The organism is Microvirga sp. HS2, assembly GCF_055792805.1.
This window is the reverse complement of sequence record NZ_JBVVAJ010000021.1, coordinates 1-56,394: the sequence shown is the minus strand read 5'-3', so window position 1 is coordinate 56,394 and position 56,394 is coordinate 1. Positions and strand designations below refer to the sequence as shown.

The following is a 56,394-nucleotide window of genomic DNA, read 5'->3' as shown; positions in this document are numbered from 1 at the left end:
AGAGAAGCAAGGAGCGTCTGAGAGCTCTTCATGCCAGCAGCAGGCACCGCAGCGTTGTCGTAGCCGGCTTTCAGGTCAGTCATCAGGGCACCGAGCTTGCCAGCGGCTCCTGCGGTATCGAACATCTGAGTAAGGCTGATGTTGACATCGATCGTGCCGACCTTCGTAGCGCCCGCTGCGTTCGAGTCATAGGAAACGACGAGCTCCTTGGGTTCAGTAGCCGTTGCGTCGTGCTTGAGCCAATTTTCGCCATTGAAGTTAGCGGAGCCGACCGTGTTCGTGATGCCTTCCACCAAGGCCTTCAGCTCGGTGTTGATTTCCGTCTGCTGAGCGCCCGGCTGGGTCGCATTGACCAGGTTCTGCTTGGCCTTGTCGAGGTAGGCCGAGATCTTGCCCAGAGCCGAGGTGAAGGTGTCGATCATCGCCTTCGACTGCTTGATCGAGTCCTTCACGGCGCTGAGAGCGCCATTGTCGGAACGCATCTGCGTGGCAATGGAGAAGTAGGAGGCATTGTCGGCCGCCGAGCCGACGCGCAGGCCCGTGGAGATCTGGTTCTGCGTCTTGTTCATGGCGTTCTGCGTGGTCTTGAGAGCCTGCAGAGCGGTGATAGCGGACAGATTGGTATTGATCGAAGCCATGTGTTTCTTCCTTGAATGATGAGTTTGATCAGGGAATGTCGGAATCTAACCGACCCAGCGAAATGGCATCATGCCTCGAGAAAAACTCGATCCGCTGTTCACATGATATCCGGGCTCAACCGGGAAAATGGAGGGGCATCATGCCATGCTCGGTAGAGGAGCACTCCATAGTGCACTTGCGATACAGGAGCAGAAAATCAACTCGCTGCATTCGTGATGACATTTATGAGCCAGGGCCTCGTTAGAAGTCAAGCCCGAAGAGCATAAAATCTTAGAAATTTACTGTTGTCGTCTTGTTAACCATCAGCAGCCGTGGCCGCATTGAAGGCTTTCAGAAGATGAGGGCGTGGCAAGCACTTCATCTTCCGATCAATTGTCCTGTCGTCCGCCGCGCCGACTTTGGCTATGGCATCGATTGGCTAGCAGATGCCGGCCAATGCCGGCCTGGGGGCCGAACCCGCGGAAGCAGGTTTCGAATACAGCCCGCGGTGGGCAGGATCGAGCGACAAGGCATCCGTGATGCCGAGGATCGTCTCGGAAGCGCCCAGCACCAGGCTCCCGTCGGGCGCCATCGTCTGGGCGATCCTGCGAAGCACATGTGCCTTTGTCGGCGCATCGAAATAAATCAACACGTTTCGACAATACACGATATCGAACTGCCCGAGACGGCTGAAATCCTCAATGAGGTTCAGGTAGCGGAAATCCACCATCGAGCGGATCTCTGGCGCGATCTGCCACTGCTCCCCTTTCTGCGTGAAGTACTTCACGAGAAGCCGGATCGGCAGTCCTCTCTGAACTTCGAATTGATTGTAGATGCCCGCCCTCGCCCGCTCCAGAACGTCGTTCGAGATGTCGGTCGCCACGATCTCGATGTGCCAGCCCGCCATGCGGGCAGAAGCGTCTTTCAGAAGCATGGCAAGGGAATAGGGCTCCTGCCCAGTCGACGCCGCGGCGCACCAGATTCTAAGGCGCCGGCTTGCGGCACGCTCTTTGACATAGCGCGGAAGCAGAATGTCCTGAAAAAGATCGAACGGGGCCTTGTCGCGGAAGAAGAAGGTCTCGTTCGTGGTCATGGCCTCGATCGTCGCGATCTCGACCGCCGGCGAACGGCCGGATTTGACCTCCCAGATCAATCGGGACAAGCTCTCGATCTTGAACCGCGTGCAGACGGAGGCGAGCCTGCTCTCCACCAGATATCTTTTGTCCGGGGACAGCGCCAAGCCCGAACGGGCCTTCAGGAACGTGCGCAGGACTTCGAACTCTAACTCAGTCATCGTGGGGCTCCCGCGATAAGACTCTTCAATGAGCGCCCGACGGCGTCGAGGGGCAGGATCTCGTGAGCAAGCCCAGCCTTCACGACGCTTCCCGGCATTCCCCATACGATACTGCTGGCTTCATCCTGTGCGAAGACCGTCGCACCGGCTTTGATCAGGTGTCGCGCTCCATTCGTTCCATCGGATCCCATGCCCGTGAGAACCGCAGCCGCTGTTGCTGCGCCGAATACCGATGCGGCTTCCCGGAACAGGACATCCACGGCTGGACGGCAAAAGTTCTCAGGCGGATCATCGCTGAGGCGAATAGCAGGCTTTCCGGCCGCGACGGTCACGCCCATATGGCGCCCACCCGGCGCGATGAAAATCGTGCCGGCCCGGATTGCCTCACCATCTACCGGTTCCCGGCAAGGAACCGAAAGCAGCGATTGGAGATGTTCGGCAAAGACCGCCGTGAACATGGCGGGCATATGCTGGACTATCAGCACAGGGACCTCCATAAGCACCGGCTTGAGATCTTGCAGGACCCGCTCGACGGCCCGTGGCCCGCCCGTCGACGAACCGATGAGAATGCATTGAGGACGCACGCTTCCCAACCTCTGCGTTGATGAGGCTTGCGAGGCTGGAGCGGGCACCGGGGTGGCCACGGGTGCGGGGCGCGTCGGCCGGGCCTTGGTCGCTCCGAAGGCGCGCAACTTCTCGAAGAGTTCCCGCCGGAACACTGCAGCCGCATCCGCACTGCGCGCGCTCTCCGGTTTCGCGAGGTAATCGACGGCTCCTAAGGACAGGCACTTCAGCGAGATCTGCGCGTTCCGCTTTGTCAATGTCGAGATCACGATAACCTTGGCTGCGGAATGCGCCTTCAAGATCAGCGGAAGTGCGGCCAGTCCATCGATCTCCGGCATCTCGATATCGAGGAGGACGATCTCGGGCTTGTACCGTTCGACCATGTCGACGGCCATTCGCCCGTTGGCGGCTGTACAGACAACTTCGAAGCCGCCCGCTTCGCCCACCCAGCGCGCAATCATGCCGCGGATGACGGCGCTGTCATCGACAATCATGACCCGAATCGGGTCCGACAGAATGGCGCTCTCTGTCCGGAGCGGTTTCACTGCCATCGTCTTAAACCGGGAAAGTATGGGCGAGGAGCCCCAGCTCTTGGAACTTCGCTTCCAGGATCGCCCTGTCGAACGGCTTCATGATGTACTCGTCCGCTCCGGCTTCCAACGCTCGCGTGATATGGTCCATGTCGTTCTCGGTCGTGCAGAACACGACCTTGGGAGCTGCTCCGCCTGGGGATCCCCGAAGCGCCTTGAGGAAGCTGTAGCCATCCATGACAGGCATATTCCAATCGAGAAGGATGACATCCGGCATCCTCTCCCGACACGCGACGAGGCCCGCCTCGCCGTTCTCCGCTTCGGCAACCTCGAACGAAAGGCTCGCAATGATCTCCCGCGACACCTTTCGGATCGTGCGTGAGTCATCCACAATCAGGCAATATGTCATGGAAGAAAGTTCCTACTACACATACAAACCGTCCATACCGTCCACGGGACGGTGATCAGGACCGGATGTCCGACTTGCTAATGAAGTTGAAGTTCTCAATCAGGATTTCTTTGACGATCTCGGCGCCGAGGCGTTTGTTGATTCTTTCCCTGACGTTGCCGATCATCCCGTTCACGTTGTACCGGGAGAGCTTCCTGAAATCGAGCGTCTCATCCGAATAGATGTAGCGGAACACCTCATCCTGAATGAACGACTCAGGAGGAACGGATATCTCACGCAGTGTTCTCGAATCCGCCGTGAAGACGAAGTTGGCGACTACGTAGCCCTGCACTGCCCCTTCGGCGATGATTGGGATGTTGATCGAGGGAATCTTCTTGTACTGCAAGCCCTCGTATCGGGGCTGCTCATCTGCCGATGAACGACCGACCACCCACGTCACAGCCGCATAGCACGAGCCAAGTGTGACCGCGCAAACCCAGAAGCCGGCCATGACGTTTCTGATCATGCCCCGTAGCCTCCGCGCGTCACGACGGCCGAGTATGTGCTGTCTGACTCGGCAGCCTGAATAGCACCGGAAATGACCGTTGAGATCTCCTGCACGGCACGCATATGGCGCTCGAGGATCTCTTGGTTCTCCTGAAGTTTCGCCTTGAGCCTTTCGAGCTTCTTAACGGAAGCATCGTCGATCGAAGCGGCTTCGACCGTTCGCGCCATTCGGCTGATTTCGAGAAGGCTTTGGCTCTTCCGTCGGTTGAACTCATCAAAGTTGCTCAGATCGCGCGACAGCAGAGCTGCCGTTTCGACATCGAGCGTCTCCTCGAGGCGGTCCAGTGACTTTGCCAGCATGGAAAGCTCCCTATTCTTTCTCGTTTAAAATGTGCTTTGCAATCCCGATCCCGCCGGCTTTCGCCACCTGAGTGCCGATCTGCTCGGCCAGCATCGACCTCCAGACGGATCCGGCGCTGCCCTTGCCATAGGTGTTCTCGGCGTCCTTCGGCAGCATCGTTTCGACGAAGGTCTGAAGGATGAAGGCTTCGAATTCCTGGCTGGTCTTTCTCGCCTTCTCCGCAGCGGCCGTTTCCGCGTCGTTTCGCAAGGAGTTCCGGATCTGGTAAATATCAGCACCAAGGCTCATCGGGCGAGTTGCCACGGCGCGAACCGTGTCCTCGAAACTCGCACCATTTATGGGCGCTTGGCCCTGGAGCAGGCTCTGACTGGCCGCCTGGTAACGCGCCGGGTCCGCAGCTCTGGCAACCTCGCTGATGATGTCGGACGGTGGGCTGATCGCCATTGCGCCTTCCTTGTGTTCGTTGAGAGCGGATTCTAATGCCTGAGGCTTACGGGAGGCTTGTGCGCTCTTTCTGCGCCATGGCTTCGAGGACTGCGGCGAGCTCCTCTTTCTCCCACATCTGGCGAGCCTCCACCCTCAGGCGAGAGTGCATCCTCTCACTGCGCTTCACCTGCAGGGCCTTATCGATGGTCAGGGCCTTCTGCTCCACGATTTCCTTCTGCGTGCGCGCCTCCTCCGAGGACAAGGCCTTTAGCCGCTTTGCGAGGACATCGACGAAAAGACCGTGGAGGGCATCAGACTCGCTCATCGTCTGAAGAAGCGTTTCTTGAGCTGCCTGAAGCTCAATCTCTTTGCGTTGGAGTGACGCGAGATGAAGTTCGGCGCTCTTGTGAATGTGCTGCTGAACCTTCATCAATCTGTCGATTTTCTTAAGTCTCTGTCTCACAGACGATCACCCTTTGAGCCACGAAGAGAAGGCTTCCATGAACAGCAATACGTAATCGTTGGCGGCGAAATACATGACGAACAACCCTCCGAACATGACGAAGGGCGTCGCGATGAAGAAGACCGGGATCTGAGGCGTCAACTTGTTGGTGAGTCCCGCCACGAGATTCACGATGACGGAATATAGCAGAAACGGGCTACTGATCCTGAGAGAGACGATGAAAGCGGAACTGACCTGATCAACAACTTCCTTCAGCGACGACTGAAAGCCTATACCTTGTCCGGCTGGCATTCTCGAGTATGAGGCGATCAAGCCCCGGAACAACTCCCAATGAAGATCTGACAGGAAAATCGCTGCTGTTGCGACCATCATGATGAGGGAGCTGATTGCGGGGAGCGGCTCGGCCTCGTCGATCGGTGTTCCTGGCATTCCCCCGTAGCTGAGCGCCATCGCGACAGCACCCAACATCGTCTGAAGCGCGAAAAAGTAAACTCTCGCCAAAAGCCCAATCAGTAGGCCAACCAGCAACTCGGATGCAATCCATCTCAGAAGCACGGCGGGAGGCTGCCCCGCAACATCATTGCCGATCTGCCCCAGCAGAATGGGCGAAAGCGCAAGGCTTATGGTCAGTGCAAGGAAGAGGCGAATTTGAGGCGGAATTCTGCTGCTCGAGATTGCAGGTGCAATCAACATGCACCCGCCTATGCGGCAGAAGATCAGGAAGACACCGAGCAGAGTGTCGGTCGCAATCTGGTTCACGCGACCGTTCCGAGCGAGTTGACTTCAATTCCGCGCGCGATTTCCAAGTGGGACAGAACCGGCAGCGAAGAGAACATGCGCTCAACGATCATCCGGACATAGGGCCTCGCATCCGGAGCTGTCACGATAGCGAAGTTCTTGACCTGTCCCAGACGGGCCTTGATTGCCTCCGAGGCCTCCGCACCGAATTGCTCGACGAGGCGCGGGTCAATGTCGAACTCGACGACATCGCCTTTGGCATCGCGTTTCAGGCTCTGGTGAAAGGCAATATCCCACTTGTTCCCCAGGCGAAGAACATTGAGAGCCCCGCCTTCCGCCAGATCGCCACATATTTGCTGAGCCATTCGCATACGTACATGCTCGACAAGCTGCTCGGCGCGACGGGCATGAGGGGCAACCTCGGCGATCGCTTCCAGTATGAGCCCCAGGTTGCGGATGGAAACCCGCTCGGCGAGCAACAGCTTCAGAACGGCCTGCAGGCCAGAATAGGAAATCTGCGAGGGGCAGATATCGTCGAGCAGGCGCTTGTACTCAGGCTCAAGCCCATCCAGAAGGTTCCGGACATCCTTGTATGAGAGCAATTGCGGCAAGTTATTACGGATGACCTCGCTGAGATGGGTCAGAAGCACCGAGGCTCCATCCACAGCCGTGAACCCCTGACGTTTGACCTCACCGGCATAGGCATCAGATACCCAGAGCGCCTTCATGCCGAAGGCAGGTTCGCGGACCTCGTCTCCCGGCACATCCGGAACAGGGCCGTCGCCCAGCACCACGAGAAGGTCACCCGGGCGTACCTCATGTGTTGCAATCACGGTGCCGTGAATTTTGATCTGATAGCTCTTCGCCGGGATCATGAAGCTATCTGAGAGCTTAACCTCCGGCAGGACGAAACCGAAATCCTGAGCGAACTTCTTGCGCATCTTCTTCACGCGATGCGCAAGGTCGCCATGCGAGCTCGCGAGAAAGGAAGAGAGATGCTTTCCGAGGCATAGCTCCACCTCGGCGATCTTCAGGGTCTCCTTGACGGTATCGCTTGCTTCAAGGAGCTTGCTCTGCTGCTCTTGCTCATGCGCCAGTCTCTCGCGGGCCTCATTCTCAGCGCGATGCTTGGGAATGCTATAGGCCACAAAACCCATGAACCCTCCGAGCGCGAGGAACGGCAGCATCGGCAGGCCGGGAACGACGGCGAAGATGAACATCATCCCCGAGGCGACCATCAGAGCGCGTGGGTATGCACCCAGCTGATCCAGGACGGCTTTTTGGGCCTGACCACGGGTCCCGCCCTTGGAGACAAGGAGACCCGCGGCAAGAGAAACCACAAGCGCGGGAATTTGGCTGACGAGACCGTCACCGACGGAGAGCTGAGTGAAGACGTCCGCAGCTTTCGACAGCGGGAGGCCGTGTCGCGTAACTCCGATGATGATACCGCCGAAAATGTTCACGGCAATCGTGATCAGGCTTGCGACAGCCTCACCGCGAACGAACTTCGATGCGCCATCCATCGATCCGAAGAAGGCGCTCTCCTCCTCGAGCTCACGGCGCCTTCTCTGCGCCTCCTTCTCGTCAATCAGACCAGCGGACAGGTCGGCGTCGATCGCCATCTGCTTTCCGGGAATGGCATCGAGCGTAAAGCGGGCTCCGACCTCGGCGATACGGGTAGCGCCCTTGGTGATCACGAGGAAGTTGACGGTGATCAGGATGATGAAGACGACAATACCGATGACAAAGTCACCGCTCATGACGAATCGGGAGAACCCGCTGATCACATGACCCGCAGCGTCTACGCCCTGATGGCCATGAGACAGAATGAGGCGGGTAGAGGCAATACTGAGAGCAAGCCGGAGGAGAGTGGCGATCAGAAGGACCGTTGGGAAGGCGGAGAATTCAAGGGGCTTCTGAATCCACAGCGCCACCATCAGGATGAGGACCGACAGGGCTATGGAGAACGCCAGCCCCATATCGATGACCAGGGGCGGGATCGGAAGAAACAATATCGCAAGAATGACGACAACGCCGGCGGCGAACATCACGTCCCGGCCGCGGTCTTTTGTTATCGTGTCGCTTGACGCCATGTGCCTCTCCATCCGGTGAGCCAACCGTACGTCTGACACATGCTCCATGAAGCTTGCGCGAAGGTCGCGTGGCGTCAATCGAGGGCAGCTCCTTCTTGGAGAGCGACCCCGAGGCTAAAGTTTAGAACCCTGTAACAATTCGTCCATAGACGAGTTCGGTGAATGCGTAGATTTGCGAGCCGACCAGAGAGCCGGTCAGAAGCGTCACGACCAGGATGGCAATAATCTTCGGAATGAACGTGAGGGTGACCTCCTGAATTTGGGTCAGTGCTTGGATGAGTGCAATCGCGATACCGATGATCATCGCAGCCAGAACAGCTGGTCCGGAGCCGATGATGACAGTCCATATGGCCGCCCGGACCAGTTCTAATGCGTCGATCTCATTCATCGTCAGCTCACCACGATTCCCTGCCCCAAGAGCATTTCATACCCTGTCGAGAGGGTGGCGAGCAGTCCCTGACTGGTGACCCTGACGGCCGTAACCTCTCCGGATACCTGGCCATCTGCGGACGTCACCGTCCGTCCGATAACACTGTCAGCTTGAGAAAGAGCAAAGGACGACAACAGGGCGTCAAGCTTTTCATTGCTCTTCACGGCCTGCTCGACCTGGGAGAAGGTGGCCAGCTGAGCCATGTACTCCGTCGATTTCATCGGGTCCGTAGGGTCTTGGTTCTTCATCTGGGTCAGCAGAAGACGGAGAAAATTGTCATAGCTGACGGTCGAAGGCTTCTCGGCCGTCGAGGTTTTCTGGCTCATCGCGGAAGCGGCAACCGAAGCGACATTCATTTGAATTCTCCAGGTTAGGCTGCTTTTTCGGAAGCCGTTGCTGCTTCGGCAGTCGCAGAGTTCTCGGTCGACTCGAAAAGGGCCCGAATGACTTTCAGAGCCTCGAACATGCGCCCAGCAAGAACGAAGTCCTCGACCCGTTTCAGCTGGGCCTTTACCGTCTCGTCTACCGTAATCATCGAAACGGCCTCGTGCATATTGCGGTAGGCGAGCATTCCCTTCTCCTCCTCCTGAGGATTGATCAGGAGCGACTGCACCACGAAATAAAGCTGTCGCATCGGCGTCGTGGCCTCTGCCAGTTGCAGAACATGGCTCTCGAGAAGGAAGCGGGCATCGTTGAGAAGGCTCAAAGTGACCTTCTGACTGACTGTCAGTACGGCGCCATTGATGAAGATCCGTTCGCCGGCCTTGAGAGAAAATCGCATTTTTGCAGTCATTTCAGGCCGTCCTTGATCAGCATGTTGATGTCGATGAGCGCTGCGAGATTGTTGTGCTCGCCGCGAATGATGAGATCGGACTCCCTCATCACCCAGAGACCGATCGAAATGAGTTGTCCCTTCAGCTTGTCGGGAAGGCCATTGTCCGGATGGCCAAGGTCCTTGATCAGGAAGGTCCAGATGCGCTGGAGAAATACGATAGCGCCCAGCATTTCCGGGGACTGAGACGGATATCCCTCTGCCGCCCTCAACAAGGCGATAGCGCGCTCGAAAAGATCGTACTCGCGCTGCCGGCAGTCTTTCGGCGAATCCTCGAGAATCTCGGAATAGGAGAACTGATACATACACACATTCCTGCCGTTAAATGAACTTGATCAAGCTGAGCTGGTTGATCTGCGCCGTCAGCGAATAGGACACCTGAATTTGGGTTGAGAGCTGATCGACCCGAACCTTCGCCTCTGCGGGATCGACCGCTTCGTAGTTCGTGATCCTTTCATCAAGGAAGGTCTTCTGGAGGCTCATCCGTTCATTGGCCCGGTCTATCTTCTGCTGAGCAGTTCCAAGCTCGGCCTGAATGTCCGTGATATCCGAGCCCCCCTCCCCAAGTGTTCCGATCACTCTCTTCAGCAGATAGTCTCGCGTCCCATCGCCGAGGTCAGCGATTCCGAGATCGATAACCATCGTGTAGGCCATCGCCAGCTTTCGAAAACCGGTTTCATCGGCGGTCGCTGATGTTTTGACTCTCTCTGTTGAAGAGATCAGGCTTTGAATGTTTTGATCCGAGGCCTGAGACCATGTGCCCTGCCAATCATTGGCGAAGAGGTCGGCTAGGGGCCCATCCATGAACGCCTGCATCTCGTCAGGCGTGATGTCGGCAACTTCGGGAGCACCTTGAGAGAACCCGAAGAAGCCCAGGAAAGCACCATCGACCGCAGCCTTTGGGCCAGATTCATACGCATTGAGAGGCTGAACCTTGGAATTCACGCCGCCGAACAGATAGTTACCACCATTGCTCTCGTTCAATGTCGAGATCAGCTTGTCGAGCCCGGCCTTAGCTTGAGAGACAACCAGCGGAACGTCATCCGAGCCGACGCGCATTCCGACAAGCGAATCCCTGAAATTGTTGGAAACGGCGCGAACCTGATCGAGAGCAGCCGATGTGGACTTCAATCGAAGCGTTGCCGTCGCATTGCTGTCGGTCAACGTATCGAGAGTGGCTCTTTCCTGGCGCAGGGACAAGGACTTCCCGGTCTTGCGCCCAAGCGCCAGACCAACGTCCATATGGCGCCCGGTCACAACCTCCCTGTTGGCCTTCACGAGCTCGGATTGGAGCTTGTCGAGCGACGACCTGGGTGAGTTCCACAATGTCGTTGTCGAGATGAATGTCGTCTTCATGTCTTAGCCCACCGCATTGAGGAGCGTCTGAAGCATCTGATTGATAACGGAGATCAGCTTTGCCGATGCCGAATAGGATTTTTCGAGTTGCAGCATCAGCGCAGTCTCGTCATCCATATTGACGTCGGTCGCATTCGAGAGAGCTTCGGATGCCTGCGCCAGAAGGGTTTCACGATAGGCGACCTGCTGCGAGGCGTCCTGACGATTGGCTTCAACCCAGCCCGCCGAAGACGATGCAAAATCCTGCAACGTCATCGTGCTGCCAAGGCCCAGGTCGGGATCGAATCCACGATCGGCCTTCAGAGCGTCGACCAGTTGATAAAGCCGCGTCGAGAATGATGCCGTGCCATCGCCATAGGTATAGTCCGGATCCCCATTGATGCCACCGTCGCGGATCCTCTCGAATTTTCCACCGGTTCCTTGGGAAGGATCGACAGCAGCGTTGACCTTGATCTGCCCCGCGAGTCCTTCAGCGGCCGGCATTGTCGGAATCCCTGGACCGCCTGCATAGGTGAAGATACCCACGAGATCCGGCTTCCCTCCGCCGGTCTTGTCGACCTCGGCGAAGGCAGAAATCAGGCCACGGGCCAATTCATCGAGCTGATGCTGGTATCCGACGGCAGCCTCATCCCGAATCTTGACGAGACCGACGAGACCTCCGGAACTCAGAGGCATCGGGGACAGCCTCCCAGTAACCGGAATATCATCGATCAAGATCGCGCCACCGGGCTTTCCAGGCTCCAGTCCAACGCTTGCGTCATACTTCACGGTGCGTGGCAATCTGTCGAAGAGAGGGACACCACTATCCGTATAAAGGGCAATATCGTTGTCGGCTCTCGGAACGACTGTGATTCCGATCTCTTCGGAGAGCTGAGCGATGAGATGGTCTCGTGTGTCGAGAGCGTCCGATACATCTCGACCGAGGGCACTCCCGCTCATGACCTCGTCGTTCGCCATTTTGAACTTGGCCAGGATCTCATTGATCCGCGAAACGGATTCCGTAATCTGGACCTGTGCTTCCGCGCGTACGGCATTGATCGTATCTGTCGCCCGGTTCAAGCTCGTCGCGAGATCCGTCGCCGCCTTGACGAAGCCGCGGGCCAGCACGTTGTCTTCCGGCGCATTTGCATATTGCCGAAGCGCATCGTTCAGGGCGCCGACCCGCGCAGCCGGAGATTCGTCCAGTTCCGGATCGCCGATCGTCTGGCTTAACCTCTGAAGTCCTTCGAGAAGCGACTTCTGCATCGCCGCATCCGAGGTGGTCTCCAGCATCTTGTTCAGGAGCGCCCGGTCGGTTGCACGGATTACCGTGACCCGGGCAGCTCCGCCCGTCGTAACCAAGGCGCCGATCTTGCGCGAATATCCCGGGTCGGAGGCTCCCGCGGTGTTGCGGGAAACAATCGCCATCTGGGATTGCGAAGCCTGCAGCGACGACCGCGCCGTATTATAGGCAACCGAAAGTGACATCTCAAAAGCTCTATGGATCGATCGAAAACGCTATCGCTTCAGGTTCATGAGCACATCGAGCAGCTCGGATCCGGTCTGGAATACCTTCGAGTTCGCCGTGTAACTGGTCTGAGCTTCGATCATGGCCGTCAGCTCGGTGCCGATATCGACATTCGAGCCTTCGAGGGCCCCCGACGCGACCGACCCGAAGCCGACTGTGCCAGGGAATCCGACCTGGTAGCCTCCGGACATATTGGTGGCTTCATAGACGTTTCCGGCGCGCGGATTGAGATTGTCGGGGCTTGGCACCGTCGCCAGCGGTATTCTGTAGGCAGCGATCCGCGAGCCGTCCTCGTACACCGCGTAGACGGTGCCATCGGCGGCAAATTCCGCGCTCTTGACGGCCGACGGAGCATTTCCGTTGGACGCTCCGGTCAGCGAGTACTCGCCCGCCAATTGCGTCATGCCCTTCATATCGAGCGTAAAATCTTTTCCGTTCGGAATCTTGAAAGTCATATTGGACGGAGGAACAATATTGCCACTCGTGTCGAACTTCAGATCCATGGGCGTCTCGGCGCCTTCCAGAACGCTGCCTCCGGGGCCGGTGACCGTCATGGTCCAGGTCGTGTCGTCGACCTTCTCGAGTTTGATATCGATCTTCACCGGTTGTCCGACATTGTCGTATACTTGGAGCGACGAAAGTTTCGTGGCTCCGGGCCCCTCGCCGTACGGCAAATTGCCCGTAAAGGTGCCGTTCGTTGAGGCAGAGGCCTGCATGCCGAACGAGGCCAGATTTACGGGGACCATGCCGTCGAGGCTGTTCAGCGACGCAGTCGCCGCCCCGTCCGCAAGACTGAATCCCATCAGGGTAAAGCCCGCCGCGTTGAGGAGATTTCCAGTTTTCCCATCAACCACGAAGTTGCCCGCGCGCGTCAGATAGGGAGATCCCTTTGGATCAGACACAACGAAAAACCCGTTGCCGGAGATCGCAAGATCGGTTGCCGAGGTCGTATAGCTGATCGGACCCTGGTCCGAGATCGTATACCGGACGGTGCTCGTGACGGAGCCCGAGTTATATGAGCCCTCGCTGGACGGCAGGATCAGCGACGAGAACTCCGTGGAGGCACGCTTATACCCGTTGGTGCTTGAGTTCTGGATATTCTCGGCAACCGTTCCCAACTTGTTCGATTGGGCGGTCATGCCGGATACGCCGCTGCGAAGGACACCATAAAGGCTCATGTGAGACTCCTGCAAATATAGTTTAAGCGTAGCATCATGATGCTTGCGCGAAGCTGGGGCGGATGTCGGGACGGGCTATCCGCGTGATCATCATGGCTTGAGCATCTGGGCGAGATCCATGAAGGCATCTCGGCTCAAAGGGGATGAAGGGTCTTGTCGAAGGGCTTCGTAGATCTTTGGGACAAGGATGACGGCCTGGTCGAGATCCTGATCTCCACCCGGCTGATAGCCACCCATCATCCGCAGATCCCGGGTATCTTCATAACGGGCGATCATGCTGCGCAGGCGGCGAACCAGCTCTTTCTGCTCCCGCGTCCAGACGTGGTCCGCCAGACGGGAGATCGATCCGAGAACATTGATGGCCGGATATCGCCCCTGGTCGGCAATCGAACGGTCGAGAACGATATGGCCATCGAGCGTTCCGCGAATATTGTCGGCCACGGGATCGTTGTGATCGTCTCCATCAATCAGAACGGAGAAAATGCCGGTGATGGACCCTTTACCCTCTTCTCCCGGCCCCGCCCGTTCCAGCAGTCGGGGCAAATCACTGAACACGCTAGGAGTATAGCCTCGTGCCACCGCCGGCTCCCCGGCAGCGAGCGCCACGTCGCGGGCGGCATGCGCATAACGGGTCACCGAATCGACGATCAGTAGAACCGACTCGCCCTCGTCTCTGAAATACTCCGCGATCGAAACGGCGGTTCTGGGCGCTTGCCGGCGCATCATGGGGCTCTCGTCGCCCGTGGAGACAACCATCACGGCCTTGTGCAAGCTGGCCTGGATCGGCCCTTCCAGAAATTCTCTCACCTCGCGGCCTCGTTCGCCCACGAGGGCGACAACGATCGTATCGAACCCCTCGCACTTCGCCAGCATCGTCAAGAGGGTGGACTTTCCCACGCCCGATCCCGCAAAGATGCCGATACGCTGGCCCTGGCAGATTGGCGTGAAGAGATCGATTGCCTTCACACCTGTCTGCAGCGGCTTGTGGACCCTTGATCGAGTCATCGCAGAGGGCGGCTCAGCATCGTGGCGGACCGGCGCCGGTCCCGCCGACAGCGGTCCCTGCCCGTCGAGCGGCTCGCCAAGGGCATTGATCACCCGCCCCTTCCAGCACCAATCGGGGCGCAAGCCATCGTTTGATACGACGAAAGCAGGCGTACCGATCCGCGCATCGATCCGTCCGTCGAATGGCTTGATCGTCAAGCCTTCCGGGTCGATACGAACGACCTCGCCAATGTGGACTTTGTCATTTGCCTCAAAGCCGACCTGATCACCCAACTTGACGAACCGAGACAATCCCGTCACGCGATAGTAGCTGGGTGCGACCTCGCGAATGGTGCCCGAAATTCTGATCAAACGGTTTTCCGAGCCTTGAGCGAGAACGAGGCTCTCGAGCGCGGCAAGAGTGCTCTCCCCGCTCATCAGCTGCTAGGACCCAGTGTCCGGATCGCATCCATCAACGTCGATTCGCTTTCCTGGATCGTTGTCGCAGCGCTCTCGAAATTCCTTTGAAGCGCGATCATCTTCGTCATTTCGAGAATTGGGTTGACGTTCGAACCTTCGCTATATCCTTGCTGGACACCATTGGATGTGAAGTCCTGAACGGCTTCACCAGGGATGCTGGACAGGACGCCCGAGTTCCCATAGCGGGTCAGTCGGCTGTCGCCGCTCAAATGGAAGAGCCCGAGACTTCCGGCCTGATTGCCTCCCTGAGTAATCGTTCCATCACGAGCGATGATTGGGGAGCCGGCATTGGGATCAAGCGCGATGGGCGCACCGCCGGAATCGAGAACCGGATGACCATCGACCGTCAGCAGATCTCCATTCTCATTCATGCTGAAGCGACCGTCGCGGGTATAAACCGGACCTGTCGGCCCCTTATATGCGAACCAGGCATCTCCCTGGACCGCAACGTCCAAGGGGTTATCGGTCTTGTTCAGAGGCCCGGCCTGGCGCGAGATGAAGTTCCGTCCCGATGAAGCAAAGGACACGTCGTTCTTTCCGGCGAGGGAGAGCAGCTCTTCGAACTTGATCTCATCGGCGCGGAAACCGCCGGTCGTCATATTCGCGATGTTATGAGCAACAGTCGTGAGACGCTTCTCCATCGCGACCTGAGCCGACAGCGACACGTAGAGGGCGGATTGCATCCGTAGCTCCCACAGGCACGGCTCGGAGGCCATGCCCGTACTAGGTTAATATTCCGATATGCGTGGCTAGATAGCCTTTAATCTCGGCTCAAGACTATCGAGCCAGTCTTGCATGAGGCTTGCCCCGTCGGTCCCAGCTTCGCGCAAGCCTCCAGGATTAGGAATTCGGGAAGAAACTGAGCTTGCGCGAGGACTAGAAGGTTGGGCGTCATCATCGGATTGGTTGTTGCCATCGGCTCGCTCGTCAGCGGCTATGTGGCCATGGGCGGGCATCTTTCCGTCATTTGGCAACCGTGGGAATACGTTATCATCTGTGGCATCGCGATCGGCACGTTCATTATCGCGAATCCTATGCCTCTCTTGAAGGACACGGGCCGGGCCTCGCTTGAGGCCATCAAGGGGAAGGTGCCGAAAAGGGACCAGTACCTGGCTATTCTGGGTCTTCTTTACGCTCTGCTGCGGGAGCTGAAGAACAAGCCCCGTAATGAGGTCGAAGCTCATATCGATAGGCCTGAGGAATCTGCCATCTTCAAAGCGTTCCCGAGCGTTCTGAACGACAGAGACCTGACCCTTTTCATTTGTGACTATGTTCGCCTGATCATCATCGGAAACGCGCGTCCGCACGAAATCGAGGCCCTCATGGAAGAGGAGATCTCGACCCTGAAACGTGATCGCACGAAGCCATATTACTCGATCACTTCAGTCGCGGAGGCCTTACCTGCGCTCGGCATCGTCGCCGCCGTTCTGGGAATCGTGAAGGCCTTGGGAGCAATCGATCAGTCGCCGGCCATCCTCGGAGGCCTCATTGCATCCGCACTAGTCGGCACATTCGGCGGTATCTTTATTTCTTACGCGTTCCTATCTCCACTTGCGAACAAGGTGAAGGCAACACGCGAGAAGCAGACCCGCGTCTACGTCATCGTGAAGCAGGCACTTATCGCCTATATGAACGGCGCCCTCCCGCAGATCGCCGTCGAACATGGCCGAAAAGGCATTTCCGTTGAGTATCGGCCCACCATCGACGAGGTCGAGACGGCTACCACCCTGGGCAGCCGTGTCGAAGAGCTGAAGGAGGCAGCGTGATCATGAGCAGCATGCAAAGCTCTAACGATATTCGCGACATGCTCCTGGATTCGGCCGGACTTTCTATTGACCGCCTGCCGATGCTCCATGTGATCTTCGATCGCATGTCGACGAGCTGCGCCGAGCATCTCCGCCACATGGCGGCGTCACCCATGTATTATTCCCTCAGCGGAATCGAGAGTGGGCGCGTCAGTGAAATCCTGGAGATGTATGAAGCAAACGCCGTCGCGGGTATCTTTCATGCTCCGGATTGGGATAGCCATATCCTGATCGGATTTGATCGCGACTTCGTCTACACAATGGTGGAAGTGCTGTTCGGATCCGATGGCTCAGAACCACCTGTCGAAGAAGCGCGCGGTTTCTCGAATATCGAACTACGCATGGCGCAGGTTTTGTTCGAACAGCTGGCGAAGGCTCTTCAGGCCTCTTTCGCTCTCGTTTCCAACACGAAATTCAAGCTCGAGCGCCTTGAGACCCGTATGGACTTTGCCGTCATCGGCCGAAGAAACAATCAGGCCGTTGCTGCCAAGTTTCTTCTTCAGGCGCTGAATCGCGGTGGCGAAATGTTCGTCATTATACCTCAATCGGCTTTGAATCCGATGCGGAAGTCTCTCTCCAGGGTCGTATCGGGCGAGTCGACAAGCCGTGATCCCCGTTGGCTGAAGCAGATGGCCAACGAGGTCAGCAAAACCGAAATTACTCTTACCGCCGTTCTTGAAGAACGTTTCCTTTCGCTTGGCGAAATTGCCGACCTAAAAGTCGGACAGGTTATTGAGCTGCAAGCGACCCCCAAGACGCGGGTCAAGCTCGAGGGCAATCAGCAGGGCTTGTTCTGGTGTCACATGGGGCAGGCGGACGGATCCTACGTCCTCAAAATCGATGAGCTGATCGACCAAGAGAAGGAGTTTCTCGATGATGTCTTCGCTCGCTAACATTATTCTCTTTGTTGCTTTGGTCGTAACGAGTGCGATCGTTGCCCTGATGTACCGGAAGCTCAAGCGCCTGGACCAGTACCACGCGGACTATCAGCGCATCTTCGACAAGACCGGCGCAGCCCTTATCGGGGCTCAGAATGCCGTTGCGAACTTCGGCTCTGAAAGTCGTGAGACGCTTGCATTGCTCGGCGCACGTATCGAAGAGGCGCGGGAAGCGGCCAAGCAGCTCGAAACACTCACACAATCTGCCCGAGAGCTGGCCAAGGCGAGCTCCCGCAGCTCCAGCGTATAAGGATCTGTCGCATGTCTAATCCCTTTGAGAACAATTTTCAGGATAAAGCCGCATGGCAGCAAGAGGGGGAACTCGGCAAGAGCCTCGGCGGCCCCGCTTCGCGTGACGGTAAAATGGATAGCGGCCGCAATCTTGATTCGATTCTGCGAATTCCCGTAACGATCCAGGTCGTTCTCGGTTCGGCGACTATGCCGGTCTCGAACCTCATGAAACTCGGACGTGGCGCCATCGTCCCCCTGGATCACAGAGTCGGCGAGCCAGTCGACGTCGTTGTCAACGGACGGGTTATTGCGCGCGGAGAGGTTGTCGTCGTGGAAGACGACAATTCCCGATTTGGCATCTCCCTGACCGAGATCGTTGGCCCACCAACCAACGACATCACCGGCTAAAACGGTTGCACTCATGGTTGCGAGTTTTCCCGTAAGAGCAGGCGGTCCTAAGCCCATGAAAGGGCCGGAGCGCGTTGCAACACTTCTCCTGGCCATGGGGAAGCCTGCTGCGAACCGAATCCTAAAGCACTTCAGCGAGGATGAAATCCGCCTTGTAACGAAATCGGCGGCCCAGCTCGGCTCTGTATCACCATCACAGATCGAAGCGCTCGTTGACGAGTTCGCTTCGAATTTTTCGGACGGCGCCGATGTCATCGGTAGCGTGGCTCATATCGAGAAGCTGCTATCCGGGGTTCTTTCTCCCGAGCAAATCGCTGATATCCTGAGTGACGTTGCCGGAACCGCGAACAGAAGCATTTGGGAACGCATCTCGAATGTCTCCGAAAGCGCCATTGCGTCCTATCTGCTGAAGGAGCACCCCCAAACCGCTGCGCTCATTCTGACGAAAGTCAAACCGTCCTGCGCTGCAAAGGTTATGGCTCAACTTCCCCAGCCTCTGCGTAACAATCTGATGCGACGCATGCTGAGCATGAAGCCGATTGTCGACGAGACAATGAAGAATATCGAGAAGACGCTCCATGAAGACTTCATGGTGAACTTCTCGAAGAACGCTGGAGCGGATACCCACGCCAAGATCGCGGACATTATCAACAAGATGGAACGCGAGCATATGGAGGACGTGCTCACCAGCCTTTCCAGCGTGCGTCCAAAATCTGCTGAAATCCTCAGAGGCCTTCTCTTCACGTTTGATGATATCGTGAAACTCACGCCGAGGGATCGCACGACCCTATTCGATCAAGTTCCTCCGGATCGCGTGGTTCTGGCGCTGAAGGGCACGAACGAGGAGTTCCGAAAGGTTGTCCTGACCGCTCTCTCGTCACGCGTCCGCCGCATGATCGAGCACGAACTCAGCAGCAAGGAACCGTCGCCGCAGCGCGATATTACAGAGGCTCGCAGGTCCATCACGGATCTAGCACTGGACATGGCGGGACGTGGCGAGATCGTCATCAATTCCGAAACGGAAGACGAGTCCTTCGTGTAAGCGCCGATAGCGACTGATGTCAGACTCCGACGACAAGGAAAGCAAAACAGAAGCACCTTCCGACAAGAAGGTTCGGGATGCTCTTGAGAAGGGCAACATACCCTTCTCAAGAGAGACGCCGGTATTTGCCTCTATCCTCGGCATTCTTCTGGTACTGACGTTCATTGCACCAGGCAGTACGAAGTTCCTGACGGAGAGGTTGTCCCTGTTCATCGATCGCCCTCAGGACTTTCGACTGAACTCGGGTACGGATGCCGCGGCGTTGTTTCAGGCGCTCTCGCTCGAGGTCGGCAGGTTCCTCGTTCCGATCATCGCGATCCTGGCCGGTTGCAGCCTCGCCGCTTCGATTTTGCAGAATTTGCCGTCTTTCGTGACTGAACGAATTCGGCCTCAGTGGAGCAGGATTTCGCCGGTTAGTGGCTGGAGCCGAATCTTCAGCCGGGCCGGCCTCGTCGAATTTGCAAAATCGCTGTTCAAATTCGGCACTATTACCATCGTGTCCATTCTGCTCCTGAGATCAGAGCAACACAAGGTCTTCAACGCCATGTTCAGTGACCCGACCCTCATTCCGGAGATCATGCTGAGCATGGCGATTCGGCTCGTTTCGGCAATTGCCATCGCGACGATTGTCCTCGTTGCGGCCGATCTGGTCTGGGCCCGTCTTAAATGGCGCAACGATCTGAAAATGACGCCGCAGGAGGTCAAGGAAGAGTACAAGCAGCTGGAGGGCGATCCCATGGTCAAGGCGCGGATGCGCTCCTTGGCTCAGGATCGTGCTAGGAAACGCATGCTTGCCTCTGTCCCGAAGGCTACTTTCGTTATTGCCAACCCGACGCACTACGCGATCGCACTGCGCTATGAGCGAAGCGAGGCGAGCGCTCCGATCGTCGTCGCAAAAGGCAAAGATCTCATCGCACTCAAGATTCGCGAAACCGCAGAGCAGCACGGAATCCCTGTCATCGAGGACAAGCCTCTGGCAAGATCCATGTACGATCATGTAGAGGTGGATCGTATGATTCCTCCTGATTTCTATAAGGCCGTCGCGCAGATCCTCTTCTTCATCCTCACGAGATCGAAATGAAAAGACTTCCTCAAAGGGCTACAGCAGCGTCCTTTCACGGGTATGTTGACGTGAATGCTTTCGAAGAGGTCCTCGCCTGCAATATTAAAGACGTCATCGCGGATTTCTGTTTAGTCGACGCTGAGATTATTCAGTCGTACGTTAGCAATGAGTTGCATGGAAATATGGACGAGATCGTTTCGTCCTGTGCTGAGCTCTTTTTTAAGGGGCACACATTGTCCTACGCTCGTTCGGCCGCAATCAGCACGGCACTCGGTCGGCCGCCTTGCGTCGTTCTGGACATGGAGTTCGCGCACGACATGGTGAGTGTCGACTTCAAGCTGATTTTGGGTGAGTACTCGGTCGGAGTTCACATCAACAGAGTCCTTCTGGCGGAAATGCCGGAAGCTGATTTTGATCCTCATTTCTTTGCAAAGATCGTTACGTCGGCCCGCCTCAGGCCACTTCCGCCTCGTTTCCGCTCTCCGTACTGCCCCACGGACTCTGTGCGGCATTAGAATGGGACACCAAGTACGAATTGCGATACGCGGGGCTTTCCCTTTCCTCATCCCCCTCGCTGGCCTGCTCGCCAGCTGCAATGCCAGGGACAGTCTCTACACCCAGGGACCGTGGGGGCCATCCGAGATACGGCGGAACTATCCTCAATACGCGTCGCCATGGGGCCGGCAATTTGCAAGTCGGTCGCCACTCGTTGGATCCGGAGCTGGCTATTCCGCGGAAGGAGTGCCCGTGACCATCGAACGGCCTGTGTCCGGTCAGCAATGGTATTCACGTGACAGCGGTTTGCCGGCTGATCCTCAACCGCCTCCCGAGGTTTTGACGTCTAACCAACTTTTCGAACCTGTCCCAGAGCCAGTGTCGCCTCCAGGCGTGTCTCCTCTGCCTGCACCTCCCGCAGAACGATCGTCTTCCACCGTATCGCCTCCAGGAGTCTTCACTCCGCCACGGCGCGCATCGTCGTATGCCGGAACCTGGAAAGCCCGCGACGCGGGGGGAAGATCCTGCCTTGTTCATCTCTCCAGCACGGCGTCCCTGGATCTGTACAAAGCCTCGGTTTCCAAGTGCGCCAGCGACACGCTTCGCCACGTCAATCTATGGAAGTTTGAGGGGAATAATGTCTCGCTCTTCACCCGGGGTAAGGAGATTGCCCGAGTTGAAGGGTCGGAAGCCTCGTTGAGCGGAAGCTTCAATCAATCGGGCGCATCTCTCCAGATGACCCGCTAGAGCTGTTTCCACTTACCCAGAATAATTCATCGTCTCGGGCTTGGCGCACATTTCCAACGCGCGCCCGGCCACTTCGCCGAAAAGAGATCCAGCTGAAGAGGTTCAGCCGCCGGAAGCCGTCTGTCCTGGCTTCAACCCAGGCGCATCCGCGCAGAACGTGCGGGCATTCGGCGTCCATTCGCCGAATCCAGTTGCGACCATGTTGGCGATGACACGGCACACATAGCGTTTTTGAGCAGGATCATTATCCGGACCTGCGTGATAGCGCGCGACGGCCATCGTCCATGTTTCATGGCGCCCTTTGAGTTCGCTGAGAAAGCGGGCAGCATATTCGACGTTGCTGCGCGGGTTCAGCATGCTTTCCAGGGAAGGGAAATTCTCACGATGGTAGTAGTGGTTGATCTGCATGCAGCCGAGATCGATCAGCCTTGCCCCTGCCCGGCGCGCCTCTTCGAACCGCTGAACGGCTTCCGCGAGAGTGCTCGAGAAGACTGCGCGACCCTCGACATTCATGGCGTATGGCTGAAGTGACCCACGGCGTCCTGTCTCCGTCAGGCCGACCGAGTACAGCATCCCGACAGGAACGCCGTACTTCGCCGACGCTCGCAACATTTCCCTTTCGCAGAGCTGATTTCCAAATTCTGCGTTGGCCGGGTTCGTGGTGGCCAGGCTATAGGTAAACGCTGCCAGAGCTATGGCTATCTGGGACCTGATCGATCTCCACATCCTGATGGTACTCTGCTCTCGTCCTGCCATATTGATTTTCCTGCTCCCGGGAGCGCCCTTCCTGTCCGGCTCCCCCGTGCGGAAATGATTGGCCCTGCATCTGCATGTCGGTCTGCGGCCGGGCTGCCATGCGGTCCTGAATGGGCCCATCGATCACATGCACACTGATCACATCAGGCCGATATCCCGAGCCACGCAGGAGCGCCGAGAGCTTCTCCGAGTCATGGCGCAGCAGCTGCGCCGTATCCTCCCGCTCAACATGCAGCTCCATTTCGAGGCTGTCGCCCGCGAGCCTCATCCTGATAGTCACCGAGCCGAGGTCGGCAGGATGGAGCTGTAAGTGAAGCACTCGGAGCGCACTCTCAGAAGCCTTGATCGACACTGTGCGAACGGCTTCGTTGCCCTGCACGATTTGCGGCGCCACGCTTCCCGACGCAGCCTTAAGATCAGATCTGATCGCGCTCGCGACGCCGTGGAGTGTCTCTGCTGGCAGACCCGTCGGCTCTCCTGACTTTAATGTCGTTGCAGAGACCTCTTTCCGCAGCTCCAGTGCACCGCTGGAACGTCGCACCATCTGGTGCGGCGCTGATTCCGATGATGCACCTTCACCCTGCATTTCATGTTCCGGCGGGACCGGGTTTATTGTGACCGGTTGGGCTGGGGACCGCACGTCTTGATGAATGCCCTGTCGCTCTGGACCTGCCGGCATTGTTGACTTGCGAAGCAGCTCGTTTCCGAGCTGTTCTTCGAGCAAGGCTCCACCTTCAGCAGGATCAGCCTGCTGCAGCGCCGTTTCGAGGTTCTCAAGCACAGGCCTGAAATGAGTCTCCTGATGCCGGACAGCGACCGTCAGCTTTGATGACGTTGTCAAGTTTGGAGTATCGCCTTCACCTAGCGCCTGCAAATCTTGCGTCATGAGAGGCACTGATGAAGCAGCATTCCCCTGCCCTTTTGTATCCAGGTTTGTTGCACCTCTCTGCGATCCAGCGCTCGGCAGCATTCCCTGCAGAAGAGTAAGAACCGAACTCGCTAACTCGGCAATGCTCGCTTCTCCAACCCCGGCTTGCCCCGTCAGATCGGACGGATGAGCCTCGTCACCCGATCCGGACTCCGGTGCACTCCGTTGGGGATGATCGGACAGTCCTTCAAGAAGCGAGCTGAAGCTAGCCCCATCAGAAGGAGCAGTACGCCCGGTTGCTCCCTCGGAAGCGATAACAGGGTCTCGCGTGGATTGCGCATCGACCGGACGGGGTAGGTTTCGGGACAACATGTCAAACGGATTCATTGAACGGTCGACGCCTTGTTCTTAATCAGTTCATCAATGCGGCTCAGGATATGACGTGCCTTGGATAGCGCCTCCGGCTGTTCTGGAACTTGCTTTTGAAGGGGGCTCTTCGGAGCAACGTCATCAGCCTGTACCATCGCTGGATTTGATGTCTTCCGAGGCTCCGCGTTAGCGCTCACCGGTATCTGTCGTATTTGACCGGCTATGGACAGGGCCGTTGCCAGGAGGGCAGCGTCGTGCTCCGGAAGAACAGACTTGTCGATGCTCTTCAATTCCACAACGGCCGTGTTGATGCTCTCCGGGAGAACGACCATGGCCGCCGCGCGATAAAGTTTCGCCCGCGTGGAACTGATAACGTCATTTCCTGACAGTTCCTGAGCCTTGTCGGCCAGCATGCGGGCCGATTCCGTAAATCCTTTGTCGACGGAAGAGCGTGCGGCCAGGAGGTAAAGGTCCCGTCTCGGCTCCAACTCAAGATCGTCCAGCACTTTCACGAGATCAGCGAAGAGAGCCGGGTTCTTTCCAAAGTCGATCCTCGTTAAAGCGGAAGCTAGGCGCTGCCTGAAGTTCCCGGCGTAAACCGAATGACGGTACCGGCGCAAATAGTCGGACGTGAGCGCGAGGAACTTCTTCATATCCTCCGTCTGGCTTGCAACAAAAACCTGGCGTCGCAAGGCGCCCTCTTCGAGAAGCGTTCCTGGAGCCTGCAGCCTCACGAAGTCCAAGAGATCGCTGGCCTTCCTCGCGTCAGTTCGAACGAGAAGAGCGGATTGCACGAGAGCGATCTGCGCGCTAAGCATCGGCGGAAGAGACCGCAGGTCTACGGCCATCAGCGTGCTTTTCGCCTCCTCTTCTCGTCCCTCGACATAAGCCAAAGCGCCCTCGACCAGAGCCCTGTGTTCCAGAGGAAGAGCCGGGTCGCCCATCTCTAAGAGTTTTCTGAGGATCTGCGGATTTCCACCGCTCAGTGTCAAGGCGATGGCTGCATGAACGTTCTTACGGTCCATCCAGAGTTCGGGCTCCAGCTCCCTAAAGCGGCTGTCCAAGATCAGCAGCAGGCCCCGTTGCCCAAGGTGCGCTTCCGTTGAGCCGAGAGCGATCTGATCCTGCATCAGTTGCAGGGTTCGTACCATCTGAACAGGCTTCGAGATACCATTCGGCTGGTCCTGTTCGGATGATGCCCGTGGTCTCGCCTCGGTCTCCTGCCTGGGTTCGGCAATGGCAGCACTCGACACACCCAACAGAACAAGCCCGAGAGCAGTCTGGGATAGACCGTTCACGCCATTACTCCTGAAGCAGTATTTCGACGCGCCGGTTCTGATCGGCTTTTGGATCGGACGGAACCTTCGGGTCGCGATCGGCATGACCCTCCACCCGCACAATTCTATTCTCATCCAGGCCGCCTCGAACAAGCATGTACAGAGCCATCTGTGCGCGGGCATGCGACAACCGCCAATTGTCGTAATTCGCAGACCTGAATGGCCGGCTGTCCGTGTGGCCGCGAATCACGATCTTTCCAGGACGAGACTGCAGGATCGCTGCAATTTTCGCCATGGCCTGCACCACCTTGGCATGCGGTTCGGCAGAGCCCACTGCGAACATCGAGAAGTCGAAATCATCCGTCAAACTGATCATGGTTCCGGCCCCTGTCCGTCGGACTTCGATGTGAGGCTTGGGGGCGAGATCCGTTTGAGGCTGAACCGCATTCATGATTTCATTCTTCAGTTCTGCGGCTTTCCGATCGGCGGCATCCTCCGTATCGGCATTGACACTCCCCTCCGGTGTGGGCGATTGCTCCTCGACCGAAGTTTTGGCCTGTGTCGATGCAGCCAAATTCGCCGCCTTGGAGGTGGAACGCTCTGCGACAGACGGTTTCGAACTGGAGGGAGCCAGGACGTCGATTTCGGCCTTCGGCGGCGGACTTGCCGTACCTGGTTTCGGAGTGGTGTCCGCCTTCAAATCCTCGACGGGAGCGACCTGCCAATAGAGCGGGTCGAAAGGATCCCTGAAGGCCTCACCGCTGTTCAATCCGGGAACGTCGCTTTCGCCAGGCGTCACATCCGCACCGAGGGTATCATGTGGGTTCGGCTCGATCTCCTCGGCGATCTTCGCGAGCACCGCATAGGGATCCTGAAAGAGGGCCCCCTCTTTGAAGCGAGGCTTCTGCAGCTGCTGGGATTTGCCGCCGGTGCCCAAGCCGCTTCCCTTCTCCCTCCCCTTCTTATCGTTATCGGTCTCGCGATCGGGGGGAACGTTTTGAGGATCCTCCAACCCCTTCTTGTTCGACGTCGATTCCGCCAATTGAACAGGGTTGAAGTAATTCGCGACACCGGCCTTGGTATCCTGATCGGAAACACCGACAAGCCACATGATGAGAAAGAAGGCCATCAGAGCCGTCATGAAGTCGGCATGGGCGATCTTCCAGGCGCCGCCCTTGACGGTACCCTCGTCATCTTCGCTGCGGCGAACGATGATAATTTCCTGCTTACCTGAATTCAGCATGCGATTATGCCTTTAGAATACTCTGCAGCCGATCGGACCAGGCACTGAACTGTGTCTCTATGAGCGTGTCGCCGGCGACGAGCGTCACCTCCACGGCCTCACTTGGAACGTACTCGACAGCACCATTCTGGAAAGCCGGATCGGCTTTGATCGCCATCAGGATATCTTCAGGCCCTATGATCCTCACAAGGGCACCGCCTTCACCCGAGAGTATCGTTCTAAGAGCCTCCTTGAACTCGATAATCGCGTTCTGCCGAAGCGCTTCCGGAATGACCGCCGACAGGATTCTGGCTGCTTTCTCCGACAGAGCCGCTTCGAGATTGCTGATCGCCGTGACGATCTGGGCCGACAGTTGCTGCGCCTCTTGTTCGGCCCATATTTCCCGTTGAACGGCCAACTCCTCGCGATGTCGATCCTGCTCAGCCTTCAGGGCCAGCTCGAGCCGCTCGCGGGCAACCTCTCTCTCCTCTGCCCGGACCCGGACCTCGACAGCTTGAATCAGCTCGGCTTGACGGTCGGCCGGACTTTGCGCCGGGGCCGCCTCCTGCTCAGGAGCCTGCTTCACCCGGCGCAGAATTCCGATGCCCATTCCTTCTTGAGAAGCCGGACCGGAGAAATCAGTGATCAGGCTTGCGATGGATCCTGACATCACGCGGCCTCTTGCCGAAGCCATTGTTTCAGGACAGCCGCGGCCTGCTCTTCGCTCAGTTCGACGATCTGCTCCAGCTTACGCTGCGGGGTCCGCGGCATCTCGATCAACGGTTGAATTGAATTATCCTCAAGCGAAGGCGGCTGCATGGCTCCTTCCTGTTCGGCGGATTGAAGCTCCTTGGCGGTTTCCGCCGCGGCCAGTACCGCCATCTGCTCGCGCTGGATCTCCAGGTCGGCTTGGTGACGAGCAATGAGCATGCGAACAGCCGGACGCAAGCCAAACCAGATGAGCATGGCGCAGAGTGCGAGAACGGTCAGAGCGTTCACCACCGTTCCGAACTGCCGCATCAGGATTTCAGCCACCGACGGACCGGGAACAGGCTGCAGAACTCCACTATCATCGACGAAGCTGACGGCTGCCACCTTGATCTGGTCGCCACGGCCCTTGCTGAAGCCAGCCGCTGACGATACCAGCTGCTCGATCTCGGAGACCTTATTCTCGATCTCTGCCGGGCTTGCTCCCTCGCCGAGCAGAGACGTGATGCGTGACTTGTTGACCAGGACGGCGACCGATAGATTCTTGATGGAGTAGCCATCGCTGACGGTTTGAATAGTCTTCGAGGAGATCTCGTAGTTGGTCAGCTCTTCACGGCGCTGATTGTCTTCGCTTGAGCTGTCGCTCGAGTCGCCACGGACGGTCTCCTCTGGAAGGTTCTGTTGAACAGTCGTCGGGCGCTGCCCGGATTTGTTCTGAGAGACCTCGGTCTCACGCACGGTCCGGGTCGAACGCTCCACCTTGGAATCCGGGTTGAAGATCGTTTCGTTGGTGCTCACCTTGTCGGTGTTGAGCCGTGCTGCAACGCTGATCTCGAAATTGCCGATGCCGAGGTACGGGGACAGGGTCCGCCGGATGCTGTCCTGAATCTCCAGGCCTACGGTTTTCTCAAGGTTGGCCAGCTTGCCCGATGACGCGTTGGCGGCCTCGTCTCCGGATGCCAGAAGCGTTCCCTCGGTGTTCATGACAGTCACCTTGTCGACAGCCATGCCGGGGATGGCCGCAGCCACAAGGTGGCGGATCGCCTGTGCCGAGGACGTGTCATCGGCAGGCGATGTACGGATGACGACGGAGGCCGATGGAGGTTGCTGATCGCGCCGGAACGAGCCGCGCTCCGGAAGAACGATGTGAACGCGGGCGGCCTTGATCCCCTTCATCCCCTGAATGGTGCGGGCCAGTTCCCCTTCGAGGGCGCGCACCTTGGTGACCTCCTGCATGAAGGAGGTCAATCCCAGGGACCCAAGGTCGTTGAACAGCTCGTAACCCGACTTCGTGCTGTGGGGCAGCCCTTTCTCCGCCAGCAGCATGCGCGCCTGAGCGGTATTGCCGTAGCTGACGAGGAGCGCCGTTCCGTCGGAGCTGACATCGAAGGGAATGCCTGCGTCCTTGAGGACAGCTCCCATCCGGCCAACATCTTCGCGATCGAGACCGGTATAGAGCGTTTCCTGGGCCGGACGGCTCAGGTAATAGGCGCCGAAGCCGACCGTGAGGAACACCGCAAGACCGATGGCTGCCAGGGCCGCCAATCGGCGAGCCCCGAGCTGCATCAGGCTGGTCCACAATCTTTCGGCATGCTGGCGACCGGGCATTGAGAATCTCGGCAATGATGAGACAAATCGAGATTCCTTCTTGCGTCATTAACCTTGTGCGAGGATTGCTGCCCTTGCTGGAAACACACTCAGAAGTAGGACCTCACCAAGCCGCTGACGAGGATATTCCACCCGTCGATGAGCACGAAGAACAGGATCTTGAACGGGAGTGCAAGCACCGTCGGCGGCATCATCATCATGCCCATGGACATGACGAGCGTCGCCACGATCATGTCGATCACCAAAAATGGAAGCGCAATCAGGAATCCAATCTCGAATCCTCTTCTGAGTTCGGAGATCATGAAGGCGGGGATGAGGATGCGCAGATCGATCTTCTCCCCCTCACCGGCCACAGGGTAGTTGACGGATGCCAGATCAATAAATGTCTGGAGGTCCTTGGGACGAACATGTGCGAGCATGAATTCACGAAAAGGATCGGTCGTCTTCGTGAACGCCTCCGCTTCCGTTATTCTGTTCTCCGTTAACGGACGAACACCCTCGTTCCATGCCTTGTCGAACGTAGGCCCCATGACGAAGAATGTCATGAAGAGGGATAGGCTGATCAGGAAAATATTGGCCGGGGTGCTTTGAAGTCCCAAGCCTGACCGCAGGAACGAGAATGCAACGACGAACCGTGTAAAGCTCGTCACCATGACGAGTAGGCCTGGCGCGAGAGAAAGCACCGTCAGCAGAGCGACAATCTGAATAATCCGGCCGCTTGCTGCTCCATCGCCCGGCGGGAGGAGGCTCTCGAGGCTCGGAACTTGCGCATACGCGCCCATTCCGCTTAGCAGCAGAATGAACAAACTCGTGAGAACTAGGCGGATGCGCATGAATGAATGCTTTCGTCTTGAAGAAGCCTTGGACGAGACACCTTCGAAATATATTTCGGTATAACGATAGTCAGATCACTGTACGACGAGGGTCTCGAGAACGAGTTCCTGGATCATCCCCTTGGATCTGAGCCTGACCCGCTCGTTGAGGTCTTCCCTCACATGAAGAAGGCCACTCGCGCCCTGAATCTGCGCCAACGTAACGGTTCTCAAATATGCAAGAATATCCTGCCTTGCTTCGGCCGCGACGAGATCCGGGTTGAACTCGAATCCGGACTTGTAAACGACGGAAGCCTCAAGGCGTATCCAATCGGTCTCGGAGCCGGCAAGATTGGTGACCACAGGAGCAAGCTTCCTGATCGTGATGTCACCCGTATAAGGGCTCCGCTCCGGCTCCTGACCGGCCTGCGACGCATATTTCTCTTCGACCTTTTTTTCGATGTTCGAAACGATGGACACCCCAAACCCGCCACCGACGAGAGCAGACAAAAGCGTCAGCAGGCCGAGCGTCAGGAGCAGCTTTTTGACTCCTTCCTTTTCGACCGTTTGACGGGACGGAGAGGGTAACGCCAGGTTCTCTGCCATGGGATATACCTATCGGCCTAATCAGAACGGTGCCACAGCATCGTAGATTTGCTGCCCATAGGCAGGCTGCTGCACTTCCATGATGCGTCCGCGACCTCCATAGGAGACACGCGCCTCTGCGATCTTGTCATAACTGATCGTGTTTCTAGGGGAGATGTCGCGCGGGCGAACGATACCTGCGATGTTCAGAACACGCACCTCGTAGTTCACCCGTACTTCCTGGGAGCCGCTGATGATGACGTTCCCGTTCGGGAGAACCTCCGTCACGATGGCGGCAACGGAGAGGCGCAGTTTCTCGGAACGGTCGATTGTCCCTTGTCCCTTTGATGCCGACGAGGAGTCCAGCCCGACATCGGCTGTTCCGGCAGCCTGCCAGCCCTTGAAAACGAAGCCGTAGCTGAGGCCCGCATCGATTGACGATGACCGGGACCGATCACTTGCGTTGTCGAACTGAGCCTTGTCGTCAATCTGGATATTGACGGTCACAATATCGCCAACCTGACGCGCACGAGGACTGGTGAACAGGTCGGCGCTGACGTTGCTCCAAGTAGAATTGGGCGCCGCACTGGCCGTACTCCTGAACACATGCGGAAGCGGCTCACGCTCCACTGCGATCCCAGCTCCGACAGGAGACATGATTGGCTCTCGTCCGATCTCCTCGGGACGGGTCGCGCACGCGGCGAGAAGGCAGAGGCTTGCAATGGCAATGATGAACTTCACTCTTTCCTCCCGCTGCTCGCAACTCTCTTGGGAGCATCCGTGATGATGTTGGCCAGCTGAGCCGCTCGCGCCGGCTCCATCTCGTTCAAAACGGCACTCGCAATCCGAGGGTTGAGTCGCGCAATCACGGCTGCTGCGATTTCCTCCTCCATGTTGATCAGTTGAAGCGCCGCCGCTTCGGGACGCATGCGGGAATAAATCGCCACGACCGTCTCATCGGCCTTCGCCAGCACCTCGTTGCGACGGCGAAGCCATTCCTCGTACTCGGCCCGCTTGGCTTCGAGAATCTTCAGCCTTCCCTCGATCTCCTTCTCCATATCAGCGAGCTCCGCCTTCTGGAGTGCAAAACGAGCATCAGCAGCCGCATCGGCAATATTCGCACAATAGTTGCTGCCCTTAGATTCTGAGGCCTTTTCCTGAGCAAGAGCTGCCCCGGACATGCCGGATACGGCCACAACCCCGAGCGCAATCACACGCATCAATGTCGCAGTCACGTGCTTCATCATTGAACCACCAATTCTGCTTGCAGGGCTCCCGCGGTCTTCACCGCCTGTAGGATCGCGATGACATCGGATGGCTTCAGGCCCATCTGATTGAGGCCCTTGACCAGGGTTTGCAGGTCCGACCCTCGGACGATCGCGAGCGGCACCCGCTCCTCGGCCGCGGAGATCTGAGTTCTAGGAACGACGGCCGTCTGCCCGAACGACAGAGGATCAGGCTGGGAAACCTCCGGCATCTCCGTGACGCGAATCGTCAAGGCACCATGGGTAATCGCGACGGTCGAAATCTGTACATTCTTGCCGATGACGACGGTCCCGGTCCTCTGATCAACAACGATCCGCGCCGGTGTGTCAGGCTGAATCTCAATATCCCCCAGTTCCGCGATGAACCGCGTCGGGGCAATATTCTTTGGCTTTTGAAGGACAACCGTGCGGAAATCCTTTGGAGCGGCAACACGCATCCCGTACCGGTACTGTGCGTACTGGTTGATGGCATCAGTGACCAAGGTCGCCGTTTTATAATCCGGATTCTTGAGCTCGAACGCGAGCGTTCCGACAGCATCGAATCCGCCCCTTACCTCCCGCTCGACCAGCGCGCCGTTCGCGATGCGGCCGGACGTCGCAACGCCGTACGTCAGCGTTTCGGCCTGCCCCTGAGCCGAGAAGCCAGAAACGACGATGGCGCCCTGAGCCACGGCATAGATCTGCCCATCGCCACCCTGGAGCGCCGTCAACATCAGCGTGCCGCCTTTCAGGGACGTCGCATCGCCCATGGAGGTGACCGTCACGTCGATTCTCGATCCCGGCCCCACGAAGGGGGGAAGGTCCGCCGTGACGATGACGGCCGCAACGTTGCGGGTCCTCAGATTGATGTCTCTGACATTCACCCCCATGCGATCCAGCATCGACTGCAACGCTTGTTCGGTGAATTGGGAGTTCCGGAGCGTATCGCCGGTGCCCTGCAATCCCATCACCAAGCCGTAGCCGATCAGCTGATTGTCACGAACACCCTGGACATTCGCCACATCCTTGATCCGCGTGGCAGCCATGGCCTGGGATGCAACGAGAACTCCCAGAAGGAATACTATAGCTCGTACGATCATTGGATGCCGATCCTGATTCGGCCGTCGGACTGTACGCGCCCCGTGATGATCCGGCCGCTATCGACGTTCTTCACCTGAATCGTCTCGCCCATGGCGCCCGACTGCAACGGGATCCCGACGCCGATGATCGACAAGCCACCCTCCTCGAACAGGATCGCGGCCTGAACGCCACGCGTGACGAGCTTCGGATCATCGACGGCATTCATAGGGATCGGCTCTCCAGGCAGCAATGTCCGGCGAGCCATCTTGCCGGCCAGAACGCGCGGCGACTCCACGACTGCCGTCCGGAAGCGGTAGTTCTCTGGAAACGTCCTGTCCTTGAGCATGGATTCGGCAATCGTATCGCCGGGATAGATCGTGACAGCCGGAACCGGGAGAACACGCTCCTCGCCGAGGGCCGGTTGAACCATGGCGGCAACCGTGGCGGCGATCAGTGCACAGCGAATCAGACTTCTCATTGGATCACCCGGCATCATGTTCTTCAGCGAATACCCTTAGAGACGGTTCCCGCCATGTCATCCGCTGCCTGAATGACTTTGGAGTTCATTTCGAATGCACGCTGGGCCGTGATGAGATTGGTAATTTCCTTGATGGCATCGACGTTCGAAGCTTCGAGGTATCCTTGATGAATCTTGCCATAGCCAGGATCGGATGGAACTCCGACGGCCGGTGCACCGGACGCGAGCGTTTCCCGGTAGTAGTTCCCTCCGAGTGGCTCCAGACCTGCGTCGTTGGCGAAATTCGCGAGCGTCAGCTGTCCGATGTTCTGCGGATTGGTCTGGCCGTCGATCTTCGCAAACACTTCGCCCGATTCGTTGATCGTGACATCAATCGCGTTCTGAGGAATGATGATCGGAGGATTGAGCGTGTAGCCATCCAAAGTGACAAGCTGCCCGTTGGCATCCTTGTTGAATGCACCCGCGCGCGTATAGACCGTTTCACCATTGGGTGAATCAACCTGGAACCATCCCCTACCATTCAGGGCCAAGTCAAACTGGTTCGATGTGTTGGTAAGCGATCCTTGCCGGTGCAGGTTGCGGATAGCCGCCGCACGCACGCCAAGACCCAGCATTGCCCCTTCGGGAACAGGGCTTGCTCCTGTCTGGTTCGGAACAGCCTGCGCACGCTCGGCTTGGTACAACAGGTCAGTGAACTCGGCGCGAGCGCTCTTGAACGCCGTCGTGTTCACGTTCGAGATGTTATTGGCGATGACTTCGACATTGAGCTGCTGGGCGTTCATGCCCGTCGCAGCAATGGCAAGTGCTCTCATTGTCGTCTCCTTAGATCGCCATCCGTGCGATTTCTTGATAGGCGGCGACGACTTTGTCGCGGATCGCGATCGCCGTCTGAAGGGTCTGCTCGGCAGCCATTACGGCTTCCGCGACCTGCTGCACCGATGCCTTGCCCTGGATTCCGGAGATCGAGGATGCCTCACCCGCCTTCAGGGTGTCGATTGCCGAAGAGGCGACCTGAGCCATGGTGTCGAGGAAGCTGACCTGAGCCACTCCAGTCGAAGGCGCGCCGGCAATCGGCCGAACTGCAGCCGTCGATGCAGAACTAACAGCAGACGCATGATCAATCAGGGATGTAATCGAAGATGCTGCACTGATCATATCAGCCTCTCATAAGGTCGATGGTTGCGGAGATCATTGCGCGAGCCTGCTTCATCATTTGCAGGTTGGCCTGATATGACCGGTTGGCTTCGCGCATGTCGGCCATCTCGATCAGCATGTTCACGTTCGGCTTCTTCACCATGCCGTTTTCGTCCGCAGCCGGATTTCCGGGATCATATTCGACCGGGAACGGCGTATCATCTCGCCCGACGTCCTTCACCGAGACAGACGATGCCCCTAGGGCGCGATCGAGTTCGGACTTGAATGTGATCGTCTTTCGCGCATAGGGATCCGAGCCCGGCGTACGTCCGGTCGATTGGGCGTTCGCAACGTTCTCGGAAATCACACGCAGGCGCGCCGACTGCGCCTCAAGGCCGGCGCTGGACAGTTTCGTGGATGCAATGAGAGGATCAATCATCATCAAGTTCTCACCGTCGACAGGAGCATTCGATGGAATGCCTTGATAACACTGGTGTTGAGGGAGTGCTGCCGATCGACCTCCCCGGCCTTGATCAGCTCCTGCTCCATGCTGACGGAGTTACGGGAATAGACCGTATCCCAGGTATCAGCCTTCTTGACCTTCATGGCGTCAGGACGGGATGCGTCGAAGCCGATATGGCCATTGTCGGTCGCCGCCATGGCCAGTTTAGTCTTGTCGAGGATGTCGACGAAAGGTTCGACATCCCTTGCGCGATAACCCGGCGTGTTCGCGTTCGCGATATTTCCTGAGATCGTAGTCTGGCGCGCCGCAAGCCATTGTGCCTGCCGCGATGCCAAATCGAAAAGATAGACGGGTGATGTCACGGGTAACTCCAAGCCATCATGGTAAAGGTGCATTTACCTAAGCAACCTTGCACGGGGCTGACTTGTTACGGATCCGAGGAGTACGACTGGCCTTCGGCATCCTCGACCGATCGCCATGACTGCTGGAACGAGGTGCTGATATTGAATAGTTATATCGTTTTCAACCCGCAGCCGATCAGTCGACCTGCGGATCAGCCTCCGTCACTCCAGATTTTCCGAATTCGAGATCCTGGAGATTGGAAGCCGGGCCCAGCGGGTCTCGGTGTTCAGCTGCGCCTATCAGGGGTCTTGAAGAAGCGCCCCGAGACGGCTACGAGCACAGATGTATCGTGAGTGTCGACATCAAACTGTCAGCTGGCTCGGGGGCATATGGCAGATGATCGCTTCCGCTTTAGCATGCGCTTGAAGCGAACCTGCCCCTCCCCTTGGCAGAAATAGGAGAATGAGCCCAATGTCGAGCGGGGCGGTCGTATATGTGGTAGACGATGACGTTGGAGTTCGCAAAGCGCTCTCCTTTCTTTTGGCTTCCGCTGGCCTGAACGTTCGCCTGTATGATTCGGCCAGTTCATTTCTCAAGGAGGTCTCCGATCCTGGCCGCTGTTGTATCGTAACAGATGTTCGCATGCCTGGGATGGATGGACTTGAGTTTATCCGACGTCTCAATGAGCTAGGCTTCAATGTGCCCGTCATCGTCATGACAGGTCATGCGGACATTCCGCTCGCGGTCGAGGCCATGAAGGCTGGTGCCATCGATTTTCTCGAGAAACCCTTCCGAGAAGACCGGTTTCTGGAAGTCGTTCGGTTTGCACTTGTGTGCGACGAAAAGAGCGTCCGAAGAAGCCAGGAACTGCTCAAGACCCAAGCCCGCCTGCAATCCCTTTCCCAGCGCGAGCGTCAGGTGCTGGACTGCCTGGTGGAAGGAAAGGCGAACAAGGCCATCGCCCATGAGCTCAACATCAGCATTCGAACTGTCGAGATTCATCGCTCGAACGTCATGGCAAAGATGGAAGCGCGGAGCCTTTCCGAGCTGATCCGGATGGCCCTCTTCGTCGAGGCGGTGACTATCAACTGATCTAATCACATAAGCACAAGCTTCTGACACATTGCCCGGTTGCATGGCATTCGCTTGGTCGAACCGATGGCCTGCAGAGCTTCCTTGATCGAGAAGCGTCCCCGAATGCCCTCTCCCCATTGTCTCCTCCCTATCCTTAGTGACCAGCGTGACGAAGAGGCGCGCGAGACAGATTCGATTGAGTATGTTGTCGCGAACAATAATCGCTGGTCTCGCGTCGTCTTGAATTTCGCCGGTATCGAGACGGACTCATGGTGCGAGTTCGAATTTCAGCTGGCTTGGCATCCGCAGGAGGAGCAACGGGCGGCCCTCGACTTTGCCGTCATTGGCCTCGACTTTTTGACGGAAGACGGATCGAGCATCGATTTTGCATATGTCCCGGGTCTGACCAGGACCCAGGTCGACCCTCACACTTGGCATGTCGGAATTCCCGGTTACTGCCATCAGAACGTGACATCCTGCAGGATATCCTTCGGGTTCTTTGTGCCTTCGCCGGCAAAAAAGCTAGCCGTCAGCATTCGCAGTTGGCGAAACTCCCATCCCTTCACAATCAGAGAGCCGAGGCTTCTTCAGAGCAATGCTCTGAGATCAGCGGACGGGACATGTGCTGAAGCGACCGGGAATGCAACCAACACCCCAGCCCTAAGGCCCTTGAGCCCTCGCCGGGCTTGGCGTGTTCTCAACGCTGTACCGACCTGGTTGAGATTTGCTGTACTGCCAGGGCGCAACCTGCTGGTCCGCGGTCAGATCATTAATGAAACCCTCGCTCCCGAGGGCGTCCTGGCTCACGTTGTTTATCGCAATGCCAAGGGGGAAGAGCTGCTTCCTCCTTACCCGGAACTGCCAGTCGCCCCAGCAGTCGGCGCATTCATCGATATCCCAGTTCACGGGCAGGCGCGACGCTTCACACTGAACCTTATTCCACCGATGGAAGCAGCAAACGTCGAAATCGGATTTCAGACATGGCACGCTGAAGCCCAGGTCGAGCTGGTTACTCCCCTCGAAGTCTCGGTCGAAGACGATCTGTCGCTGGAGATCAATTCGGGCAGCGGTCATCCAGACGCACCGACCTTCCTTAAGCGGCTCATGGATAGACTCGGCAGCGCTGTACCGCTGGACGAGCGAGCTCACGACAGCGTTCTACTGGGACGGATCGTAGATCCGGAGGCATTGGCTTCCTCAATCACCTTCCACGATCGACTTGACGCCGTGCAGCACGGCAAAAGATCGGTTATCAAAAATAACGAACTCGTTCTTGGCGGCCTTCCGCCCTGGGCTCTTCCCGACGAGCCGCAATGGACGGAAGATCCGTATCAATCCCTCGCTTGGCGACTTGAATTCCAGTCACTCGCATGGCTTCGAAAACTCGCTGAAGACAGAAGTCGCACAAGTCTCGCACGAGCCGTGGACTTGGCGGCATCCTGGTCGCGCGCCAATCCCTGGGGCTCCCCGAGCGATCCACTCAGCGCGCATCCGCGCGCCCTGGCAGCTCGCGCCGAAGCATTGCTTTTTCTTCTTTCCGCGAGCGCCAGTTCGCCGGAATCGACGGACTCCAGAAACATGCTGACCATTCTTGCCGAAACCGTTCGGCATGCGGTCGCCCTGGCAGAAATCCTTAGTCAGAATATCTTTTCACATTCCAATTTTCATCTGCACGCGGCTTGTGCTCTCCTGGCATTGTCACAGGCTCTTTCGCGGGTGCCGCTCGCAGCATATTGGACCTCGCTTGCTCTCGTGCATCTCAGCGACGGCTTTACCCAGTTGATCGATGAGAATGGCACCTTTACCGAACAATCATCTCACTACCAACTTGAGTTGGTTTCTCTGGGTCTCATCCTGGTGCGCCATCTTGATAAAATGCCCGAGACACGTGAGCTTCGCGACGACATTACCGAGCGCGTTCGGAAAAGCCTTCGAACATTGGTCGCTGTGACAGCACCGTCAGGTTCACTGCCTCCCTTCGGGGACGCTCCTTATGGCTTTCACCATGCGTCTTGGCTGCGACGCCTGCTTTCGGGTTACGGCACCGGCCTGCTCTCGGATTCCGAGCTTGCCACTGAGCTCTCCTACCCAACCGGGAGAAGGACTTTTGCCTCCGCAAAAGCCGGTTTGATCGCGACTCGATACTATGAGCGCAATGCCCAATGGGGCTATTTCTGTGCCTCATTAGCTGGCCGGTGCAATGAACTCAGCCATCATGACTGCACATCGTTCGTCTATTCGACGGGCGGTGCACCTTGGATCGTCGATCCTCGTGGATCCAGTTTTCACGAGACGGGAGTCGCGCGTCAGTATCTCACCGCATCGAGAGCTCACAACGTCGCTCTTCCTGACGGGAGAGAGCAGCTGTCCGGACTGAGTTGGATCGAAAGATATGAGGAGCTTGATGGCGCGAGCATCTTCCATCTCAGCAGCAACGTCTATGGCCCCCGTTACGAGCATCATCGCATCTTCATCACTCTGGATAGGCTTGATGCTATCGCCGTGATTGATCACTTTGCGTCTCAGTCTGGACCAGTCTCCTTCGACGGGCTTCTCCATTTTGATCCTGCCGTCGTCGCCGCTATTGCAAATACAAGGCTGGGAGCCGCCTACCGAAAGAACGAAAGGCTCAGGATCGTTCCTTATTGGACAAGAGGACAATTCGGCGGCATGGGCATTGAGAATGGACGCAGTGACACGCCCATGTCAGCTCAAGGTTATGTGGCTCGCCCAACCGGTGGCCTGCAGCCCGCTAATGTTTTTCGTTACAGCTTCACCGGTCAAGGCTCTGTCTGCGGTGGCGTCCTGCTCACGACCAGCGACCAGGCCGCCGATGCCCTCTCGAGACTTCTGGAGGCCGACAAGGTCAGGACGATTCTCGCCAATCTTCCGGGCGAAAGCGCCTGATGCAGGATCGGAGCCTTCAGTCGAATGATGGGCGCCCGAGCGGATCAGGCGCCCATGCCACCGAGCCTCTCAGCCGAAAAGAGCGTCGATCGCATCCTGCGAAGTGATACCCTTGTCTGTCGCCAGGGCCGGTCCATTCAGAAGGGCATCGTCACCGTCACGGGTCTGCTCCACTGTCTCGACATCCCTGAAGCTCTCGAGCCCTCCCCATATTTCGATCATTTCGTGAACGCGCTCTTCCACGAACCTCATTGCGCCGACCACTTTGCTGATCCGCTGCCCGGTAATGTCCTGGAAGTTGCAGGCCTCGAAAATGCTGATAACGTGATCGGAAATCTCACGCGCGATCTCCTGATCGCCGCCTGACAGGCGAGCCGCAAGGTTGCCCGACAACTCGTCAATTCTTTCGGCGGCGGCCAGAATTGCGTTGGTCGCTGTCTCCGTTCCGAGAACGATGGCCCCGAGTTCGTCGGTAACCCGGTTGATCTCCTGGCCCTGCGTGCCGGCATAACGGAGTGTTGCAATTTCCCGCTTCGTGCGCTCGATTGCCTCGTAGATCGAGTCCAACTCGACCTTGAGACGCATCGCCTCCTGCATGTCTCTCCGATGCTCCTCAATCAGAGAAGCCGAGAGTTCCTTAGCCGGAACGATTGCCTCCTTGATGGATCCAAGCAGGTTCATGATCTCGGTATGCCGTTCGAGAGCTTCCTCGTCGGGGGGAGCAGAGGTCATGTGTGCCTCAATGCGATAGCTCTTACGTGGGTTCATGACGCGTACCGCATATCACTAGGCACCGAAGACGGTGCTGATTTTCGAGCGAAGCGTCTCGGCATTGAAAGGCTTCACGATATAATTGTTGACCCCTGCCTTCTTGGCAGCAACAACGTTCTCGGTTTTTGCCTCGGCCGTGACCATGATGAAAGGCAGGGAGCTCAGTTCCGCATCGGCCCTCACCTGCTGAAGCAGCTCATACCCCGTCATCGGAGCCATGTTCCAGTCGGAGATGACAAGGCCATACTTCTTGGCTCTGAGCTTCTCCAGAGCAGCCTGCCCGTCCGACGCATCGTCAACATCGGTAAAGCCAATCTGCTTCAGCAAGTTGCGGAGAATGCGCACCATGGTCTGGTAATCGTCAACGACGAGGACAGGGGTTGAAAGGTCTAGGCTCACAGTAGCGTATCCTATCTGGTTAGGTGAATGGGAATGGTTCGAGCATAGCTCTCTATGCGGCCTCGCGCTCAGCCTCAAAGGCCAGAATTGCATCGACGTCAAGGACGATCATCAGCACACCTTGAAGCTGATGAACGCCTTGCGACAGCTTCACCCAGCGCCGGTCCATATGCACCGGGTTAGGCTGAATCTCGTCAGGATTCAGCTTGAGCACTTCCCCAACCTCATCGACGAGCAGGCCATAGGCCTCGCCCTGGAATTCGAGCCCCACCGCCATGCGGCGTCCAGTCCTGCACTCGTCCTGAAGACCCAGACGGCTCCGCAGAGATACAGCGGTGACGACACGTCCGCGCAGGTTGAGCAAGCCTGCTATTTCTGCCTGTGCCAGTGGAACCTTGGTCATCTCGCTGACCACGAAAACGTCGTGGACGCGGCTGATCGGCAATCCAAGCAACTGCCCCATCACCGTGACCGTGATGAACTCCGCCTCCCGTGCGAAGGCTCTGGGCGCGTTAAAGGCAACCGTATTCATGGCTATGCAGCCTCCTCAAGAGATCCACCCAGCTCCGCGAGCGCGGACAGCAATCCACGGCGGTCTACCTTCGAAACGACATCGGTGATCTTGAAGCGGCGTGCCAAAGCAATGAGCTGAGGATCAGGCCGTAGCGTCATGCCGATGATGGGTGTCGAACCGTACTGCGCATCCGCCCGCAGAGTAGCGATGAACGCGAAGCTGGAATGTCCAGGCAGTTCAAGATCGGTAACGATAATGTCAGGCTGGATACCGTTCGCAAGCATGCGAGCAGCGTCCTGAGCCGTAGCCGCCGTCTGAACACGGTATCCGGAAGCCTTGAGAACCGGAACGAGCATGTCCCTGAAGAAATTCGAACCGTCGACGAGGAGCAGCGAGCTCGTACTTTTGCTCTTCTGGCTGGATCGAGACCAGGTTTCAAGGACGAGAGGTAAATAGTGCGCGATGTTGACGATCTCGGTCGTCCGCCCTCTGACCACGGCAGACCCGACGAGGTCGGATCGCTCGGCGAGAAGCTCCACTTCGAGCCTGTCCTCAACAATATCGACAATTTCTGCGACGGCCAGCCCCATAGAGATCTCCCCGTCGGAGAAGACGAGCAGGGACTGCATTCCCTGTGCCTTGATCTCGAGCGCGTCGTCACACGATACGATCGGCATCAAGCGGCCACGATACTGGATGACAGGACGGCCGCTCGCCCATTCGATCGTGGAGGCATCGATCTCTTCAAGGCGCGTCACGAGGGACAAGGGAACAGCCTTGAGGCTCTCGCCTCCACCTCGGAAGACGAGCAGGCTTGTCATTTCCACCGTGGCGATTACCGTCTGCTCGAGCGAAGTGTCCATCTGGAATTCTTCATTCTGCGCTTCCGACCCCACCATGCGTGCAAGGCCATTCGGGTCGACGATCAGGACAACTGCCCCATCTCCGAGGATGGTGTTTCCTGAAAAGAGCTGGATATGCCGCAGCTTGGAAGACATCGGCTTTACGACGATCTCTTCGGTGTGGAACACTCCATCGACAAGGATTCCGAAGCGCTGTTGTGCAACCTGCGTGACAACGACAAAGCCCGTGTCCGCATCCTCGCTCTCTGACAGGCGCATGATTTTTGCCAGAGGAACAATTGGCAGCAGGCGCTCCCGCAGCCGCAGGATCGGCGTACCGTTGATTCGCTCGATCGTGTGCTCGGAAGAAGGAGAAACTCTGACGAGCTCCGAAACAGCGAGCTGCGGAATAGCGAAGCGCTGGTCCTTGGACGATACGATGAGAGCCGCGACGATGGCGAGAGTCAGCGGGATCTTGATAGTAAACGTCGTTCCGCGTCCCTGCTCCGATCTGATATCGACAGTGCCCCCGATCAATTCGATATTGGTTTTCACCACGTCCATGCCGACGCCGCGTCCGGATACGGATGTGACCGCAGCGGCCGTCGAGAAGCCGGGGTGGAAGATAAACTTCGCCACTTGGGCGTCGCTCATCCGTTCCAGTTCCGCTTCGCTCACGATCCCTCTTTCGAGGGCTTTCTTACGGATAGCAGCCTGGTTCAAACCTTTGCCGTCGTCGGAGATCTCGATCGTGATCGACCCTCCTTCATGGTAGGCATTCAGCCGAATGGTGCCCTTATCCGGCTTTCCGGCTGCGCGACGCTCGGCGGGGCTCTCGATCCCGTGATCCGCCGAATTGCGCACCATATGGGTAAGAGGATCTCTGATGACCTCGAGAACCTGACGGTCGAGTTCAGTGTCGGCGCCCTGCATGATCAGATCGATCTGTTTGGACAGCTCGTTTGAGAGATCCCGCACGACGCGAGGCAGCTTTTGCCACGCATTGCCGATAGGCTGCATGCGCGTCTTCATAACGCCGTCCTGCAACTCGGCCGTGACCTGGGAAAGGCGCTGCAATGGCACCTTGTAGCCGTGATCCTCGGAGCTGCGCCGCGCAATTTCCAGCAGCTGGTTGCGGGTCAACACAAGCTCCGACACCATCGTCATCAGGTGTTCCAGCGTGTCGACGTTCACGCGGATCGTCTGGACCTTTCCGGCGATGCCATCCCCGGCCTCACCGTGATCTGGCGCCTCCGCATCGTTCTTGGATGTCTTTTGCGGCGCACTCGCTTTCGGGGCTGATGGAGCAGCCGCCTTGGCGGCAGCCGAGAAGTCAGGCCCTGGAGCCTCTTGGAAAGCGCGCTCCAGCTCGTCCAAGGAAACCTCGCCCGGCTTCAGCGCTCTCTCCAGCACTTGGTAGACAATCGTTCCGGACGCCTTTTCCGTATCGGGGCCCGGAGCCTCCTGGAAAGCGCGCTCCAACTCATCGAGCGAGACTTCACCCGGTTTGAGCTCGCGCTCCAGCACCTGATAGACCGCCGTCCCGACAGTCGCCGTTGTGATCTGCGAAGCGGCCGGCGCCAGAACGGGATCCGTCGCATTCGCCATGCGGTCGAGCGTTGCGATCAGATCGTCGTCCGTCCCTTGCGGCTCGGTGCCGTGGCGCTCCAGCTCACCAAGAATATCCTTGATGCGGTCTAGCGTTTTCAGGATCAGCGACACGGCGTTCGTCGTTACGGGCATGCCGTCACGAAACTTTCCCATGAGCGTCTCTGCCGCATGGGCCAAAGCCTCAAGCCTGGGGAGTCCGAGGAAGCCGCAGGTTCCCTTGATGGTATGGACCAACCGAAAGATATTGCTGAGGATCGCCTGATTGTTGGGATCCTGCTCGAAACGGACCATCTCCACATCGACCGTTTCAAGATGCTCGCTGGTCTCCGTCAGGAACTCAAGGAGAAGGTCGTCCATCACCGTGTCTCATCTCTGGTTAGAGTAATTGTTGGCGTTTGTTCGTATGAGGCTTGGGCCAGCGGGTTTGACATCAGGTCTTGCGGCGATGACATTTCTCTGCACCGCGAGGACCCGCTTACGACAGTCTATTGGCGTGAAGCCGGGGATCCCTCATCGTCCGAAATCCGCCGCACGGAGACATTCCCCAGGACGCCCTGCCCCGGAATACCCCGAAGAGCTTCCCCCGAACTCTCCCATCGTTCCTGTGCGGCTTGAACAAGGCGTGCCTGAAGTCTCACGAGCGCCGTTACGCGATCAGTGGCGAACTCCGGCGCCTGGTCATGAGCGAGCGTTCTCATCACTGCAGGCGGATGGGCGGCGGCTGCTGGGAGGCCGGCGAGTGAGATGGCGATAACGAGCATCCCCAGGCAGCGGGAAATCGTACGAGACATGGACAGAAGACTTGACGTTAAGAGTAGCTTTGTTGACCTTACCGGTTCTATCTTGCGTCAAGCTGGCTTAACCGAATGTTCGGCATGCGCCACTCGCACATCGGACGGATTCCAAAAGGAAGATCCACTTTTCACGTCCGATGCCGTTGCCTTAAGAGCTTCAGGCTCTGAGCGTAAAAAAGCCGGGTCAGCGTCAACCCGGCTCGTCACTCATCAATCTCGTCGCATGCTTGTTAGGCGCAAACTCTTTGGTCTGTGACCGCCTGCGTTTTACGAGACCGGCCCCGTATAAGAATAGCCGATATAACGCTTCGCATCGATGGGATCATACCCTAGGCGCTGCCGCAACTTCTTGCGGAGCTTGCTGATATGACCTTCGACGACACTGTCCTCAACATCGTCGCTGTAGAGGCCATAAACCGCGTCGAAGATCTGCTTCTTCGTCAGGCGATGCCCCTTCCTGCGAACCAGGTACTCAAGGATGTGCCGCTCACGGCGAGGCAATGCGAGCGGAACTCCATCGATCTCAGGGTCACGACCATCGAAGAAAACCTTGAGGCGGTCCTTGTCGTTCTGGCTGACCTTACCAAGACCTGCATTGACCCGCCGCCATACAGCCTCGGAGCGGGCGAGGATCTCGCGCACGTGAACCGGCTTACGAACGACGTCGTCGAATTTGGCTGTGAAGAGCTCCAGCGTCTCCTCAAGGGAGCGGACATCGCTCAGGGCGATAATGGGAGCTTTGGAATGGCGTCGAATGCTCTCTGCGAAACTGGCGCGTTGCTCGAAGGTACCGAGAACAAAGCCCTGGATCGCTTCCATGTCGGTACCGGACGCCGTCTCCAGCCACTCGCTGAATTCGTTCGAGTACAAGCCAATCGAAGATATACCTTCGCGCTTGAAGCTTGCCACATACCCAGACGTCACTATTTGTCGATCATCGACAACGATATACATGATAGGCCCCCAGCCTGCACTTAGAAATACTTACTCAACTCAATTTGAGATTTGCCGCTTTCTCGCCGCAATCGGCGGATATTTGTTGTTCGGCAATTGGAAACTATGCCCATTCGTAATGTGGGGCAATACGTATTGAGACAGAGTGTCAACCTTCGAAATGTTAATGACTGTTAAGAATTGGGTTTCCTGTTAAGCTGCGCCTCAAATGCGCTTAACCGAATTCGGGTAAAATGCCCTTCCGATTCCCAAGCTACTGAGGCTCAACATTTTCCTGCGCGGGAAAGCGGGGTCGGCATCGGGAAAAGACAGCGGATATTTATTGTTTCGTTGTTTTATAACTACGGGTTAAGCGAAATAAATAAATACGTAATCCTGCTTATTGGCCTAACTGTACGTATTGGATTCGCCTTGGCTCCGGCGGCATCCGAATTGGGATGATTCGCCTAGATCTGTTTCCACTTGCGTGGAATTGGCTCTTCTTCTTTGCCTTGCCGCTTTTTCAGAGCGCCCTGATGCCAAGGCATCTCGGGTGAACGGCTGGTCTTAACGTGCCAAGCTTGCTTCAATCTAGCGCACCCAAAGTTCCCGAAGAACTTGGCCGTATCGCCCTGCCATAGGGCGCAGAGCGTTTAAGAGAGGTAAATCGCTCTTCAGAGCATGCGGAGCGGCGAGCTTGTCCATAACAATGAGAACATTGAAATTTTCTGTTCCCTTTGAGAGCCGATCCGCTCAATGTGAAAAGAACAATAACGCTCCTCGGCCGCCCCACCTATGATTCACCGTACGACCAAGGCTGGGCTCTTCTCAGCCTTTAGTGCTCATCGCGCTTCTGTTCTGCACCAGTTGCGGATCAGCGACTCAGGTCTGGAATCGGTCTTTGCCGACATCGTGCAGCTGGCGGCCCATATCTGCGGGTGCCCCATGGCAGCCGTCACGTTCATCGAGCGGGAATGCCAATGGTTTAAAGCTGCAACTGGGGCTAGCTTCCGTGACATTCCCATTGGCGAATCCATCTGCGCCCAGGCACTCCAGAGTGCCGAACCGGTCAGCATCATCGACCTTGCTCAGCACCCCGCGTTCGAAACCAAGCCTCTCGTCGCAAGCGAGCCCCATATGCGCTTCTATGCCGGAGTTCCGCTCTGGAGCGAAGACGGAATTGCATTGGGGTCGCTGTGCGTGTTCGATACGGTCTCGCACGTCGCTCCTCTCACTGGAAAGCAATCGGAGAGTCTTCTCGCGCTCTCCCGCCTGGTCACACGGGAACTCGCGGCAAAACGGCTAACCGTGACGAGCTCCGCCCCTCGGCAGGCGCTGCCGGAATGCCAGGCATCCGGTCGCTCCGAGGATGTGGCCTCAGACGGACGGCAGACGGAGGACGCCGATGGACTGGACGAAGTCAAGTACCGCTTGAGACATCACTCTGGCGGCTACCGATGGGTCTCCTCGCGCGTTCAACCTCTCCGCAACAGCGAGGGACAGGTCGAGCGGTGGATCGGCACCAGCGTCGATATCAATGCCGCTACCGAAATCGAACGCGAACTCTCGGCGAGCCAGGAATTCGCGAGCCGCCTGCTCGCGAGCTTTGACGGCTGTGCGATGGTCTTCGATACCGAGGGCCGCCTCCTGTTCATGAATGAACGCGGCCAGCAGGCTATGGAGATCGACGATCTTTCCAAGATCGATGGCTGCTTTTGGCATGAGTTCTGGACCGACGCCGCCCGGCAGGATGCAATGGCTGCATTTGAGGCAGTCAAGGCCGGGAAGTCGGAGCGCTTCCAGGCGCAAGGTGCGATCCATTGCAAGAGCATGAAGTGGTGGGATGTCACAACCACCCCCATTCTGAACACTGAGAAAAAGCTCGAGGCTTTTCTCGCCATTGCGCGAGATGCCAGCGAGTTTCGGGAGACCGAGCAGGATCTGCGCCTCAGCAACGGCCGCTACCGTGCGCTGGTCGAAGCCAGCACGGCCATCGTATGGCGCGCGGACTCGAAGGGAGTTCTGCTCGAAAGTCCCGGGTGGCAGGAATTCACCGGCCAAACTCCAGTGGAGTTTCAAAAGAACGGATGGCTGGATGCCGTTCATCCCGATGATCGCGTCCGCGTCACAGAAGCATGGAAGAACCTCATCAGGTCGGAAGAGCTCGGGAGGGCCGAATGCCGTGTGCTTCTTCCGAATGGCGACTATCGCTGGGTCCTTGTCACGGGAATACCGCTGATCGATCTGCATGGCGATGTCCAGGAATGGATCGGCACGCTGACGGATATTCACGAGCAGAAAGCTGCCGCCGAGCATTTTCGCATGAGCGAGCAGCGATACCGTGCGCTGATCGAGACCAGCACTGCAATCGTCTGGCGAGCCGATGCGGAGGGATTGTACATCGAAGGCTGGGGCTGGCACGAATTCTGCGGCCATGAGCCGATGGTAGGCGCCCCACTTGGTTGGTTGGATCTGATCCATCCCGCTGATCGCGACAACACGGCGTCTGCATGGCAAGAGGCTGTCGCCCGGAAGAAGGCGGCGAGGATCACTCACAGGATGCTGGGCCCGACCGGCGAATATCGGTGGGTGTTCTGTCGCGCGCTTCCACTCCTCGATGAAGCAGGAGACGTTCAGGAATGGACCGGCACGATCGCCGATATTCACGACCGGCGGTCTGCTGAGGACAAGCTGCGAGCCAGCGAGGAGCGCCTGCGATTGGCTGTGGAGACAACCGGCTTGGGAATTTGGGACTTCGACCTCGTGACTGGCCGGCACCAATGGACCCCGGAGGCTCACCTCCTGCTGGGCCTGGACCCGCATGCCAAGATCGACACGAATTTCATCCTCAAGCTGGTTCATCCGCATGACCGCGACAGATTTGAGGAGGTTTTCCATACCGGCGAGACCGCCGGACCCTTGGCATACGGCGACACGTTCCGCATTTTCCGTGCCGATACCGGCGAAGAGCGTTGGATAACGCTGACGGGCCGAACGGTCCTGGACCACGATGGAAAGGCCGTTCGCAAGATCGGCACGGCTCAGGACATTACCGCGCGCAAACTGGCCGAAATTGCTTTGAAGACGAGCAAAGACAAGTTGAGCCGCAGTGAGGCTCACCTTCGCTCGATTCTCGAGACCGTTCCCGATGCAATGATCGTCTCTGATGAAAAGGGCATCGTCACATCGTTCAGCGCCACGGCAGAGCACATCTTCGGGTATCGACCCGAAGAGGTGATCGGCACGAACGTTAAGTTCCTTATGCCCCAAAGCGCCCGCGAACAGCACGACGACTTCGTTCGTCACTCTCGCCTTTCCGGCGAGCGCCGCATTATCACCCCCGGCCATATCGCGATGGCTCAGCGGAAGGACGGAACCACCTTTCCCATGGAGGTACAGGTCGGTGAGATGGAGTGGGAAGGGGAGCGCTACTTCACTGCGTTCATTCGCGATCTCACCGAACGGCAAAACACCGAAATGCGCATGCAGGAGCTGCAGGCCGATCTCGCCTACATGTCCCGGCTGACAGCCATGGGCGAAATGGGATCGACCCTCGCGCACGAAATCAATCAGCCCCTGACGGCGATCGCCAGTTACCTCAACGGATGCAGTTTGATCTTGGACCGCATGGAGGGCGAACAGGTGGCGATGCTCAGGCTTGCCGTAGGTGAAGCCGCCGAGGAGGCTTTGCGGGCCGGTGAGGTCATTCGCCAATTGAGGGAATTCGTCGCACGCGGCGAGACCGAACACCGGATCGAGGATCTTCAGCGTCTTGTCGAAGAGGCCAGCGCCCTCGGCCTTGTCGGGGCCAAGGAGAAGGGGATTCAGGTCGAGTTCAACTTTCCGCAAGCGAGCCTGCAGGTCATCGTCAACCGCGTTCAGATCCAGCAGGTCTTGATCAACCTTCTCCGCAATGCGGTCGAGGCGATGCAGGACACTCATAATCCTTCCCTGGCCGTCCATGCGCGCGTGGTACAGGATGGGGCACTGGTGCAGGTCAGCGTGAGAGACACCGGCCCCGGCATTCCTGCGGAGGTTCTGAGCAAGCTCTTTACCCCGTTCACGACCACGAAAAAGAGCGGCATGGGCGTCGGCCTGTCGATCTGCCGGACCATCGTGGAATCCCATGGAGGGAAGATCTGGGCGGATTCCGATCCGGCCGTGGGGACCACGTTCCACTTCACCCTCAGAAACGTCGACCTAGAAGAAGTCGCATTCCCTGAACCCTGAGGAGCCTGCGGACACGGCAGCCCCCATGAAGCGTAGTCGTCGATAGAAGGACTGGATGTCGCGCGATTCGAAGGCACCGTCTATAATCGGAACGGCGGCCCCTCAGGCGTGTCTCTTGGAGCTTTCGCATGCCTTGCTACCTCGGTATCGACGTGGGGACCTCGGCGGTCAAAGCGCTCATCGTCAACGAGCGGCAACGCACCATCGCAGAAGCGGCGATCCCCCTGGAAACCTCCCGCCCGAGAGATCTCTGGTCCGAGCAGGATCCCGAGACATGGTGGCTCGCGGTCGAGGCGGCCCTTGAGCACCTGCGCACCCACGCTCCAGCGGCCTTTGGCGGCATTCGCGGGATCGGACTTTCGGGACAGATGCACGGCGCCGTGCTCCTCGATGGGCGCGGGCAGCCTTTGCGGCCAGCCATCCTCTGGAATGACGGCCGGTCTTTCGGAGAGGCGAACGAGCTTGGAAAGAGCCATCCCGCGCTTTCCCGAGTGACGGGCGTCATCCCGATGCCCGGCTTGACCGCTCCGAAGCTTCTCTGGCTGGCGCGACATGAGCCGGAGATATTTCGTGCCGTGCGAACGGTCCTCATGCCGAAGGACTTCATCCGTCTGAAGCTGACCGGATCTTGCATCACCGAGATGTCCGATGCCGCCGGCACATGGTGGCTCGACGAGGCGGCGCGCGACTGGTCGGACGAGGCGCTCGCGGCAACGGGGCTCGATCGTACGCAAATGCCCAGCCTCGTCGAAGGCTCCGCGCCCTCTGGCACGGTGCGCCCGGAAATCGCCAGGGCCTGGGGGTTGCGGGACGACGTCGTGGTTTCCGGCGGTGCGGGCGATGCCGCGGCCGGCGCGATCGGCCTTGGGGCGATCGACGACGGATCCGCCTTCATTTCTCTCGGGACCTCGGGGCAGCTCTTCGTCACGACCCTCCGCTTCAGCCCCGCCCCTGAAACCATGGTCCACTCGTTCTGCCACGCCCTTCCGGATCGCTGGTTCCAGATGGCGGCCATGTTGAACGGGGCCAGTTGCCTCGCCTGGGCCGCAAGACTGCTCAAGTCGGAGGTCGCTGAGCTTCTGCGCCGAACCGAAGCCGCATATCGCGGCCCCTCCCCCCTGCTCTTCCTCCCATACTTGGCCGGTGAACGGACTCCGCACAACAACCCGCACGCGAGGGGCGTCTTTTTCGGGCTCTCCCCCGAGACGCAGCCGACCGACCTGATTCAGGCCGTTCTGGAAGGTGTTGCCTTCAGCTTCGCCGATGCCAAGGCGTGTCTTGAGCAGGCAGGCACACAATTTTCTTACGCCGGCTTGATCGGCGGCGGATCCCGCAGCGCCTTCTGGGCACAGATCTTCGCCAATGTCCTGAACATCCCGCTCGCCCGTTACGAAGGCAGTGAAACGGGACCAGCCTTCGGCGCTGCCCGCCTGGCCCGGCTTGCTGCAACGGGGGAGGCTCCGGAAGCGGTCTGCTCGGCGCCCGCCGTGATCGAGACGATCGAGCCTCAGCCTCACCTCGTCGGCCTGTACGGCCCGCGCATCGATGCCTTCCGCCGCCTCTACAGCGCTCTCGCGCCGGAGTTTCAGAAGGCGCAGGCAGGCGGCAATTGAAAGTACTCTGAGCGGCCCTAGTCTTTTTTCATCCTGAACGATCACGTCGCCTCTTTCAGAACCGAGGACGTCAGGGAGGAAAGAACCGTGGACCGGGGCTCTGTCGTCGCATCCCCACATGCCACCGCCGCCATTCCTGGAAAGCCCGGGAAGGGCACGCGCTCGACCGCGCTCAGGCAGCGGAATGCTGATCTTGTCCCTCAGGAAGACGAACCTCCCAGCGCCCGTTCCCGCGTGATGCCGCACAGGGAGGATGCATGACCGGATCACCTCCAATCCTCGAAATGTCCAGGATCTCGAAAACCTTCCCGGGCGTGAAGGCACTCTCCGATGTGTCGCTCACGGTTTATCCCGGCGAAATCCATGCTCTCATGGGGGAGAACGGCGCCGGCAAGTCGACCCTGATGAAGATCCTCTCAGGGGCGTACCAGGCCGACAGTGGCGGCGAAATCCGCATCGGTGGGCAGCTCGCAACGATCAACAGCCCTCTCGCCGCCCTCCACCATGGAATATCGACGATCTATCAGGAGCTCTCCCTCGCGCCGAACCTGTCGGTCGCCGAGAACATGCTGCTGGGGCGCGAGCATCGAAGCGGCCCCATGATCGACCGACGCTCGATGGAGAACGCCTGCCGGAATGTGCTCGCTAGGTTGGGGGTCTCCTTCGGCCCATCGACCAAGGTCAGCGAATTGTCGATGGCCGAGCGGCAATTGGTGGAAATCGCCCGCGCGCTCATCGCCAATGCCCGCATCCTGATCATGGACGAGCCGACCACGTCCCTCTCCTCGCGGGAAACGGACGCCCTGTTCACGCTCGTGCGGCAGCTCCGGGCAGAGGGTTTGGCCATCATCTATATCAGCCATCGTATGGGCGAGGTCTACGAGCTCGCGGACCGCGTTTCGGTGCTGAGGGATGGCACCTATGTCGGAACGCTGGAACGCCGCGACATCTCGGCTGACCGCCTGGTCCGCATGATGGTGGGGCGAGATCTGTCGTCCTTCTACAAGAAGGACCACGATGCCAAAGGCAGCCGAGGTCCGGTGCTCATCTCCGTTCGCAACGTGGGAGACGGGCGGCGCGTCCACGATTGTTCTTTCGATCTGCATCTGGGAGAAACGCTCGGGATCGCGGGACTTGTCGGAGCCGGAAGAACCGAGCTCGCCCGTCTCCTGTACGGAGCGGATGCCCGAACGAGCGGCGAGATCGCGCTCCAGGGAGAGCCCCTCTCGATCCACCGCCCCGAGGACGCGATCGACGCCGGAATCGTCTACCTGACCGAGGACCGGAAGCATCTGGGCCTCTTCCTCGATATGACTGTCCGCGACAACATCAACATGAACGTACTCGGGCGGGATGCCCGCGCCGGGACGGTCCTGAACCAGAAGGCTGCCAGGAATAGGGCCGCGGCGGCAATCCGCTCCCTCGCGATCCGGGTCGCCGGGGACATCGTGCCCGTCGGAAGCCTCTCAGGCGGCAACCAGCAGAAGGTTCTGCTCTCTCGCCTGCTCGAAACGAAGCCCCGGGTTCTCATTCTCGACGAGCCGACACGCGGCGTCGATATCGGCGCGAAGTCGGAGATCTACCGGCTCATCGACGCGCTGGTCAGAAGTGGCGTTGGCGTCATCGTCATTTCGAGCGAGCTTCCCGAGATCGTCGGCATTTGCGACCGCGTTCTGGTGATGCGCGAGGGAAGGATTGCAGGCGAAGTCGGCGGTGCCGGTCACCCGCCCATCACCCAGGAGAACATCGTCGCCATCGCGACCGGGGTAAAGGAAGCCGCCGCATGACATCTCCCAACGAGACCAGCCCATCTCTTCAGAGTTCAGGAGCAGTGGGCACAGATGCGGGAAGACAGAGCCTCCAGCGGCGCCTCGCGTGGCGATCCACCCTGCAGGCCGTCGGCATGCTGCCCGTGCTCATCATCCTCGGCATCGCCTTCGAGCTGATGTCGGGTCGTTTCCTGAGCGTCCAGAACCTCTCCATTGTTGCGCAGCAAGCATCGATCAATACCGTCCTTGCCGCCGGCATGACCTTCGTCATTCTCACCGGTGGAATCGACCTTTCCGTCGGTTCAATTCTCGCGGCCGCCGCCATGGTGGCAATCCTCGCATCGAAGATCCCCGACTGGGGGATGCTGGGCATTCCTGCGGCCCTGCTGATGGGACTTGCATTGGGCTTCGTCAACGGCGCGCTCATCGCCTTCGTCCGGCTCCCGCCCTTCATCGTGACGCTCGGATCCTTGACGGCCGTGCGCGGTTTGGCGCGCCTTCTCGGCGCGGATACCACACAGTTCAATCCGGAGCTTCCCTTTGCATTCATCGGCAACGGAAGCCTGTTCGGCGTTCCCTGGCTGGTGGTGATCGCTCTCGTGGTCGTGCTGATTTCCTGGTTCATCCTACGCCGGACAGTGCTCGGCGTGCACATCTACGCGGTTGGCGGCAACCCGGACGCGGCCCGTCTGAGCGGGATCAAGGTCTGGGCCGTGCTCCTCTTCGTCTACTGCGCTTCGGGCCTCACGAGCGGGCTCGGCGGCGTGATGTCCGCGGCCCGGCTCTATGCGGCGAACGGCCTGCAGCTTGGCCAGTCCTACGAACTGGACGCCATCGCGGCCGTCATCCTCGGGGGAACCAGCTTCGTCGGCGGGATCGGCTCCATCTGGGGCACGCTGATCGGCGCCCTCATCATTGCGGTCCTGTCGAACGGCCTCATTCTCGTCGGGGTCTCCGACATCTGGCAGTTCATCATCAAGGGCTTGGTCATCATCGGTGCAGTGGCTCTCGACCGCTACCGCCTGAAAGGTTCCGCGCGCACTTGACGTTCATGACGCACGGTCCCGCGATCCAGGTCCGGTCAGCCTGACGCGGCGCAACGAAGACCAACTGACGTGGAGGAAGACACATGAAGCGTATTCTTCTGGCAGCTGTCGCCGTCGCAGCGCTCGGCGCAGGCGGGGTCCAGGCCAAGGAGCTGAAGTCCATCGGCATCTCGCTCGGCTCCATGGGCAATCCTTTCTTCGTGGCTCTGGCCCGTGGCGCGGAAGCCGAGGCGAAGAAGATCAATCCGAACGTCAGGGTCACCGCCGTTGGTTATGATTACGACCTCAACAAGCAGTTCACGCAGATCGACAACTTCATCGCGGCCGGCGTTGATATGATCCTTCTCAATCCGGGCGACCCGAATGCGGTCGAACCCGCCATCAAGAAGGCCCAGGCCGCCGGTATCATGGTCGTTGCCGTCGACACGGCCGCAAAGAGCGCGGATCTGACGGTGACGACCAATAACATTCAGGCCGGACAGATCGCCTGTCAGTACATCGTCGACAAGCTTCAGGGCAAAGGCAATGTCATCATCCAGAACGGCCCTCAGGTTTCGGCCGTCATCGACCGGGTGAAGGGCTGCAAGGAAGTGTTCGCGAAGAACAATGGCATCAAGGTCCTGTCCGACGATCAGGACGCGAAGGGCTCCCGGGAAGGCGGCCTCCAGGTCATGCAGAGCCATCTCACCCGCTTCCCGGACATCGATGCGGTTTTCGCAATCAACGACCCTCAAGCCATCGGCACCAGTCTCGCAGCCAAGCAGCTCAACCGGAACAACATCATCATCACCTCGGTTGACGGGGCCCCCGACATCGAAGCGGCTCTGAAGGACCCCGGCAGCCCCATGATCCAAGCATCCGCCAGCCAGGACCCCTATGCCATGGCGCAGCTCGCCGTCCGCTTGGGCAACGACGCCATGAATGGTAAGAAGCCAGAGAATACGGTAACGTTGATGCCCTCGAAGCTGGTCACGCGGGATAACGTCAACCAGTATCAGGGGTGGTCCGCACCCCGCTCCTGAGCCTGCTGCGCCAGATCGTGCGGCGCCGCTGGCTCCGGCGCCGTTTCGATATGGGAGCTGAGAATGATTCTGGTCTGTGGCGAAGCCCTGATCGACCTGTTTGTCGGAGCCCCGTCTCCGATAGGGCTGTCCGCCGAGGCCCTGGCAGGCGGCTCGCCCTTCAATGTTGCGATCGGAATCGGCCGCCTCGGCCGGCCGGCCGCCTTTCTGTCGACCCTCTCGGACGACACGTTCGGCGCTTTCCTGGCAGAGAAGCTCACCGATGCGGGCGTCAGCGCGGCTTATCTGCAGCGATGCCCCAACCCGACCACTCTCAGCGTCGTCGCGACGAGCCCATCCGGCGAACCTCGATACTCCTTTTACGCTCCGGATAGTGCGGATCGCGCCCTCCGCCCGGAGGCTCTTCCCTTACGGCTCCCATCCGAGGTGAATGCCCTTGCGGCAGGCTCCTATGCTCTCGGGGTCGAACCTATCGCCAGCGCCATCGAGACGCTGCTCCGCCGCGAAGCAGGATCGCGCGTGATCTCGCTCGACCCGAATGTCCGCCCTCGGGTTGTCGGCGATCTGAAGCTTTATCGGGAGCGCTTCGAGCGCCTCATGGCATATGCGGATATCATAAAGGCGAGCGACGAGGACATCGACCTGCTTTATCCCGGTCAGGACCTCGTCCTGGTCTCGCGGATGTGGCTTCAGCGCGGACCGAAGCTCGTCGTCGTCACACGGGGAGCGGAAGGACCGCTATGCGTCTTCGGCCCCTCTGTCATCGAGCGTCCCGCGCCTCGCGTGGATGTGGTGGACACCGTCGGCGCAGGCGATACCTTTCACGCGGGACTGCTCTCCTGGTTCGACGCGAATAACCTGCTCACGTTGGAGGGCCTGGCCGAGTTGAACGAAGCACACATCACGGCAGGTCTTGATTTCGCGGCCGCGGCGGCTGCGATCGTCTGCACCCGCCGGGGCGCGAATCCCCCGACATGGGAGGAAGTGAACCGCTTCATGGCGGGGCGCGCTTAGGGCCTGTTGGAGATCGACATGGATATGCCTCTTCCCATACTTCCCGCAACCGGCCCCAGCTGGCCGACCCGCCCCTTCCATCGCCGATGGCTCATGGAGCAGGCCAGCAACCTGTTCGAATTCTTCCAGCACCACAGCATCAATCCAGCGGGCGGCTTCTTCGATCTCGACAATCTCGGCCGCCCGCTCGGCGGCGCCGATTCAATCCGGCAGATCCACAACACGACGCGCATGGTGCATTGCTTCTCCATCGGTGTCCTTCTCGGCCGTCCCGGATGCGATGCGATTGTCGATCACGGCATGGAGTATCTCTGGAACAGCCACCGCGATTCGAGGCATGGGGGTTATGTCTGGTCGCTCGACGACAACGGCCCCAAGGACGACACGAAGCAGGCCTATGGACACGCCTTCGTGCTGCTTGCGGCCTCGAGCGCGAAGACTGTCGGGCATCCTCTCGCCGACAGGCTCCTGGCGGACATCACGCAGGTTCTCGACGAGCGTTTCTGGGAAGAGCGGCACGGCGCAGTAACGGAAGAATTCGCACGCGACTGGTCGTCGATCAGCGCGTATCGCGGTCAGAACTCGAACATGCACCTCACCGAAGCGTTGATGGCCGCCTTCGAGGCGACAGGCGAGAGAACTTACCTTGAAAGAGCGGAGCGCATCGCAGGGCTGATCATCGGCCGGCATGCCGCATCGCTCGGCTATCGCGTGGCGGAGCACTTCCACGCGGATTGGACTCTGGACCGAGAGTATCGTGGCTACGATGTGTTTCGCCCCTATGGCACGACTCCGGGGCATTGGCTCGAATGGGCGCGGCTCCTGCTGCAGCTCTGGGTGCTGGGGGACAAGCGGCATGGCTGGATGCCTGAGGCATCTCGCGAATTGTTCAAGCAGTCCATCGAGCTCGGCTGGGACAGGGAGAGAGGCGGCTTCTTCTATGCTCTCGATTGGGACGATCGTCCAAGGCTGCCGCAGAAGCTCTGGTGGCCCTGCGCAGAGGCCATCGGCGCGGCCGCCTTCCTATGCGAGCATAGTCCGAGCGAGTTTCACGAAGCCTGGTATCGGCACGTCTGGAGCTTCGTGGACCGGCACTTGATCGACCATGAACAGGGCGGCTGGCATCCGGAACTTTCCGAGGACCTCCGGCCAGCCGACACGTTGTTCACGGGAAAGCCCGACCTGTACCATGCCCTCCAGGCCTGCCTCATTCCTCTCTTCCCGGCAACGGGAAGCCTGACGCGGGTCATACCCGAGGCCATGAAGTAGGACCGCCGCCATCCGAGGGCAAGCTTCGACGCCATCTAATGTCGGCCGAACTGAGAAACTGACCCCCTGACGAAACGAAGAACTGACCCCTCCTTGGCAGAGGAGGAATAGATGTCGACCGGGGTTTCAGTGGATCCTGCATTGTCGCGGACGATGCGGAGA

The 56,394-nt window shown here is 58.5% G+C and carries 56 protein-coding genes (1 of these 56 only partly in view); 16 read left to right on the top strand and 40 right to left on the bottom strand.

Annotated elements, in window-relative coordinates:
* The 19 genes from ACS5Q0_RS17660 to flgF form a co-directional block, all read right to left on the bottom strand.
* Positions 1-638, bottom strand: the 5' portion of a protein-coding gene (locus ACS5Q0_RS17660; protein WP_473127964.1) for a flagellin N-terminal helical domain-containing protein. 253 nt of this gene lie to the left of the window's left edge; only the first 638 of its 891 coding nucleotides appear in the window; it begins with the start codon at positions 636-638; its stop codon lies off the left edge, out of view.
* A 419-nt stretch (positions 639-1,057) separates the two neighbouring features.
* Positions 1,058-1,912: a CheR family methyltransferase gene (locus ACS5Q0_RS17655; protein ID WP_473127963.1), complete on the bottom strand. Its 855-nt coding sequence runs from the start codon at positions 1,910-1,912 to the stop codon at positions 1,058-1,060.
* Positions 1,909-3,027: a protein-glutamate methylesterase/protein-glutamine glutaminase gene (locus ACS5Q0_RS17650; protein WP_473127962.1), complete on the bottom strand. Its 1,119-nt coding sequence runs from the start codon at positions 3,025-3,027 to the stop codon at positions 1,909-1,911. The genes ACS5Q0_RS17655 and ACS5Q0_RS17650 overlap by 4 nt, the downstream gene beginning before the upstream one ends.
* Positions 3,028-3,031: 4 nt before the next feature.
* Complete coding sequence (locus ACS5Q0_RS17645; RefSeq protein WP_473127961.1) at positions 3,032-3,415, bottom strand: response regulator; 384 nt, start codon at positions 3,413-3,415, stop codon at positions 3,032-3,034.
* A gap of 55 nt (positions 3,416-3,470) precedes the next feature.
* Positions 3,471-3,920 (bottom strand): hypothetical protein, encoded by a 450-nt coding sequence (locus ACS5Q0_RS17640; RefSeq protein WP_473127960.1) that lies wholly within the window; start codon positions 3,918-3,920, stop codon positions 3,471-3,473.
* Positions 3,917-4,261 carry a flagellar protein FlgN gene (locus ACS5Q0_RS17635; RefSeq protein WP_473127959.1) on the bottom strand — a complete coding sequence of 115 codons (345 nt, stop codon included), beginning with the start codon at positions 4,259-4,261 and terminating at the stop codon, positions 3,917-3,919. The genes ACS5Q0_RS17640 and ACS5Q0_RS17635 overlap by 4 nt, the downstream gene beginning before the upstream one ends.
* Before the next feature lie 10 nt (positions 4,262-4,271).
* Positions 4,272-4,706: a rod-binding protein gene (locus ACS5Q0_RS17630; RefSeq protein ID WP_473127958.1), complete on the bottom strand. Its 435-nt coding sequence runs from the start codon at positions 4,704-4,706 to the stop codon at positions 4,272-4,274.
* 46 nt (positions 4,707-4,752) lie between these two features.
* Positions 4,753-5,013 carry a hypothetical protein gene (locus ACS5Q0_RS17625; RefSeq protein WP_473127957.1) on the bottom strand — a complete coding sequence of 87 codons (261 nt, stop codon included), beginning with the start codon at positions 5,011-5,013 and terminating at the stop codon, positions 4,753-4,755.
* 144 nt (positions 5,014-5,157) lie between these two features.
* A complete protein-coding gene (gene fliR / locus ACS5Q0_RS17620) occupies positions 5,158-5,910 on the bottom strand; it encodes a flagellar biosynthesis protein FliR (protein ID WP_473127956.1) in 753 nt (250 codons plus the stop codon).
* Positions 5,907-7,982, bottom strand: a complete 2,076-nt coding sequence (flhA, locus tag ACS5Q0_RS17615) for a flagellar biosynthesis protein FlhA (protein WP_473127955.1) — start codon at positions 7,980-7,982, stop codon at positions 5,907-5,909. The genes fliR and flhA overlap by 4 nt, the downstream gene beginning before the upstream one ends.
* Before the next feature lie 121 nt (positions 7,983-8,103).
* Complete coding sequence (locus ACS5Q0_RS17610; RefSeq protein WP_473127954.1) at positions 8,104-8,370, bottom strand: flagellar biosynthetic protein FliQ; 267 nt, start codon at positions 8,368-8,370, stop codon at positions 8,104-8,106.
* Positions 8,371-8,372: 2 nt separating this feature from the next.
* Positions 8,373-8,768 carry a flagellar hook assembly protein FlgD gene (gene flgD / locus ACS5Q0_RS17605; RefSeq protein WP_473127953.1) on the bottom strand — a complete coding sequence of 132 codons (396 nt, stop codon included), beginning with the start codon at positions 8,766-8,768 and terminating at the stop codon, positions 8,373-8,375.
* A 14-nt stretch (positions 8,769-8,782) separates the two neighbouring features.
* Positions 8,783-9,205: a flagellar biosynthesis repressor FlbT gene (gene flbT, locus ACS5Q0_RS17600; RefSeq protein ID WP_473127952.1), complete on the bottom strand. Its 423-nt coding sequence runs from the start codon at positions 9,203-9,205 to the stop codon at positions 8,783-8,785.
* Positions 9,202-9,549, bottom strand: coding sequence for a flagellar biosynthesis regulator FlaF (gene flaF, locus ACS5Q0_RS17595; protein WP_473127951.1), 348 nt, complete (start codon positions 9,547-9,549; stop codon positions 9,202-9,204). Before flaF ends, flbT begins: the two co-directional genes overlap by 4 nt.
* Positions 9,550-9,565: 16 nt before the next feature.
* Positions 9,566-10,600: a flagellar hook-associated family protein gene (locus tag ACS5Q0_RS17590; RefSeq protein ID WP_473127950.1), complete on the bottom strand. Its 1,035-nt coding sequence runs from the start codon at positions 10,598-10,600 to the stop codon at positions 9,566-9,568.
* Positions 10,601-10,603: 3 nt separating this feature from the next.
* Positions 10,604-12,067 (bottom strand): flagellar hook-associated protein FlgK, encoded by a 1,464-nt coding sequence (gene flgK, locus ACS5Q0_RS17585; protein WP_473127949.1) that lies wholly within the window; start codon positions 12,065-12,067, stop codon positions 10,604-10,606.
* 30 nt (positions 12,068-12,097) lie between these two features.
* Positions 12,098-13,285, bottom strand: a complete 1,188-nt coding sequence (locus ACS5Q0_RS17580; RefSeq protein WP_473127948.1) for a flagellar hook protein FlgE — start codon at positions 13,283-13,285, stop codon at positions 12,098-12,100.
* Between the two features lie 90 nt (positions 13,286-13,375).
* Entirely contained in the window at positions 13,376-14,707 is a 1,332-nt protein-coding gene (gene fliI, locus ACS5Q0_RS17575; protein ID WP_473127947.1) for a flagellar protein export ATPase FliI, read from the bottom strand.
* On the bottom strand, positions 14,707-15,432 hold the full coding sequence (gene flgF / locus ACS5Q0_RS17570) for a flagellar basal-body rod protein FlgF (RefSeq protein ID WP_473127946.1): 726 nt from the start codon (positions 15,430-15,432) through the stop codon (positions 14,707-14,709). Before flgF ends, fliI begins: the two co-directional genes overlap by 1 nt.
* A 201-nt stretch (positions 15,433-15,633) precedes the next feature.
* Between flgF and motA the strand changes: the two genes are divergently transcribed.
* The 7 genes from motA to ACS5Q0_RS17535 all read left to right on the top strand — a co-directional run bounded on the left by motA (position 15,634) and on the right by ACS5Q0_RS17535 (position 20,751).
* Positions 15,634-16,515, top strand: a complete 882-nt coding sequence (gene motA / locus ACS5Q0_RS17565) for a flagellar motor stator protein MotA (protein WP_473127945.1) — start codon at positions 15,634-15,636, stop codon at positions 16,513-16,515.
* A 2-nt stretch (positions 16,516-16,517) separates the two neighbouring features.
* On the top strand, positions 16,518-17,447 hold the full coding sequence (locus ACS5Q0_RS17560) for a flagellar motor switch protein FliM (RefSeq protein WP_473127944.1): 930 nt from the start codon (positions 16,518-16,520) through the stop codon (positions 17,445-17,447).
* Positions 17,428-17,742, top strand: coding sequence for a hypothetical protein (locus ACS5Q0_RS17555; protein ID WP_473127943.1), 315 nt, complete (start codon positions 17,428-17,430; stop codon positions 17,740-17,742). Before ACS5Q0_RS17560 ends, ACS5Q0_RS17555 begins: the two co-directional genes overlap by 20 nt.
* A gap of 113 nt (positions 17,743-17,855) precedes the next feature.
* Positions 17,856-18,131, top strand: a complete 276-nt coding sequence (gene fliN, locus ACS5Q0_RS17550) for a flagellar motor switch protein FliN (protein WP_091129771.1) — start codon at positions 17,856-17,858, stop codon at positions 18,129-18,131.
* Between the two features lie 13 nt (positions 18,132-18,144).
* Complete coding sequence (locus ACS5Q0_RS17545; protein ID WP_473127942.1) at positions 18,145-19,173, top strand: flagellar motor switch protein FliG; 1,029 nt, start codon at positions 18,145-18,147, stop codon at positions 19,171-19,173.
* Positions 19,174-19,189: 16 nt separating this feature from the next.
* The gene (gene flhB / locus ACS5Q0_RS17540; RefSeq protein ID WP_473127941.1) at positions 19,190-20,254 is read left to right on the top strand and encodes a flagellar biosynthesis protein FlhB; all 1,065 of its coding nucleotides are present in this window, start codon (positions 19,190-19,192) and stop codon (positions 20,252-20,254) included.
* Positions 20,251-20,751: a hypothetical protein gene (locus ACS5Q0_RS17535; RefSeq protein ID WP_473127940.1), complete on the top strand. Its 501-nt coding sequence runs from the start codon at positions 20,251-20,253 to the stop codon at positions 20,749-20,751. Before flhB ends, ACS5Q0_RS17535 begins: the two co-directional genes overlap by 4 nt.
* Positions 20,752-21,580: 829 nt before the next feature.
* Here ACS5Q0_RS17535 and ACS5Q0_RS17530 read toward each other — a convergent pair.
* From ACS5Q0_RS17530 to flgB, 16 genes are all read right to left on the bottom strand, one after another.
* Entirely contained in the window at positions 21,581-22,090 is a 510-nt protein-coding gene (locus ACS5Q0_RS17530) for a transglycosylase SLT domain-containing protein (RefSeq protein ID WP_473127939.1), read from the bottom strand.
* Positions 22,091-22,148: 58 nt separating this feature from the next.
* Entirely contained in the window at positions 22,149-23,120 is a 972-nt protein-coding gene (fliK, locus tag ACS5Q0_RS17525; RefSeq protein WP_473127938.1) for a flagellar hook-length control protein FliK, read from the bottom strand.
* A gap of 365 nt (positions 23,121-23,485) precedes the next feature.
* Positions 23,486-24,769, bottom strand: coding sequence for a chemotaxis protein MotC (locus ACS5Q0_RS17520; protein ID WP_473127937.1), 1,284 nt, complete (start codon positions 24,767-24,769; stop codon positions 23,486-23,488).
* Positions 24,770-24,773: 4 nt separating this feature from the next.
* Positions 24,774-25,991, bottom strand: coding sequence for a MotB family protein (locus ACS5Q0_RS17515; RefSeq protein ID WP_473127936.1), 1,218 nt, complete (start codon positions 25,989-25,991; stop codon positions 24,774-24,776).
* 4 nt (positions 25,992-25,995) lie between these two features.
* The gene (locus ACS5Q0_RS17510; protein ID WP_473127935.1) at positions 25,996-26,640 is read right to left on the bottom strand and encodes a hypothetical protein; all 645 of its coding nucleotides are present in this window, start codon (positions 26,638-26,640) and stop codon (positions 25,996-25,998) included.
* Complete coding sequence (fliF, locus tag ACS5Q0_RS17505) at positions 26,640-28,286, bottom strand: flagellar basal-body MS-ring/collar protein FliF (RefSeq protein WP_473127934.1); 1,647 nt, start codon at positions 28,284-28,286, stop codon at positions 26,640-26,642. Before fliF ends, ACS5Q0_RS17510 begins: the two co-directional genes overlap by 1 nt.
* 89 nt (positions 28,287-28,375) lie before the next feature.
* Positions 28,376-29,119: a flagellar type III secretion system pore protein FliP gene (gene fliP, locus ACS5Q0_RS17500; protein ID WP_473127933.1), complete on the bottom strand. Its 744-nt coding sequence runs from the start codon at positions 29,117-29,119 to the stop codon at positions 28,376-28,378.
* Positions 29,120-29,194: 75 nt separating this feature from the next.
* On the bottom strand, positions 29,195-29,704 hold the full coding sequence (locus ACS5Q0_RS17495; RefSeq protein ID WP_473127932.1) for a flagellar basal body-associated FliL family protein: 510 nt from the start codon (positions 29,702-29,704) through the stop codon (positions 29,195-29,197).
* A 21-nt stretch (positions 29,705-29,725) separates the two neighbouring features.
* On the bottom strand, positions 29,726-30,424 hold the full coding sequence (gene flgH / locus ACS5Q0_RS17490) for a flagellar basal body L-ring protein FlgH (RefSeq protein ID WP_473127931.1): 699 nt from the start codon (positions 30,422-30,424) through the stop codon (positions 29,726-29,728).
* Complete coding sequence (locus ACS5Q0_RS17485; RefSeq protein WP_473128012.1) at positions 30,421-30,864, bottom strand: MotE family protein; 444 nt, start codon at positions 30,862-30,864, stop codon at positions 30,421-30,423. The genes flgH and ACS5Q0_RS17485 overlap by 4 nt, the downstream gene beginning before the upstream one ends.
* A gap of 62 nt (positions 30,865-30,926) precedes the next feature.
* Positions 30,927-32,027, bottom strand: a complete 1,101-nt coding sequence (flgI, locus tag ACS5Q0_RS17480) for a flagellar basal body P-ring protein FlgI (protein ID WP_473127930.1) — start codon at positions 32,025-32,027, stop codon at positions 30,927-30,929.
* Positions 32,024-32,485: a flagellar basal body P-ring formation chaperone FlgA gene (flgA, locus tag ACS5Q0_RS17475; RefSeq protein ID WP_473127929.1), complete on the bottom strand. Its 462-nt coding sequence runs from the start codon at positions 32,483-32,485 to the stop codon at positions 32,024-32,026. The genes flgI and flgA overlap by 4 nt, the downstream gene beginning before the upstream one ends.
* Before the next feature lie 23 nt (positions 32,486-32,508).
* Entirely contained in the window at positions 32,509-33,297 is a 789-nt protein-coding gene (gene flgG, locus ACS5Q0_RS17470; RefSeq protein WP_473127928.1) for a flagellar basal-body rod protein FlgG, read from the bottom strand.
* Positions 33,298-33,307: 10 nt separating this feature from the next.
* A complete protein-coding gene (gene fliE / locus ACS5Q0_RS17465; RefSeq protein WP_473127927.1) occupies positions 33,308-33,640 on the bottom strand; it encodes a flagellar hook-basal body complex protein FliE in 333 nt (110 codons plus the stop codon).
* Between the two features lies 1 nt (position 33,641).
* Positions 33,642-34,058 carry a flagellar basal body rod protein FlgC gene (gene flgC, locus ACS5Q0_RS17460; RefSeq protein WP_473128011.1) on the bottom strand — a complete coding sequence of 139 codons (417 nt, stop codon included), beginning with the start codon at positions 34,056-34,058 and terminating at the stop codon, positions 33,642-33,644.
* Between the two features lie 2 nt (positions 34,059-34,060).
* Positions 34,061-34,444 (bottom strand): flagellar basal body rod protein FlgB, encoded by a 384-nt coding sequence (gene flgB, locus ACS5Q0_RS17455; RefSeq protein ID WP_473127926.1) that lies wholly within the window; start codon positions 34,442-34,444, stop codon positions 34,061-34,063.
* 451 nt (positions 34,445-34,895) lie between these two features.
* On the opposite strand from flgB, the gene fixJ reads away from it, so the two are divergent.
* Together fixJ and ACS5Q0_RS17445 are read left to right on the top strand one after the other, a co-directional pair.
* On the top strand, positions 34,896-35,516 hold the full coding sequence (gene fixJ / locus ACS5Q0_RS17450; protein WP_473127925.1) for a response regulator FixJ: 621 nt from the start codon (positions 34,896-34,898) through the stop codon (positions 35,514-35,516).
* An 84-nt stretch (positions 35,517-35,600) separates the two neighbouring features.
* A complete protein-coding gene (locus ACS5Q0_RS17445; protein ID WP_473127924.1) occupies positions 35,601-38,405 on the top strand; it encodes a heparinase II/III domain-containing protein in 2,805 nt (934 codons plus the stop codon).
* A gap of 69 nt (positions 38,406-38,474) precedes the next feature.
* Here the strand turns inward: ACS5Q0_RS17445 and ACS5Q0_RS17440 are convergent, their stop codons facing one another.
* From ACS5Q0_RS17440 to ACS5Q0_RS17420, 5 genes are all read right to left on the bottom strand, one after another.
* Positions 38,475-39,137: a protein phosphatase CheZ gene (locus ACS5Q0_RS17440; protein WP_473127923.1), complete on the bottom strand. Its 663-nt coding sequence runs from the start codon at positions 39,135-39,137 to the stop codon at positions 38,475-38,477.
* A gap of 54 nt (positions 39,138-39,191) precedes the next feature.
* Positions 39,192-39,575, bottom strand: coding sequence for a response regulator (locus ACS5Q0_RS17435; RefSeq protein ID WP_473127922.1), 384 nt, complete (start codon positions 39,573-39,575; stop codon positions 39,192-39,194).
* A gap of 52 nt (positions 39,576-39,627) precedes the next feature.
* Entirely contained in the window at positions 39,628-40,107 is a 480-nt protein-coding gene (locus ACS5Q0_RS17430; protein WP_473127921.1) for a chemotaxis protein CheW, read from the bottom strand.
* Between the two features lie 2 nt (positions 40,108-40,109).
* Positions 40,110-42,899 (bottom strand): chemotaxis protein CheW, encoded by a 2,790-nt coding sequence (locus ACS5Q0_RS17425; protein ID WP_473127920.1) that lies wholly within the window; start codon positions 42,897-42,899, stop codon positions 40,110-40,112.
* Positions 42,900-43,603: 704 nt separating this feature from the next.
* Positions 43,604-44,290, bottom strand: coding sequence for a response regulator transcription factor (locus ACS5Q0_RS17420; RefSeq protein ID WP_473127919.1), 687 nt, complete (start codon positions 44,288-44,290; stop codon positions 43,604-43,606).
* Between the two features lie 774 nt (positions 44,291-45,064).
* Between ACS5Q0_RS17420 and ACS5Q0_RS17415 the strand changes: the two genes are divergently transcribed.
* The 7 genes from ACS5Q0_RS17415 (at position 45,065) to ACS5Q0_RS17385 (ending at position 56,232) form a co-directional block, all read left to right on the top strand.
* Positions 45,065-48,499 carry a PAS domain S-box protein gene (locus ACS5Q0_RS17415; protein WP_473127918.1) on the top strand — a complete coding sequence of 1,145 codons (3,435 nt, stop codon included), beginning with the start codon at positions 45,065-45,067 and terminating at the stop codon, positions 48,497-48,499.
* 128 nt (positions 48,500-48,627) lie between these two features.
* Positions 48,628-50,112, top strand: a complete 1,485-nt coding sequence (gene xylB, locus ACS5Q0_RS17410; RefSeq protein WP_473127917.1) for a xylulokinase — start codon at positions 48,628-48,630, stop codon at positions 50,110-50,112.
* A 257-nt stretch (positions 50,113-50,369) separates the two neighbouring features.
* Entirely contained in the window at positions 50,370-51,899 is a 1,530-nt protein-coding gene (locus tag ACS5Q0_RS17405; protein WP_473127916.1) for a sugar ABC transporter ATP-binding protein, read from the top strand.
* Positions 51,896-52,927 carry an ABC transporter permease subunit gene (locus ACS5Q0_RS17400; protein ID WP_473127915.1) on the top strand — a complete coding sequence of 344 codons (1,032 nt, stop codon included), beginning with the start codon at positions 51,896-51,898 and terminating at the stop codon, positions 52,925-52,927. The genes ACS5Q0_RS17405 and ACS5Q0_RS17400 overlap by 4 nt, the downstream gene beginning before the upstream one ends.
* A gap of 83 nt (positions 52,928-53,010) precedes the next feature.
* Complete coding sequence (locus ACS5Q0_RS17395; protein WP_473127914.1) at positions 53,011-53,949, top strand: ABC transporter substrate-binding protein; 939 nt, start codon at positions 53,011-53,013, stop codon at positions 53,947-53,949.
* A gap of 63 nt (positions 53,950-54,012) precedes the next feature.
* A complete protein-coding gene (locus ACS5Q0_RS17390) occupies positions 54,013-54,963 on the top strand; it encodes a carbohydrate kinase family protein (protein ID WP_473127913.1) in 951 nt (316 codons plus the stop codon).
* An 18-nt stretch (positions 54,964-54,981) separates the two neighbouring features.
* The gene (locus ACS5Q0_RS17385) at positions 54,982-56,232 is read left to right on the top strand and encodes an AGE family epimerase/isomerase (protein WP_473127912.1); all 1,251 of its coding nucleotides are present in this window, start codon (positions 54,982-54,984) and stop codon (positions 56,230-56,232) included.
* The last annotated feature ends 162 nt before the right edge of the window (positions 56,233-56,394 follow it).

What these genes read in the sequence shown, in the direction of transcription:
- ACS5Q0_RS17655 (WP_473127963.1), bottom strand. Translation starts at nt 1,912, where the DNA reads ATGACTGAGTTAGAGTTCGAAGTCCTGCGCACGTTCCTGAAGGCCCGT.
- ACS5Q0_RS17650 (WP_473127962.1), bottom strand. Translation starts at nt 3,027, where the DNA reads ATGGCAGTGAAACCGCTCCGGACAGAGAGCGCCATTCTGTCGGACCCG.
- ACS5Q0_RS17645 (WP_473127961.1), bottom strand. Translation starts at nt 3,415, where the DNA reads ATGACATATTGCCTGATTGTGGATGACTCACGCACGATCCGAAAGGTG.
- ACS5Q0_RS17640 (WP_473127960.1), bottom strand. Translation starts at nt 3,920, where the DNA reads ATGATCAGAAACGTCATGGCCGGCTTCTGGGTTTGCGCGGTCACACTT.
- ACS5Q0_RS17635 (WP_473127959.1), bottom strand. Translation starts at nt 4,261, where the DNA reads ATGCTGGCAAAGTCACTGGACCGCCTCGAGGAGACGCTCGATGTCGAA.
- ACS5Q0_RS17630 (WP_473127958.1), bottom strand. Translation starts at nt 4,706, where the DNA reads ATGGCGATCAGCCCACCGTCCGACATCATCAGCGAGGTTGCCAGAGCT.
- ACS5Q0_RS17625 (WP_473127957.1), bottom strand. Translation starts at nt 5,013, where the DNA reads ATGAGCGAGTCTGATGCCCTCCACGGTCTTTTCGTCGATGTCCTCGCA.
- flhA (WP_473127955.1), bottom strand. Translation starts at nt 7,982, where the DNA reads ATGGCGTCAAGCGACACGATAACAAAAGACCGCGGCCGGGACGTGATG.
- ACS5Q0_RS17610 (WP_473127954.1), bottom strand. Translation starts at nt 8,370, where the DNA reads ATGAATGAGATCGACGCATTAGAACTGGTCCGGGCGGCCATATGGACT.
- flgD (WP_473127953.1), bottom strand. Translation starts at nt 8,768, where the DNA reads ATGAATGTCGCTTCGGTTGCCGCTTCCGCGATGAGCCAGAAAACCTCG.
- flbT (WP_473127952.1), bottom strand. Translation starts at nt 9,205, where the DNA reads ATGACTGCAAAAATGCGATTTTCTCTCAAGGCCGGCGAACGGATCTTC.
- flaF (WP_473127951.1), bottom strand. Translation starts at nt 9,549, where the DNA reads ATGTATCAGTTCTCCTATTCCGAGATTCTCGAGGATTCGCCGAAAGAC.
- ACS5Q0_RS17590 (WP_473127950.1), bottom strand. Translation starts at nt 10,600, where the DNA reads ATGAAGACGACATTCATCTCGACAACGACATTGTGGAACTCACCCAGG.
- flgK (WP_473127949.1), bottom strand. Translation starts at nt 12,067, where the DNA reads ATGTCACTTTCGGTTGCCTATAATACGGCGCGGTCGTCGCTGCAGGCT.
- ACS5Q0_RS17580 (WP_473127948.1), bottom strand. Translation starts at nt 13,285, where the DNA reads ATGAGCCTTTATGGTGTCCTTCGCAGCGGCGTATCCGGCATGACCGCC.
- fliI (WP_473127947.1), bottom strand. Translation starts at nt 14,707, where the DNA reads ATGAGCGGGGAGAGCACTCTTGCCGCGCTCGAGAGCCTCGTTCTCGCT.
- flgF (WP_473127946.1), bottom strand. Translation starts at nt 15,432, where the DNA reads ATGCAATCCGCCCTCTACGTGTCGCTGTCGGCTCAGGTCGCGATGGAG.
- ACS5Q0_RS17560 (WP_473127944.1), top strand. Translation starts at nt 16,518, where the DNA reads ATGAGCAGCATGCAAAGCTCTAACGATATTCGCGACATGCTCCTGGAT.
- ACS5Q0_RS17555 (WP_473127943.1), top strand. Translation starts at nt 17,428, where the DNA reads ATGATGTCTTCGCTCGCTAACATTATTCTCTTTGTTGCTTTGGTCGTA.
- fliN (WP_091129771.1), top strand. Translation starts at nt 17,856, where the DNA reads ATGGATAGCGGCCGCAATCTTGATTCGATTCTGCGAATTCCCGTAACG.
- ACS5Q0_RS17545 (WP_473127942.1), top strand. Translation starts at nt 18,145, where the DNA reads ATGGTTGCGAGTTTTCCCGTAAGAGCAGGCGGTCCTAAGCCCATGAAA.
- flhB (WP_473127941.1), top strand. Translation starts at nt 19,190, where the DNA reads ATGTCAGACTCCGACGACAAGGAAAGCAAAACAGAAGCACCTTCCGAC.
- ACS5Q0_RS17535 (WP_473127940.1), top strand. Translation starts at nt 20,251, where the DNA reads ATGAAAAGACTTCCTCAAAGGGCTACAGCAGCGTCCTTTCACGGGTAT.
- ACS5Q0_RS17530 (WP_473127939.1), bottom strand. Translation starts at nt 22,090, where the DNA reads ATGTTGCGAGCGTCGGCGAAGTACGGCGTTCCTGTCGGGATGCTGTAC.
- fliK (WP_473127938.1), bottom strand. Translation starts at nt 23,120, where the DNA reads ATGACGCAAGATTTGCAGGCGCTAGGTGAAGGCGATACTCCAAACTTG.
- ACS5Q0_RS17515 (WP_473127936.1), bottom strand. Translation starts at nt 25,991, where the DNA reads ATGCTGAATTCAGGTAAGCAGGAAATTATCATCGTTCGCCGCAGCGAA.
- ACS5Q0_RS17510 (WP_473127935.1), bottom strand. Translation starts at nt 26,640, where the DNA reads ATGTCAGGATCCATCGCAAGCCTGATCACTGATTTCTCCGGTCCGGCT.
- fliF (WP_473127934.1), bottom strand. Translation starts at nt 28,286, where the DNA reads ATGCCCGGTCGCCAGCATGCCGAAAGATTGTGGACCAGCCTGATGCAG.
- fliP (WP_473127933.1), bottom strand. Translation starts at nt 29,119, where the DNA reads ATGCGCATCCGCCTAGTTCTCACGAGTTTGTTCATTCTGCTGCTAAGC.
- ACS5Q0_RS17495 (WP_473127932.1), bottom strand. Translation starts at nt 29,704, where the DNA reads ATGGCAGAGAACCTGGCGTTACCCTCTCCGTCCCGTCAAACGGTCGAA.
- ACS5Q0_RS17485 (WP_473128012.1), bottom strand. Translation starts at nt 30,864, where the DNA reads ATGTCCGGGGCAGCTCTTGCTCAGGAAAAGGCCTCAGAATCTAAGGGC.
- flgI (WP_473127930.1), bottom strand. Translation starts at nt 32,027, where the DNA reads ATGATCGTACGAGCTATAGTATTCCTTCTGGGAGTTCTCGTTGCATCC.
- flgA (WP_473127929.1), bottom strand. Translation starts at nt 32,485, where the DNA reads ATGAGAAGTCTGATTCGCTGTGCACTGATCGCCGCCACGGTTGCCGCC.
- flgG (WP_473127928.1), bottom strand. Translation starts at nt 33,297, where the DNA reads ATGAGAGCACTTGCCATTGCTGCGACGGGCATGAACGCCCAGCAGCTC.
- fliE (WP_473127927.1), bottom strand. Translation starts at nt 33,640, where the DNA reads ATGATCAGTGCAGCATCTTCGATTACATCCCTGATTGATCATGCGTCT.
- flgC (WP_473128011.1), bottom strand. Translation starts at nt 34,058, where the DNA reads ATGATTGATCCTCTCATTGCATCCACGAAACTGTCCAGCGCCGGCCTT.
- fixJ (WP_473127925.1), top strand. Translation starts at nt 34,896, where the DNA reads ATGTCGAGCGGGGCGGTCGTATATGTGGTAGACGATGACGTTGGAGTT.
- ACS5Q0_RS17440 (WP_473127923.1), bottom strand. Translation starts at nt 39,137, where the DNA reads ATGACCTCTGCTCCCCCCGACGAGGAAGCTCTCGAACGGCATACCGAG.
- ACS5Q0_RS17430 (WP_473127921.1), bottom strand. Translation starts at nt 40,107, where the DNA reads ATGAATACGGTTGCCTTTAACGCGCCCAGAGCCTTCGCACGGGAGGCG.
- ACS5Q0_RS17425 (WP_473127920.1), bottom strand. Translation starts at nt 42,899, where the DNA reads ATGGACGACCTTCTCCTTGAGTTCCTGACGGAGACCAGCGAGCATCTT.
- ACS5Q0_RS17420 (WP_473127919.1), bottom strand. Translation starts at nt 44,290, where the DNA reads ATGTATATCGTTGTCGATGATCGACAAATAGTGACGTCTGGGTATGTG.
- ACS5Q0_RS17415 (WP_473127918.1), top strand. Translation starts at nt 45,065, where the DNA reads ATGATTCACCGTACGACCAAGGCTGGGCTCTTCTCAGCCTTTAGTGCT.
- xylB (WP_473127917.1), top strand. Translation starts at nt 48,628, where the DNA reads ATGCCTTGCTACCTCGGTATCGACGTGGGGACCTCGGCGGTCAAAGCG.
- ACS5Q0_RS17405 (WP_473127916.1), top strand. Translation starts at nt 50,370, where the DNA reads ATGACCGGATCACCTCCAATCCTCGAAATGTCCAGGATCTCGAAAACC.
- ACS5Q0_RS17400 (WP_473127915.1), top strand. Translation starts at nt 51,896, where the DNA reads ATGACATCTCCCAACGAGACCAGCCCATCTCTTCAGAGTTCAGGAGCA.
- ACS5Q0_RS17395 (WP_473127914.1), top strand. Translation starts at nt 53,011, where the DNA reads ATGAAGCGTATTCTTCTGGCAGCTGTCGCCGTCGCAGCGCTCGGCGCA.
- ACS5Q0_RS17390 (WP_473127913.1), top strand. Translation starts at nt 54,013, where the DNA reads ATGATTCTGGTCTGTGGCGAAGCCCTGATCGACCTGTTTGTCGGAGCC.
- ACS5Q0_RS17385 (WP_473127912.1), top strand. Translation starts at nt 54,982, where the DNA reads ATGGATATGCCTCTTCCCATACTTCCCGCAACCGGCCCCAGCTGGCCG.